Source organism: Pseudoalteromonas sp. FUC4, from assembly GCF_008370255.1.
Taxonomy (GTDB): Bacteria; Pseudomonadota; Gammaproteobacteria; order Enterobacterales; family Alteromonadaceae; genus Pseudoalteromonas.
In genome coordinates this window covers 1-57,671 of sequence record NZ_SEUI01000010.1, presented here as the reverse complement: position 1 = coordinate 57,671, position 57,671 = coordinate 1, and the positions used below count along the sequence as shown (strand labels likewise).

Sequence of the window (57,671 nt, the reverse complement as noted above, 5' to 3'; positions counted from 1 at the left end):
TGCCGGTAACGATAAAGCCATTCATCGCTGCTCTATTTATAATTCAAAAGAAGCAGGGGATAAGCTAAACGCTATGCTTGAAATGGGTTCGTCTCGCCCTTGGCAAGAGGCGCTTGAAACTGTGACAGGTAAGCCGCAAATGGATGCAACAGCAATGCTCGATTACTTTGCACCATTACAAACATATTTAGATAAACAAAACGAAGGCCGCAACTGCGGCTGGTAAATAGCGCTGAACAAAAAGCCCGCTCATTTGAGCGGGCTTTTTGTTCATATTCTAATTTTTAGTTAAATTAGAACTGTAAGCTTACATTTGCAAAGTAAGCATCATAATCAGAATCATCCCAGTTATTGCCGTAACCTGCTTCTAAACCAACATTGTTGTTGAAGAAGTGTTGAGCACCAAGAGTGTAATCATCATTTTTATTAACTGTAACAAAAACCGATGTTGCTTTGCTGAAATAGTAGTTAGATGCTAATTCCCAGTTACTTGAACCACCATCAACATCTTCAAATTTACCTTCAACAGTCAAGTAGTTACCTTGCTGTAAATCAGCAAAGTACTTAGCTGCTACTGCACGGTAATCAAACTCATCATCTGCTGTTACTGTGAAACCGATATAATCAGTGCTATTTAATTCGTGGTTATATGCTAGGTCAAACACAAACTGATTCTCAGCATCTTCTACATCAACAAACGTTGCTTTTAATAAAAGGTTTGGATTAAAGAAGTAACCTGCAGAAAGTTCAATTACATCCGTGCTTGAGCCAAAATCACTATCGAGATTATTGTACTGTGCACCTAATACAAAATCTTCTACAAAATACTCACCGCCAATGCTAGTAACATCTGCAAAATCATTATCACTGTATGCACCATAAACATTTGTTTGCTTATTGATGTACTCAAATTGATCGTAAGGACCTAACGTCGCTTTTGGAGAAAAATAATAAGTTGAGTCAACACTTAGTGTGTCATCACCATCTACATCCACGTATCCTACATGGCTGATTGATTGGTAAGTATCTGCGGCTATTGCAGTGGTTGCAGCGCTTGATAATAAAATGCTCGAAATGATAACGGCTAATTTTTTCATTTTAAATTCCCTATAAATATTACTTTTATGCCTCAGCTGTCTAGCCAAAGTCGGGGCGCATCCTAACGCCAAAAAAATGAACAAAAACTGAATGAGAGGTCAGATTAAAACCACTTAAAATGTAAATAATTACAAGTGAATGTAAATAATAAGTATCAACAAAATCTGCGTAACAATAGTCTGTCATCATTTAAACTTTAAAAGTAACAAATAAGGTACAAGTTGCCGCCAAATTGAGCACAACTTAATTATTCGATAAACCTCATCAATATAACCTCCCCTCACTAAATTTTTCTAATTTCTCAAAATAATGACTATATTTAATTCACTATTTCTGTATTTATAATGAAAAATAGGTTTGTATCAGTGCATATTTTTATCTGTTTTTTTCCAATAACCATTGTTTACTAGCAAAAACAACTCCAATACTTACTATTTTATAGCTATTATTATCGACTGCACTTAATGGCTTTAGTAACAATTTAGCCATTCATGGCGACTCTATTTATAACTTAAAAGGGTTATTTAGATGAGCAAAATAAAGGCCGTAATTGCGACTGGTAATAATTTACAGTTAAAAACTCAAACGTTTATAAACAACAAAGCCCGCTAAATTTAGCGGGCTTTTGATATTACTTTTGTATTAACTAAGTACGGGACTTAATTAAAACTGAAAACGCATGTTAGCAAAGTACGCATCGTTATCAGAATCATCAGCGTTGTTTTCGTAACCCACCTTTACACCAATATTTTTATTAATAAAGTGTTGAGCACCAAAGCTGTAAGTGTCTTGCTTGTTGTAGTTAGCAAATACAGATGTTGCTTTTGAGAAGTAATAGTTAGTTTCTGCTACCCATTGGTTTTCTGCGTCATCAATGCTTTCGTATTTACCTTCAAAAGTTAGGTAGTTACCTTGCTGTAAATCAATAAAGTATTTAGCAGCTACTGCACGGTAATCAAAATCGTCGTCTGATGTAAGTGTAACACCTACGTAATCTGTGCTGTTTAGCATGTAGTTATAAGCTAAATCAAATAATGCGTAATCGTCGCCGTCTTTGTTTTCAACTAGTGTTACTTTTGCAAGTAAATCAGGGTTGAAAAAGTAACCACCCGTCAGTTTATAAAGCTCACTGTTAGAACCTGAATCTGGGTCTAGGTTTTCGTAAGATGCGCCAACAACAAATTCATTAATGAAGTATTCACCACCAACCGATGTTAAATCGCCAAAGTCGTCATCAGCGTAGCCACCATATACGTTAGTTTGCTTATTGATGTATTCAAACTGATCGTACGGACCTAACGTTTTTTTAGGAGATAAGTAGTAAATAGAATCGACAGCAACGGTGTCGTTGTTATCGCTATTTTTGTAGCTTAGGTTACTAATTGAATTATAGCTGTCTGCAGCAGCCGCAGTGCTAGATAATAAAATGCTCGAAATAATAACTGCTAATTTTTTCATTGTAAGACTTCCCTATGTACATTGCTTTTTATGCTCTAGCTGTATTGCTAAAGTCGAGGCACATGCTAACGTTAGGAAACTGAATGAAAACTTAACTAACCAGTTGTATTTATTAAGTTAATTGTAAGGAAGTGTTGTAAACTGTAAAATTAAAGTAGTTGCAACATCTAGTCAACAACCACTTAAAACATGTACCGTATTAAAGCGCGTGTTGGCTAATAATTCGGTAAACATCGTTAATATTATCACCAGACTTAAACTCTTTACTAATTGGTGTTGGATCTGAGCCAACCCATATTTTTAGCTCGGCATCTAAGTCAAAATGGCCTGCACTTTCTTTACTAAACTTGGTGATTTTAGAGTAAGCAATACTCACCATTTCCATTTTAGAGCCTGTCATACCTTGCTTATCAATTAAAATTAAGCGCTTATTAGTAAAAATAAACATATCACGTACTACTTTATATGCTTTTTCTACTTGCTCGCCGTCAATTAATGTATTGGCGAGGATTTTCTCTAAATCAGAATCGTCAACTTCGCTTGCATTACCCATAAGTCCGCTAAGTAAACCCATTATACTTTCTCCTGTTTAAATATTTGATTCTCTAATGTGTGACCATTAACTAATTGCCTGTACTGCCAGTGTTGTTGATGACAAAAATTCAGTAGTGCAATATCAAGTGGATCGCTCGTTGGCTGATACTCAATTACATATTCTTTATGTTGGCTCATATACACCCGGCTCACACCTGCAATTGCTTGAAGCTGTTGCTCAACATTTTGATAAGCCTCGCTTAGCATTAATGTATAAAAGTGTTTATCGGTATTATTTGTTTTTGTTTGATGCTCGCTTAGTACGCCTTTATCTAAATGAAGTACCTGTGAGCATAGTCGCTCAAGCTCTGTTAAATCGTGAGAGCTTAAAATAAATGTAGCCTGCTCACTTAATTCAGATACAAGCTCACGTACTTCTCTGGCATGAATCGGATCAAGCCCTGCGGTTGCTTCATCAAGCATTACAATTTGTGGCGCGCCAATAAGTGCTTGCGCTATCGTAACGCGCTTGCGCATACCGTGCGATAAGTCCCCTGCACGCTGCTTTGCAATTTCTTTTAAGCCAACCAAATCAAGTACACGTAGCGCCTCAGTTTGGCTTTGCTTTGCCCCCATACCTTGTAGCTTTGCATAAAAAGCGAGTTGCTTATCTATATTAAAACGAGGGTCAAGTTGTGCGTCTTGCGGTAATGCACTTACCTTATTAAATAAAGCAGCGCTCCCTGGCTTATACCCTAATATTTCAAGGCTGCCTTTACTTGGCGCTATATAGCCGCACAACAAACTAAATAAGGTAGTTTTACCCGCACCATTTGGCCCAACAAGTGCCACTGGCGCGCCTTTGTTAATTTCAAAGTCCACATTATTAAGCGCAAGTTTTGCACCATACGATTTACTCAAACCGCTGGCTGTAATTAATGGTCTCATAGTGAGCTCCTTGCAAAAATACGTTGAGCAACGCTTAGTAACACCGCAGTTTGCACAAGGGGAATAGCCACAGCGCTCAATAATGGTAAATTTTGCCCGGCTAATAACTCTATTTGCACACCCGGAAATAAATAATCAAGCAGGCCTAATGCGGGTATTTGCCATTGCAATATACCAACTACAATACCGCCTGCTGCAAAGTATAAGATTGCCAATACAATAGATAAACGCGATGAGCGGGCAAAGGTATTAATTAACGTCATAAGTGCTACAAATGGGCACAGAGTAATCACTAGTATTAAAAATATAGAAAGCGCACGGGCAAAACCACCAGCCAGTAAACTTGGATCTCTAAACCCTAGTACCGCGAGTGTAGCCACAAGAGTAATGCCCACTAAGCAGGCTAATACTCCTAGCTGCCCTAAAAAACGGCCAAACAGTATTTCAAAGCGAGTGGAGCGCAGTGATAAAAACCTTAGTGTGCCGCGCTCTCTATCGCCTACCGTTTGGTCGCTACAAATAAATAAGCCAAAAACGGGAAAGCTATACAGGGCTATTAACCAGTACATAGCAAATTCGGCCTCAGGCCAATCCAATAATTTACTTAAACCAATAGAACCTGATATATCACGGGCTATTTGCTCAAAATCGGGCGCACTTACAATGCCTACTGCCTGCCCTATTGGGTAGCGCAGTATTATTAGCCACACCAATGCAAAGGCAGCTAATGCAATAAGTCCACGTTTAGTTAAAAACATACGTACAAGCTCAAATCCCGTTATTTGCGTTAATCGCCCTACGTTTATCGGTAATGGTGTTGCCATTGACTATCCTTAATGACTTTTTATTTTCTGTGTATTTATCCACACTAAGTGTAAACATCTTGAATTACCAGCAAAAAAAAGCTCACCTGTGGTGAGCTTTGTAACAATACATTTAAATGTAATAGCATAAATTGCGATATAAATTATAAATGCTGCTTATAAACCTCAAGTGCTTGGCTTAAATCGCTAATTAAATCTTCAACATCTTCAAGGCCTATGTGCAGGCGAATAACCGGGCCTAAATCCCAACCTGTATTTGAACGCAGCCCTTTCATAGTTAAATTAGCGGTTACTAAACTTTCAAAACCTCCCCACGAAAAGCCCATTTTAATATGCTCAAGGCTATCTAAAAATGCATCAATCGCTTTTTGATTACCGGTTTTCATGACAAATGAAAACAACCCATTACTGCCATCAAAGTCACGTTTAAAAAATTCATGCCCTGGGCAGCTTTCAAATGCTGGGTGTCGAATATGATCAACAAGCTCATGTTGCTCAAGCCATTTAGCTACTTCTATTGCTGCTTTTTCATGTTGATTTAAACGCACACCCATTGTACGCAGGCCTCTAAGTGCTAAATACGCATCATCGGCACTGGTACATTGCCCTAGTAAGTATGAATTTTCGCGCAAGGTTGGCCAATACTTTTTATTAGCAACAGCCACCCCCATCATCACGTCTGAATGGCCAACAATATACTTAGTTGCAGCTTGAATACTAATATCAACACCGTGCTCTAACGGGCGATAATGCAAGCCGTTTCCGTAGGTATTATCAAGCATGGTCATTACATTGTGCTCATTGGCTACTTTTACCATAGCAGGCACATCTTGCACTTCCATCGTAATAGAACCTGGGGATTCTAAAAACAACACTTTAGTATTTGGCTGAATGTAATCTTTAATACCTGCGCCAATGGTTGGCGGGTAATAGGTTGTTGTGATGCCTAGTCCCGCTAAAATTTTATCGCAAAAGTCGCGAGTTGGTTCGTACACGTTATCAACCATTAAAATATGATCACCGGTTTTTAAAAACGATAAAAATACTTGGCTGATCGCCGCAGCGCCACAAGGGTACAATGCACACCCTTCGCCGCCTTCAAGTTCTGTAATCGCTTCTTGTAGCGCAAAGTGTGTTGTTGTTCCTCGGCGCCCATAAAATAACGTTTTATCGCCACGGGTTTTAGCTGCTTCTTTTAAATCGGCTACAGTATCAAATACAATGGTAGATGCACGCTGTACAACGGGATTTACTACGCCATGTGTATAGGCTTTTTTTCGCCCTGATGATACTAGCTGAGTGTTTTTATTACTTTTACTCGACATTGTTAATCCTTAAGGGTTTGTGCGCCAATGCTCAATTAAATAACGAGAGATAGAATCGGTTCTAGGCAGCTTTAAATGCTCGCCTTCTTCGTGCCAATTACCAAATTGCTCTAAGTCTTCACGACTAAACCATTTTGCATCGTCTAGCTCTTCTTTATCTACGTTGATTTGTTCAGATGTCGCCTCTGCAAAAAAACCAAGCATAATGGACGATGGGAACGGCCAAGGCTGAGATGCAACATAACGTACGTTATCAACCTCTATGCCTGCCTCTTCTTTAACTTCACGCGCAACAGCTTGTTCTAGTGTCTCCCCTGGGTCTACAAATCCAGCAAGCGACGAATACATACCAGTGGGCCACGCAGCTTGGCGACCTAATAAACAGCGTTCTACTCCGTCGGCAAAGACTTTAGTAACAACCATAATTACCGCAGGATCGGTACGAGGGAATGTAGGATGCTTACAGTTTTCGTTTTCACACACTCTAGAGTGCCCGGCTTCCACTGAACGGTTTTTACTACCACAGCGCCCACAAAAGCGATGCGTAGCATGCCAATAACATAACCCTCTCGCAAGGGCGGCTATTGAGGCATATTTAATGGTTACTTGAGGCCCATATTGGCGAATATCAAAAAACTGAGCGCCTTCTATTAAAGGCGAAAGTACGCTTTCATCCAGATCAGAAACATCCAATGCAAACACACCATGTTTAGCATTGTTTAAACCGACAAAAATAGCACTCGTTAAATCTAAATGCGCCACTTGTTGATACGTTAAATAGCTTACTTTAGGGGTATCTTTAATAAATAGGGTTTGATTATTTTTAACTAAAACCCATTTACTTTGCGCCGACATTTGCGCTTTAAGCCACGATGGGTCTTTACGAAAATTTGAGCCTCTGTCTAGTGGCATGTTGCTGTAATGAAGCATGTAAGTCCTTGGTAACTCGTTATGCTTTAAAATTACCATAATCATTTAGCAAACCCAATTGATTACAGTAATAAAAAAAGCTTATATAAGGCTTAATTCATCTATTACGGCTTTGTATTAAAATCTCTCATGTTGCAGGCACTTAGCTTGCACTTTTTTAACTATTTTTTACTGTTAAAGTAGCAAAGTATTATCAATTAAATGAAATTGCTCTGCGCTTTGTTTTAATACCTCAGCAGTTAACCGGTCAGCACCGTATACATCGCACGGTACATTATATTGATTTTTTAAATGCCCAAGTAACAAAGCAAAGTCACCATCGCCAGAGAGCAAAATAACCTTATCAAGATTTTTACCCTGCTCTAACATGTCTATTGTTATGCCTACATCCCAGTCACCTTTTGCACTTCCGTCACGACGTTGAATAAAGGGCTTTAGCTTTACCTCAAAACCAATCGCACGCAAAATATTTTGAAACTGATTTTGCTTTTCATCTCCTCGATAAATAGCATACGCAAAAGCACACTCAATATTGTATTGCGTCTCCATCATTCGCCAAAACGCATTGTAGTCAAAATTTTTCCCGTAACTCTCACGGCACGTGTAATAAATATTTTGTACATCGACAAAAATACCGACCCGTGGTTTTGTGCTTTGCTGCTCGTTTTGTAAAGTCATTTAGTGTCCTAATGAGGATTAATAGCAATTAAAATAAGTGTACCTTGCAATTTATATTTAAGTAACCTAAATTAGTTACATACCCCTATGTAACTAATATTGGTTACATATTAAAAAGTAACCATTTTGAGATTTTTATGATTGGTGTGATCAGCGGCGATATTATTAAATCGCAAACAATCCCTAAGCAGCAATACGATGCCATGCTTTATCAACTAGAGCAAAGTTTGCGAAATATTTCGGGTGAGCAAACCCTTTGGAATATATACCGAGGCGATGCCTTTCAGTTACAAGTTAATAATCCTGAGCTCCTTTTTAAAAATGCCATACTTGTATATTTACACCTTAAATCGTCAGGTTATGAGCTACGGCAAAGCTTGGCACTTGGGCAAATAGATAACCCACGCAGCGATATAAAAACGGCAACCGGTTCTGCTTTTACCCTTTCAGGGCAAGGCCTTGATAAAATAGGTAATCAACGCTTTGTTTTTAATATTAACGAGCAGCAGCTCGATGAAAGCTTAAACCTTAATTTAGCCTTTGCCGACGTATTGCTCACTAAAATCACACAAAAACAAGCAAATGCCCTGTATGTCTATTTAACATCATCAGACAACAGCCACGCGGCACTGGCTAAAGAGCTTAAAACAAGTCGCGAAAACGTAACCAAACTACTAAATTTAGCGCACTACCAACTTATAGAACGCTTTATTAAGCACTCACAACACGTTATAAAAAATATAATTAAAGGAGGTGAATAATGGAATTTTCACTTTTACTGGTCGCGCTTATTATTGGCCACTTACTCGCTGATTTTTACTGGCAACCTATGAGTTGGGTAAACGAGCGAAACACCCGTCACTTTAAAGCCAGTAAGCTTTATTTTCATGTACTCGTGCATGGTGTAACAAGTGCACTCATTATTACCGTATGGGAATACACCTTTGGGTGGCAGCAACTAAGCAGTGTTTTAATTGCCACAGCAAGCATTATGTTGAGCCATTACTTTATTGATATAGCAAAATCGTATTCTAATAAAGGCGTGGTGCCTTTTTTACTAGATCAAATAGCGCACATACTCGTTATTATTGCGCTCAGTATTTGGCTAACTGATAACAGTAGCTTTATGGCTGCAATTAATAATATGCTCACTGATCCCAAAATACTGTGGGTGGTATGCGGTTATTTAATTATTTTAAGTCCCAGCGCCGTATTTATAAGAATGATGTTAGAGCGTTTAACAAGTAACTTTTCAAGTACTGGTAGCTTAGTGCTTGCAGGGCAAAGCATAGGTATGCTTGAGCGCGTACTTATGCTGAGCTTTATATTGCTTGACCAATTCGCAGGGCTTGGTTTTTTACTTGCTGCAAAGTCGGTATTTAGGTTTGGCGATTTAAGTGCTAGTAAAGATAAAAAACTTACCGAGTACGTTATGCTCGGCACATTACTTAGCGTAAGTGTGACTTTATTTGTAGGCTTGGGTATTAACTATTTAATCAGGTAGGCAATACAGTAAGTACAAATTACAGACAATAAAAAACGCGCTACTTCTATCAATTAAAAAGAAGGGAGCGCGTTTTTTGTATCAACCTTTAACCAAGTTCTAAATTAATCAAACGTCAATACAATCATTAATGATGATTAATCGTTATTTGTGCGACGACGGCGTTGGCCATTACCGCCGACAGATTCACGCTTTGCCCATGGGTTTTGCGCGTTATCACCTGTTTTAGCAGCTGGCTTTTTAGAACCACCACGGCGTGGGCCGGTACCATTACCACCATTATTTGGCTTTTTGCTGTTAGGCTTACTGCTATCAGATTTAGGCTTATTAAAAGGCTGCTTTTTCTTAGGCTTTTTAGCCGGTAACGGACGAGCATCTAATGCGCGCTCTGCTACTGGATTTATAGGCTCAAAACCATCTTCTTCAGCACGTGGGATAAGCTCACCAATAAAGCGTTCAATACCGTATAAATCAACAGCATCATCAACCGTTACAAATGAAATCGCATGACCCGACGCACCAGCACGGCCTGTACGACCAATTCGGTGAACGTAATCTTCATATACATTTGGCAAATCGTAGTTAACAACATGCGGTAATTCAACAATGTCTAAACCACGTGCAACAATGTCTGTTGCTACCAATACGCGTACTTCACCACTTTTAAAACCATCAAGTGCTTTAACGCGAGCACCTTGTGACTTATTACCATGAATAGCAGCGCCTGTAATATCATCACGCTCTAGTTGCTTAACCAAACGGTTAGCACCGTGCTTTGTACGGCTAAACACTAACACTTGTTGCCAATCGTTAGTGCGAATCAAATGGCTTAGCAATGCTGTTTTACGTGTTTTATCTACCGCGTAAACGCACTGAGTAACACTTTTAGCTGTAGTATTTTTTGCAGCAACTGAAATTTCAACAGGGTCATTAATTAACCCTTTTGCTAATGCTCGAATTTCGTCAGAAAATGTAGCCGAAAACATCAAGTTTTGACGTTTAGCAGGCATTTTAGCAATTAAGCGTTTAATGTCGTGAATAAAGCCCATGTCTAACATGCGGTCAGCTTCATCGAGTACAAGCACTTCAACACTATCAAATTTAACTGCATTTTGATTATGTAAGTCGATTAAACGACCCGGCGTTGCTACTAAAATATCAACACCTTTACGAAGACGCTGCATTTGTGGGTTAATTTTAACGCCACCGTAAACTACAAATGAGCTCACATCCGAATGCTTAGCGTACTCTTCAACGTTTTCGCTTACTTGCAAAGCAAGTTCACGCGTAGGCGTTAAAATAAGTGCACGTACGTGGTTACTTTTAGCTTTAGGGCCCGACGACAAGCGCTCAATAAGTGGTAACGTAAAACCCGCTGTTTTACCTGTACCTGTTTGCGCTGCTGCCATAACATCACGGCGTTCAATAATTGCAGGAATTGCTTGAGCCTGAATCGGCGTTGGCGTTTCATAGCCCTTTTCTAAAACCGCATTAACCAAAGACTGTGATAAACCTAAACCTTCAAAACTCATATAAACTCTCTTTTAAATAAGGCTACTTTAGCCAGTTGCGCGCATTATACCTGTAGTAGCTAAGAATGCATGCCATTATTTGCGTTGCTGGCAATTGAGCACCGTTCAATAAAATAAAACCGGTACTCAAGTTGCTTAAAAATGCAAAAAACGGCCATAAGCCGTTTTTTGTTTATACTTAATTACTCTAAGTATTAGAGTTACTTAACACCTAACTCACGCAAACGTTCTTGCAAGTAGCTATCTGCCGTGTAGCGCTCAGAAAGCACAACATCTGGATGCGGGTGTAAAAATAACGGTAGTGAAATACGCGATTTAGTAGATGCTTTACCCGTTGGGTTAATTACACGGTGAATTGTCGATGGAAAATACCCGCCCGACGCTTCTTGTAGCATGTCGCCGATATTAATAATTAAGCTGCCAAAATCACATGGCACGTCTAACCAACCGCCATCTGTTTTTTGAACTTGTAAACCAGGCTCATTAGAAGCCGGTAATACAGTCAATAAATTAATATCGCCATGGGCTGCTGCGCGAATAGCACCTGGCTCTTCATCACCCGTCATTGGTGGGTAATGTAGGATACGTAACAATGTTTGCTCAGAATCGGCAATCATGTCTTTTAAATCAATTGAAAACTTAGCACGCACATCAGCTGGTGCTTCAGCCTGAACCCAGCTCAACAATGTACCAGCAAATTCACTTGCTAAACGGTAGTATTCACGTACGTCAGCTTCAAGCTGGGCAGGAACTCGACCTTTAGGATACACATGGAAGTACTCTTTAATGTCTTTTATTGTAAAGCCTTTCGCTACTTCTGATACTGAAGGCGGAAAATAACCGTCTTGAGTTTCTTTAGAGAATAAAAAGTCGTGCTTTTGCTCTGAGTTAAAAAAGTCTTGCCAATTTTTGTAAATAGACTCAACTAAAGACTGTGGGATTGGGTGGTTTTTTAAAACGCCAAATCCAGTATTTCTTAACGATTCAACAAATTGTGCAGCCGCATCGGGAGCTTTATAATCAACAGTGGGTAATTGCATTGTACGTTCCAGTGAATAGGTTGTGTGAAGTGAGTTGCTTTTAATAGTGCTAAATTACTTATATAAAGTAGCAAAGCCTTCATTATAGCGCTATGCGAGGATAGACAAATGACCTCAAAAACATAAGGACATATGTCCGCAAAGCATAGTCACCGCCACTTGGCTTGATCAAGATCAACTTATAAAAAAACGTTGAATTTGCAAGGTTTAGTACTTATATCTGGTCTACTATTGTAATGTATTTTATTTGTGTAAATAAGGCTCCCCATGCGACAAAAAGTATCTTTTAAAAGCGGCGATTTAGAACTTGCCGGCCAACTTGAACTTCCCTCTGGTGACGTTAAGTTTTACGCGCTATTTGCACACTGCTTTACATGCGGTAAAGACATTGCAGCAGCTACACGGATCAGCCGTGCATTAACACAACAAGGGATTGCCGTACTGCGTTTTGACTTTACTGGTTTAGGTAATAGTGATGGTGATTTTGCTAACAGTAACTTTTCATCAAACATTCAAGATTTAGTATCAGCGGCAAATCATTTACGTGAGCATTTTGCGGCGCCACAACTACTCATTGGCCACAGTTTAGGCGGGGCAGCCGTTCTTGCTGCTGCTGAGCATATTCCTGAAGTATCGGCTATTACAACCATTGGTGCACCGTCAGATGCGCAGCACGTAGCGCATAACTTTGAAGCACACCTTGATGAAATTAACGCAGCAGGTGAAGCAAAAGTTAACTTAGCTGGTCGTGAATTTACCATTAAAAAGCAATTTATTGACGATATAGCCAAGTACGATAAAAGCCACATTAGTAAGCTTAAGCGCGCATTATTAGTAATGCACTCCCCTATTGATGCAACGGTAAATATTAGTGAAGCTGAAAAAATTTATGCATCAGCTAAACACCCTAAAAGCTTTATTAGTCTAGATAACGCCGATCACCTTTTAACAAATAAAAACGATGCCGACTACGCTGCACAAATAATTGCAACGTGGGCAAACCGTTATGTTAAGTACGACAAAACTAAATACACAGCAAGTTTAACGGGTGGCAATGTACTCGTTGAAGAAAAAGACCATGTATTTACTCAGCACGTGAGCACTAAAGATCATACTTGGCTTGCAGATGAGCCAATAAAAGTAGGCGGTAAAAACTTAGGTCCTGATCCGTATCATCACTTATTAGCGGGGCTTGGTGCCTGTACGGCCATGACACTACGCATGTACGCTACACGTAAAAACTTACCACTGGAGCATGTAAAAGTAGAGCTTGATCACACTCGCGATTACAACAAAGATTGCGACGATTGTGAGCAAACAGGTAACCTTGAAGCCATTACCCGTAAAATCACCTTACGTGGCGACTTAACAGAGCCACAACGCCAGCGTTTACTCGAAATAGCCGACAAATGCCCAGTGCATAAAACACTACATAATAACCCAGTTATTGTAAGTGAACTGGTAGAATAACTGCCGTAAAATTAATATAGCGCAGGTAACACTGCGCTATGGTTTAACTTTTATAGACCTAATTTTTACTATCTAAAAATCCCTCTACCTCTTTACTCATTCTATCCACCAGCCATTTTGGCCCGCCATCGTACATATCGTTATGGCACGATTTTTCTATTAGAGTTTGTGTAACAGGAAACTTATCCAGCTCTAAATCATTTAACAACACATTCGCATCAGCTGGGTAATCACTACCGCGTAGAGTAAGTACGCGAATGTTTTTATTACGTGGGATCAACATACGACGATGATCGAGCGTAATAATTTGGCTTACTTCATTGGGATAAATAGAGCCATATAATGCGGAAATATCACCGCCATTAGAATGCCCAAATAAGGTGAGCTTTGTAAAATCATACGCTGGGTATTTACTCGATATCTCATTAACTAAAAACTTAAGCGTTACTACGCCACGATGCCAGTTTTCCATGCGAGTAGTTAAGTAAGGCTGCTCACGATTAAGACCAGGGTCGCTTTTTAGCTCATGTGCAACGGCTAATGTTAAATATCCACGCTGATTAAACGCATTACTAGCAAACGTATATTCGTTATGGCTAATACCGTAGCCCGCATTAATAAACGCTACAGGGCATTTTACTTTTTCAGTGCACTTAGCATTGTTACTTGGTAGTGTGATATTTATAGGAATAGTGCGATTACGGCTTTGATCAGTTATAAGGCCATCGTTTGCATAGCCTGTTGCGCCGATTACTGATTTACTTATTACTGGTGTACTTAGAGCTAGTGCACTTAATATAAAAAGCTTTTTAAGTGTTTTTTGCATATTTAAACTTATATAAATTATTGTTTTTAATTAAAAATAACTTTTACTCTATAGGTTTGCATTCTCTATTGTCAAACTATGCGATAATAGCCGCCATTGTTTAAATATATTTAGTAAAAGATCCAATAAATGAAATCATACAATAGCATTCAAGAACGTATAGAAATTTTAGAAGACAAACTAACGGCAATACATGACGAAATCGAAACACTAAAAACCCCTGCTAAAAACAACAATGAACGTATTATTTTTAAGTTCATCGAAACAGGCAGCACAGGTAAAACGAAGGATTTTGTTCGTGAGTTAGGTATTAAATCACCACGTGACGGTTTGTTTTCATCAGGTGACGTTACAAAACTAATTAAAGACGGCGCTGAAGATATTTCACCCGCGTTATTAGCAATCGCGAGACAACTTGCCAGTGCACGTAATAAAAATGGCCCTAGCCGTTAATTACGAAGTCACGCAGTATCTAGAAGCCCAGCTAAGCTGTCGCTTCTAGATAGTAATCATATTAAACTAAATTAATCACAAAGCTCTATATTAAGACTGGTAAGCAAATTAAGTGCTTCGAAGCGATCAAACTTAGCATTCGCTAACATATTATTATTCAAATCTATATTAAATGCTGTCGCACCTACAAAATCACATTTTGTTAGGTTAGTTTGAAAAAACTCACTATCGCGAAAATCTGTTCCTGTAAATTCACTACCGCTTAAATCAGCATGTCTAAAATCAACATTTTTGGCAAAGCAGTGTGTTAGTTTGAGGGCTTTGAGGGTTAATTCAAAAAAAGAACTATTACTGAGATCGCAATAATTAAAACTCACCGGTGCGTTAATACTAAGCGCTGGCCAATCCACGTCAGTCCATTGCAGACTATTTAATTTACAGTGGCTAAAACTTACATCTTCAAGCGAGCTGTAGTTCCATTTAAGTGACGATAAATTACAATTTTTAAAGTTGCACTGTATAAATCGGCAATTTTTAAACTGCCCGCCTGAAAAGTCGCAATCGGTAAATGTGCACTCTTCAAACTCAGAATTTTCAGTTAGTTGCTCTTCGTGCTGCAAAACATTAAATTGCTCGTCGAAGTAGTGATTATTATTTGAAATTGACACTATTAACCTAGTTTTTAATGGGCGTAGACGTTATTTTTAGGTAAATCTTTTTTAAGCGCAAGCACTGCAATAAAAATCAAAGCAAATAGTGGAAATAGCGCTAAACAACCACCTACAAAAGCTAAAACTCCAGGCATAGTACTTTTACGCTTACCTATTTTATAGCTAATTACAGCAAAAATAGGAATACTCAGCACAATAAAAAAAACTAAGAACTCACCAAATAAGGTTGCGTTGATCGACATAATAATTCCTTTTTCGTCTATTCGGTTAAAATACACTCTGCTGTAAATTTAACCACAAAAAAACCCTTAAGCATATAACTTAAGGGTTTTTAAATTTAGCTCAATAAGCTAAACAAAAATTACTCTTCGCTAGGTATCGCTTTTTCAACAACACTAATTGCAAGCTCAGCTAACGAATCCATATTAGGCTTACTAGGCGCGTTAGTTAATAAACACGACGCTTGTGTTGTTTTAGGGAAAGCAATAACGTCACGAATGTTATCGGTACCACATAAAAGCATTGCTAAACGGTCAAGACCAAATGCTAAACCAGCATGTGGTGGTGTACCGTATTTAAGTGCATCAAGTAAAAAGCCAAACTTATCTTGTTGCTCTTGCTCGTTAATACCTAAAATTCTAAATGCAGTTTCTTGCATATCTGCATTATGAATACGTACCGAACCGCCACCCACTTCGTAGCCGTTTAATACCATATCGTAGGCATCTGAAATAGCCGCAGCAGGGTTTGCTTCAAGCTCACTTGCAGTAATATCTTTTGGTGCAGTGAATGGATGATGCACAGCATGTAATGTGCCTTCGTCATCTTCTTCAAACATTGGGAAGTCTACAACCCAAAGTGGTGCCCAGCTATCAAGGTTAGTGATTTCTAAATCAACACCAATCTTAACGCGCAGTGCGCCCATAGCTTCGTTTACTGTGTTGCGCTTATCGGCACCAAATAAAATAATATCGCCAGTTTGTGCATTAGTACGTTCAAGCAATTTAGTAATTACGTCTTCACTTAAAAACTTAGCCACTGGTGATTGAACGCCTTCAGCGCCGGCAGTGTGGTCGTTTACTTTCATCCACGCCATACCTTTAGCACCGTAAATACCAATAAACTTAGTGTAATCGTCAAGTTGTTTACGAGAAAGCTTAGCGCCACCTGGTACTGTTAATACAGCAACACGGCCTTTTTCGTCGTTAGCCGGACCTGAAAAAACATTAAACTCGACGTCTTTAACTAAATCGGCAACATCAATTAATTTCATTGGGTTACGTAAATCTGGCTTATCAGAACCGTAAAGGCTCATTGCCTCGCTGTAAGGCATGATTGGAAAATCGCCTAAATCAACGTTTAGTAATGACTGCCACATCTCGCGGATCATTTTTTCAGTCATACCACGTACTTGATCAGAGCTCATGAACGAGGTCTCTATATCTATTTGGGTAAATTCTGGTTGGCGATCGGCACGTAAATCTTCATCACGGAAACATTTAACAATTTGGTAGTAACGGTCAAAACCCGACATCATCAACAATTGCTTAAACAACTGTGGAGACTGCGGTAACGCATAAAAACTACCTTTGTGAACACGGCTCGGTACTAAATAATCGCGTGCGCCTTCTGGCGTTGCTTTAGTAAGTACTGGTGTTTCGATGTCTAAAAAGCCGTTTTCATCTAGAAAGCGACGAACAAAACTGCTTGCTTTAGCACGTAATTTAATACGGTCACTCATTTCAAGACGACGTAAGTCTAGGTAGCGGTATTTTAAACGACGCTCTTCAGAGTTTACTTGGTTAAAATCAAGTGGAAGCGGTTCAGAGCGGTTAATAATTGTAAGCTCAGTACCTAAAACTTCAATTTCACCTGTTGCCATGTCTTTATTTACTTGGCTATCAGGGCGTGCACGTACAGTACCTTTTAGCTGAACACAAAATTCTTGGCGAAGTGTGTTAGCTGAACTCATTAACTCTTCAATGTCAGAGTCGAATACAACTTGTACTAAACCTTCTCTATCGCGTAAATCGACAAAGATAAGTCCACCAAGGTCACGTCGTTTGTTGATCCAGCCACATAGTTCAACTTCTTGATCTACGTGAGTTTTATTTAGCTGTCCGCAATATATAGAGCGCATAGTTTTCCTGTCAGATAAAAGGCTTAAACGGTTATATTCATTTGTTTTAAGGCGTGTGATTTAAAAAACAGGTCACCACAATACAAATAAAGCCGCTAGCAATCTAAAAATAATCAAATTAAGCCCTGCATTATACCCAAGTAGTATCAAGATGCTAGGGCGTGTGTTTAGCTTTGTAATGTTAATTTGCAGCAACCACCGCATGTATTTGGTACACTTGCGCCACGAAGTAATTTATCAGCTATTTATATGTTATATATTGGATGCCCTCAGTGGTCGAGCAACGCATGGAAAGGCAATTTATTTTCAAGCCAATGTAAAAACGCCGATATGCTTAGCCAATACGCACAACACTTTAATTCTGTGGAAGGCAATACCAGTTTTTACGCCGACCCATCGCCAAGCACCGTATTGCGCTGGGCAAACAGCGTACCCGACGATTTTAAATTTACGTTTAAGTTTAATCGTCGCTTTAGCCACGAGCTGCACCTAACTAATATTCAAACCGAGCTTACTGATTGGCTTAACTTGTTCTCCCCTATTTTAGAAAAAACCGGGCAAATCATGCTGCAATTACCTAAAGCATTTGGCCCTGGTGACTTATCCAAGCTAGCCCAATTTATTAGCCTATTACCAAAAGAGATTAATTACGGTGTAGAAGTACGCCATACTGCGTTTTTTCAAAAGGGTGAAGCCGAAATAGCGCTTAATCAGTTATTAATGGCAAATAACATAAATCGCATATCGATGGATACTCGCGCCCTATTTGCGGTAAAACCAACAACCGAAGCGCTAATAGATGCACAGCAAAAAAAGCCTCATTTACCAGTGCACGCTATTGCTACAGGCTCCCAGCCTATGGCGCGCTTTGTGATAGCTAACTTACAAAATGACTATAAATCCTTTTATAAACCGTGGCTAAGCAAAGTAAAACAATGGCTTGATGAAGGAAAAACACCATATGTGTTTTTTCATACTGCCGATAATCGCGAATCGCCACTACTTGCACGTCAATTTTGTGAAGACCTAGGGTACAATCACTCAGTATTAAATCTATTCAGCGGTGAAAAAGAAGCCCACCAGCAAGCACTTTTTTAAAAGTAAAACGACAGAGAAATTATAATGAGTGAATACACACATTACTTTACCGGCTACCCAGCTAACATTGTTGAGCAAGTATTAAGCCTTATAGATAACAACAAGGTATGTGACTACTTACTTAAAAAGTATCCGCAAGCACATACCATTACTAGCGATAAACTACTTTATAGCTACGCAACCGAGCTTAAAAAACAGTATTTAAAAAACGCACCGCCGTTTGGGCGCGCGGCGTTTAAAAAGCAAGGCGACATGGTGACCAATGCACTCGGTACACATACGTATCGAATGCAAGGTAAAACCCGTAAACACGATTTAGCGATAAACAGCGACTTGCTCCGCGCTCCCGAGCCGTTATTAAAAGCGTTAGTGGTACATGAGCTCGCCCACTTTAAAGAAAAAGACCATAACAAAGGCTTTTATCAACTTTGCTGCCATATGGAGCCGAGTTACCACCAGCTAGAGTTAGATTTAAGAATTTTTTGTGTGGTAGTAGCGATGGGAGAAAACCCGTATGGATAAAGAGATGTAAAATACAACGTTATCAACAGCTTAAGGATTTAAAAATGGATTTAAGAGATTTCGGTCTTTTCTTAGAGTTTATGATTAAAATACAACCACTAATATTTTTAATCATCAGTGTCTTCGCTGTCTATCTAAGTTTTAAAATGCTTTCAAATGCAAAAGCATCTAGAGCACATGGGGAAAGAATGAAGTTAGCTGAAGTAAAAATGAATATCAGAGCTTTATTTGCTAAATCGATTGATAACCTTACTGATGCATACGACCAACACAGCTTAATTTTTACGAAATTAGAAACCTCTTTTCCTAACTATGCATCTTTATACATAGATAAACATAAAGAAATGCTTGAAGAATCAAAAGTACAAAAAAAAGAGATAGAGGAAACGTACAGAAACTATATCGAAAATATTGAACGTTCGATTGTTCTCGAGGACTCAATCAAGTTTCTTTTACAGCTTCAAAGCAGCTGCTTCGTTTCTCCTAGGAATAATATATCCACGGAAAAGTATTTTGATGGTATGTTACAAAGTATTGAACATTTAGAAAAATCACTTTCTGATAATAAAAGTAAACGTTTCAGAAATCGATGTGACTTTCACAACTAACTAGTTATTTAAATTAAAAAACGCGATTTTATACCGCGTTTTTAAGTAACTTTTCAACTGACAGCTAAAAAGCGTGTTGGGTTTCGTTTCCCTCAACCCAACATAAGGTTAAAGCCCTAAGCCTGCCATAAAGTCGTCATCTGCGTCGTCTTGCACAATGTCTTTAGCCTTTGCGTTTTCTTTTTCAGCTTTCTTTTTAGCTTCGTTTTCAATTATGTCATCTGGGTCTAGTGCTTCTGCAATATCAAAGTCATGTAATTTAATGAACTCTGTTTTATCCATCGCTAATTCCAAGTAAAAAATATTTTGTTTACTTGTGGTGAATGTTACGCGGCGGGCTTGCGGGCGATCCATTGTGGTATCTACCGATATTTGCACTTGCTTATTTATTGCCATCATTTTTGGCTGGTTTTGCGTAATAGACGTATGTAATTGCTCACGCACTTTAGACGTAAAGTCGCCAACAATTTGATTCATCAACTCGCCTAGTACGTTTGATACGTCGTCTGATAAATGGCTATGCGCTATTTCATCTTCTGGCATTCCCATATTGCGCATGTAATCGCCATAAATTTCCATCGCTGCTTGCGAAGTAAAGTTGGTAATTACGAGCCCTGTAAAACCACCGTCAAATAAAACAAAGCAACCAATATCTGGTCGCATACATGTACGTGTTATTTTTTGCACCATGGCAGAGTAACTAATACCGTTACCGCTGGCTGATGTAAGTACACCTGTAACCGAATGACAAAGGGTTGCTAATATATCGTCTGTGTTGATGACCTTACTTTTGCTCATTTAATCTTCTCTTTTATACTTATTATTCATAATTCTAGTCAAGCTACTGAATTTATCACTGACTATCCAGTATAAAATGTTAAAATAACTCTATTATTTACAAAGAGACTGCCTTCGTGACCATAAAAGACAGTATTTATGCCTCTGAGCAACAAGTAAAAGATTTTAGCTTTGACCAAAATGTAGTCGAAGTTTTTCCAGATATGATCCAGCGCTCTGTGCCTGGCTACGCAACTATTGTCAGTACAATGGGTAAACTTGCCGGTGAATATGCGCAAAGTAACTCTAATCTTTACGATTTAGGCTGCTCACTTGGCGCAGTAACACTTAGCATGCGTCGTAATATTCGCACTGATAATTGCCACATTATTGCAGTAGATAACTCACAAGCCATGGTTGAGCGTTGTAAAATGCATTTACAAGGTTTTAAATCGGACGTGCCGGTTACTGTTACTTTGGGCGATATTAACGAGCTTGAAATTCAAAACGCATCGGTTGTGGCAATGAACTTTACGCTGCAGTTTATTCCACACGCACAGCGCCAAGCCGTGCTTGAAAAAATATACGCTAATTTAAAACCTGGTGGTGTATTGCTGCTAAGCGAAAAAATTAAAGCTGAAAACGAGCAATGCGACAATTTATTGATTGATTTGCACCACGACTTTAAACGACACAATGGTTACTCTGAGCTTGAAATAAGCCAAAAGCGTACCGCCATCGAAAACGTTATGCGCCCAGATACACTGAGCACCCACTTTACTCGCTTACAAGATATTGGTTTTAGCCAAACTCAAGTGTGGTATCAATGTTTTAATTTTTGCTCAATGGTAGCAATTAAATAAAGAGAGTCATCCATGTCTCAATGGTTTAACCAATTTTACGCATCTATCGCACAAAGCCCACTTAGTCACTGGCTAGAAACCCTCCCTGCTCAATTAAAACATTGGCAAAACGAGGCTAGCCATGGTGACTTGCCTAAATGGCAAAAAGTACTTAAAAACTTGCCTGAGGTAGCAACTTCGCATGTTGATATTTCTACTAAGGTGGAAATTGGCGCGCCAGAGGAGATGAGTGATGGCGAGCAAAAGCAAACCGTGCATTTATTAAAACGCATGATGCCATGGCGCAAAGGTCCATTTAATGTGCACGGTATTGAAATAGATACAGAGTGGCGCAGTGATTGGAAGTGGGACCGCCTGCTTCCTCATATTGAGCCATTAAAAGGCCGCACTGTTTTAGATATTGGTTGTGGTTCTGGTTATCATTTATGGCGTATGCGTGGTGAAGGCGCAGAGTTTGTAGTGGGTATTGATCCGTCTGATTTATTTTTATGTCAGTTTCAGGCAATTAAACACTACAACCCAGACGAAAACGTACATTTACTGCCACTAGGCGTTGAAGCATTACCCGAGCTTAAAGCGTTTGATACGGTTTTTTCGATGGGCGTACTTTATCATCGTCGCTCACCTATCGACTTTTTAGCGCAATTAAAAGCGCAGCTTCGCCCAGGCGGCGAGTTAGTGCTTGAAACCCTAGTAATTGAAGGCGATGAAAACACAGTACTCGTGCCTACTGATCGCTACGCCAAAATGCGCAACGTGTGGTTTATTCCAAGTACTGCCGCTTTAAAACTCTGGATGGAACGCGTCGGCTTTAAAGATGTGCAAATAAAAGATTGCGCTATTACCACGCTTGAAGAACAACGCAAAACCAATTGGATGGAAAACGAATCGTTAATCGACTTTTTAGATCCAAACGATACAAGTAAAACAATTGAAGGCTACCCCGCTCCACTTCGAGCCATATTAACCGCAAAAGCATAGCTGTTAATCTAACGCCTTTAATACTAAAAAAACGCCTACGGGCGTTTTTTTGTTTATTTAAACAACAAACAGCGGACAAGTGTCCTTGTTAATTATTTCAAAATTACATTTACGCTAGCCGCGACCTTGCAATTGTTGTAAAATACGCGCGTTTCTAAGCAACCCAAAACAACTATTTTGAGGAAAACCTGTGAGCGAACAAAAACAGTCTCTAAGCTATAAAGACGCGGGCGTAGATATCGACGCTGGTAATGCACTTGTTGAGCGTATTAAAGGCGTAGTTAAAAAAACTCGTCGTCCTGAAGTAATGGGCGGAATTGGTGGTTTTGGCGCACTTTGCGAAATTCCTGAAGGCTACAAGCAACCAGTATTAGTTGCAGGCACAGATGGCGTTGGTACTAAACTTCGTTTAGCAATCGACTTAAAAAAACACGATACGGTTGGTATTGATTTAGTTGCAATGTGTGTAAACGACTTAATTGTTCAAGGTGCTGAACCCCTGTTTTTCCTAGATTACTATGCAACTGGTAAACTAGATGTAGACACAGCAGCTGACGTAGTTACAGGTATTGGCAAAGGTTGTGAAATTTCAGGTTGTGCCCTAATTGGTGGCGAAACAGCTGAAATGCCAGGTATGTATGATGGTGAAGACTACGACATGGCAGGCTTTTGTACAGGCGTTGTAGAAAAATCAAAAATTATTGATGGCACAAAAGTAGCAGCAGGCGATCAGCTTATTGCACTTGCTTCAAGCGGTCCTCATTCAAATGGCTTCTCTTTAATTCGTAAAGTACTTGAAGTGTCAAAAGCTGATACCAGCGCTGACTTTGAAGGTAAAACATTAGGCGAAACTCTACTTGAGCCTACGCGTATTTACGTAAAACCTTTACTTGAGTTATTCAAAAACGTTGACGTACATGCGCTTTCGCATATTACTGGCGGCGGTTTTTGGGAAAATATTCCACGCGTATTACCCGCTTCAGCAAAAGCTGTAGTTAAAGGTGATAGCTGGCAGTGGCCATCTATTTTTAACTGGCTACAAGAAAACGGTAATATTACTACACACGAAATGTACCGCACATTTAACTGTGGTGTAGGTATGGTTTTAGTCGTTCCTGCAGACAAACTTGAGCAAAGTTTAACAATGCTAAAAGACTTGGGCGAAAATGCATGGCACCTTGGTGAAATTCAAGATGCAGCAGCCGGCGAAGAGCAAGTTGAAATTGTAGGTGGTGCTAAGTAATGGCACCGACTCGTCTGGTAGTTTTAATCTCGGGTAGTGGCTCTAATTTACAAGCCATCATAGATGCCTGCGAACGTGGCGAGATAAACGGACACATAGCGGCTGTTATTAGTAATAAAGCAGACGCTTATGGCCTAGAGCGTGCAAAACAAGCAGGTATTGCTACAAAAGTGCTCAGTCATAAAGATTTTGACTCGCGCGAAGCGTACGATGCGCAATTAATGAACGTTATCGACTCTTTTATGCCAAATCTAGTTGTATTAGCTGGGTTTATGCGTATTCTTACTCCTGACTTAGTGCAAAAATATGTTGGAAAAATGTTGAACATTCATCCATCTTTGTTGCCTAAGTATCAGGGGCTGAATACCCACCAAAGAGCAATTGATGCAAAAGATGATGTTCATGGCGTAAGTGTTCACTTTGTTACTGAAGAATTAGACGGCGGTCCCGTTATTCTTCAGGCGCAAATACCTGTACTCAAGGATGATACAGCAGAAACATTAGCAAAACGCGTGCATGAGCAAGAGCATATAATTTATCCTTTGGTGGTCAAGTGGTTCAGTGAACACAGACTTACTATGGAAGCAGATTATGCAGTTCTTGACAAAAAACAACTTCCTGCACACGGCGCGCACTACTCACAATAAAAAAATAAGTGCCCTGTTGTTATGTGCGGGCGCTTTACTTCCAACTAGCCTAATTGCAGGCGAATTGACTCAGTATCAAGCAAGCTATGATATTTTACGCAAAGGTAAAAATCATGGTGAGGCCGTACGTGAGCTTAAAAAATTAAGCGAAGACAACTACGAACTTACTTATCACAGTAATATTGAGTGGATGATTTTTTCTGACTCTCGCGAAGAAACCTCAAAGTTTACGTACAAAGATGGCAAGGTTACCCCGCATCATTACAATATGATCCGCACCGGTACAGGCCCAGATAAAGATTACAAAATTGATTTTGATACAACAAACAAAGTAGTGACTAGCAGCGCTAGCGAATACCCACTTAAATGCGAATGGACTGATGAATTTCAGGATGCTATTTCGTACCAAGTGCAAGTGCGCGAAGGATTGAAAAAAGGCGAAACAAGCTTTTCATTCCCCCTTATAGACAAAAAAGGTAACCGCCGCGACTACAACTTTGAAGTATCTGGCACCGAGATGATTTCATTGCCTATCGGTAATGTAGAAGCTATTAAAGTAAAGCGTTTATACGATAACGATAAACGCCAAGCAATTGCATGGTTTGCGCCAGAAATGGATTACATGCTGGTACGTATGTGGAAAGGCGAGAAAGGGATGGAACAGTTTGAAGTGCAAATGAACTCGTTTACGGTTACTCAACCTGTCGCAGCTCCTGCAGCTCCTGCAGCTGTGGCAGACAACAGCGATGCTAGCGTAGAGACGCCATAACATCTATTTGCAATAACTAATTATGCAAGCTGATAAAAATGTATATTAAATAAAAAAACGCGATTTTAAATCGCGTTTTTTTATGTTTTTAGCTTTAGCGCTAAATTAGCTCACCCATTTTAAATAACGCAAATTCCCCAGGCTCCATTTTTTGCCAGCGCTCATCATTCGTCAAAGGCCTTGTAGCTATAACCGTTACAACATCGTTTGGTGTGGTCTCTTGTTGAAAATCAACCACCATGTCGGCATCAATCAACGTTGCTTTACCAAATGGCGCACGGCGCGTTATATAATGTAAATTATTAGTGCAATACGCTAAAACAAACACCCCATCGGTCAATAACATATTGAACACCCCTTTTTCGCGCAGCGTATGCGAAAGCTTAGCGGCGTATCTAAAAACCGACGCCATATTACTTGGACGCTTTGGGTATTTTTCGCGAATTTTATCAAGCAACCAACAAAAAGCGAGTTCGCTATCGGTGTTACCTACTGGCCGATAATACTGCGGTTTTAAATCATGATAATTAGATAATTGCCCGTTATGTGCATAGGTGAGCTCGCGCCCCCACAATTCTCGTGTAAACGGATGGGTGTTCTCAAGGCACACTCGCCCACGGTTACCTTGTCGAATATGGCTAATAACCGAGACACTTTTAATGGGGTATGCTTTAACGAGTTTTGCTATTTCAGATTGATAACTCGGCTCAGGATCTTTAAAGGTTCTGCAGCCTTTACCTTCGTAAAATGTAATACCCCACCCATCTTTATGCGGGCCGGTATTTCCACCGCGCTCTAAAAGGCCTGAAAAACTAAAACAAATATCGGTAGGCACATTGGCTGACATGCCAAGTAATTCACACATTAATAAAATAACCCTTAAAAACCATACATTAAAATAAATAGCGAATATTTATGTATTAAGCGTACACTAAATTGCAGCCTGCTATAACGGCTATACTTACTTAAAAAGTGTCATTTTGCTATTAGATTTATTTATTTTTACGTTAACACTACTTACAGCTAATGCTTTGACTAAACGATAGTTATGGCGCGTTCCTCTGTCGGGTAATTAAATATCGTATTAAAGTTACTTTCTACTACAATTTAACATCGTTATGTACTTGAAAATTACTGTTACTAGCGCTACTCTAAGTGAGGTGGTCTGACCTCTATTAAGGAATAAAAATGACACTCATATTTACACTGGTTCTAATCGCGTTGCTTTGCACTGCGGTTTACCACAGAGCAAGTTGGAACACAGCACTTGGTGTTTCGGCTATAACTTTATTAATTGGTACCTTTGCGGGTGCTTTTGGTTTAATTAGCTGGTTGATCTTTTTGATCATCGCGGTTCCTCTTTCTGTTACTGGCCTTCGTCAGCAATATATCATCAAGCCTATTTTTGCTACGTTTAAAAAAGTAACGCCAAACATGTCTGATACTGAAAAATCAGCTATTGATGCCGGTACGACGTGGTGGGAAGCTGACTTATTTTGCGGTAACCCAGATTGGCAAAAGCTTCACCAATACCCAGTTCCTAAACTTACTATTGAAGAGCAAGCCTTTGTTGATGGCCCTGTTGAAGTAGTATGTAGCATGTTGGACGATTGGGAAGCAACGCACGAACTAACTGACCTTCCTCAAGATGTATGGCAATATCTAAAAGATAATAAATTCTTTGCCATGATCATCAAAAAAGAATACGGCGGTTTAGAGTTTTCTGCATTTGCACAGTCTTGTGTACTTCAGAAACTAACAAGTAAATCAACATTACTTTCGTCAATTGTTGGTGTACCAAACTCTTTAGGGCCAGGTGAATTATTACAACACTATGGTACAAAAGAGCAAAAAGATCATTACTTACCGCGCCTAGCGAGCGGTCAAGAAATTCCATGTTTTGCGTTAACTTCGCCAGAAGCGGGTTCTGATGCAAGCTCAATTCCAGACTACGGTGTGGTATGTAAAGGGCAATGGAATGGTGAGGAAGTTGTGGGTGTTAGTTTAACGTGGAATAAGCGTTACATTACACTTGCCCCAGTAGCTACTGTACTTGGTCTTGCGTTTAAGTTACAAGATCCAGATGGCCTAATTGGCGACAATAAAGAGCCGGGCATCACCTGTGCACTTATTCCAACGGACACTCCTGGAGTTGAAATTGGCCGCAGACATTTCCCGCTAAACGTTCCATTTCAAAATGGTCCTACTCGCGGTAAAGATATTTTCGTACCACTTGATTACATTATTGGTGGCCCAGATATGGCTGGTCAAGGCTGGCGCATGCTGGTTGAGTGTTTATCGGTTGGTCGTGCAATTACATTGCCGTCAAACTCTGCCGGTGGCATTAAAATGATTGCCGTTGCAACGGGTGCGTATAGCCGCATTCGTCGTCAGTTCCGTTTACCTATTGGTAAAATGGAAGGTGTTGAAGAGTCACTAGCAAAACTTGCTGGTTACGCTTATAGCTCTGATGCTGCGGTTAGTATGTCTACGGGGGCAGTTGACTTAGGCGAAAAGCCATCGGTTGTTTCTGCCATTATTAAATACCACCTTACAGAGCAAATGCGTGATGCAACTATTCATGCAATGGATGTACTTGGCGGTAAGGGCATCATGCTTGGGCCAAATAACTATTTAGGTCGTGGCTACCAAGGTGCACCTATTGCCATTACCGTTGAAGGTGCAAACATCTTGACCCGTAATATGATTATTTATGGTCAAGGTGCAATTCGCTGTCATCCATTTGTACTTACCGAGCTTGGTGCGTGCGAAATTGAAGACCGCGAAGAAGCGCTTAACGTATTTGACAAAGCGCTAATGGGTCACATTGGTTTTACTATGTCGAATCTTGTACGTACTATGTGGCTTGCACTTACCGGCGCTCGTTTTACAAGTGTGCCGTACAACGACGAAACTGCTGAATTTTACCGTATAGCGTCACGCTTTAGTGCATCACTTGCTCTTATGTCTGACATTAGCATGGCAGTATTTGGTGGTTCACTAAAACGTAAAGAACGTATTTCAGCACGTTTAGGTGACTTACTTAGTTACTTATACTTAGTGTCTGCAACGCTTAAGCGTTACAACGACGAAGGCCGTAAAAAAGAAGATTTTGCTCTAGTAAAATGGAGCTGCCAAGATCACCTTTACCATTGTCAACGTGCACTTGCTGATTTAATTAATAACATGCCTTCGGCTCCACTACGTGGTGTTTTAAAAGTATTGTTATTCCCGTTTGGTCGCCCGGTTCGTAAACCAACTGACCAACTTGAGCATAAACTTGCGCAACTACTACAAGTACCTAGCGAAACGCGTAACCGTTTAGCAAGCTACGTATACTTAAAAAATGAGCCGCTAAACCTTGTGGGTCGTCAAGAGCAAACGCTTAAAGACATCCTAGACGTTGAGCCATTATTTGAAAGAGTATGTAAAGAGAAAGGTCTTAAACTGCCATTCTTTCAGCTCGATAAGGTAGCGCAAATGGGGCTTGAAGCAGGCATATTAAGCCAAGCAGAAGCTGATAAACTAGCTGCTGTTGAGCAATCTCGTTTAGATGTTATTAACGTTGATGACTTTGACCCTGCTGACTTACTTGCAGGCAAAGCCGCGCGTAATAACGTTAAAAAAGAAGCTGATGCTGCTTAATTAATTTAGTAAAGCAAGCAGTCCAGCTGTAAAAAAATCCAAACCAGCGCATAATGCGCTGGTTTTTTTGTGTAAAATAAATTCTTATATAAAATCGTACATCTCAAGCAATCAAATACTCGATGATAAGTGTAAATTAGCGATTAGTTATCAATCGCTTCCATGCTAAAGCTATGCCTGTATACACTAAAAAACATGCGAGCAATGATGCCAAACCAGCTAATGTTTGCCCTAAAAAACCAAAGTATTCTCCAGTATGTAAAAATCGAGATGTTCCCCATGCTTGATCGCCTCGCGTCCAATCCGATTTTTTTAACGTTTTAATTGCATCACCAGTGCGAGTATCTAAAAATAATGAATACGCATATTCTTGACGATTCCCAATACTGGTATCAATATAAAAACGTGCTTCGTGTTTTTTTTCACCTAATTCTAACCACATTGAATACCAATCAGCGGCACCATTATTAGCTGCATGTACTTTAGCTCGTTGGAATAAAGCATCGTAAGGTACTTTATCAGCCGATAAATTTAATACTGGTAGATGCTTTTCTCGCTCGGGTACGTTTTGCCCAAAGGCGCCATATAACGCTTTATTTGCCCAATCAAAATGAAACAAAGTAGCCGTTAATGACAAAACGAGTAAAACCGGCAAACACCAAATCCCAAAAACTAAATGCCACTGCCTATTTCGATGATGTGATGATTTATAACTCTTTGCTAGTAATAAATATCCTTTTAATGCAGAGCGATTAAATCGCTTTGGTAACCACAGGTAAGCACCCGATAGTAATAAAAAGATAAAAAATAGATTAGCGTAGCCATTTATATTTTTGCCAATCACTTGCGAAGCGCCATGCAGTAATAAATAACGATGTATATCAGTTACAACGTGAAAAAAACCAGCCGCTAGCCCCTCTCCTTCACGAATAACATCTCCTGTATAAGGGTGTAATAAGTAGCTATGTTTTCCCGCCCAGGCAGGAATAGCAGCCCCTTCTCGATTTACCCAACGAATATAAATATGTGATTGACTCGGATGCGATTTTTGCAAAATATCTACAACAGCATCAGTCGATAGCCGCTGTTGAGCATAGGTGTTTTTTACGGTAAATCGCATTTCATCTAGCTCAACAATTTGTCGTTCATAGGTTAATAAAAAACCCGTGAACGACATGCTAAAAATAAATAAACCGGCGATTAAACCTATAATTAAGTGAGCCCAAAAGACCCACTTTTTAAAAAATTTTAAGAACATAAAATAAGTTACTTATTCTTAAAACTGATAAGAAATCGATAAGCGAATATCACGCCCAGATTCGTATGGACCAACAACAGTGTCAAATACTTCACTGTAATCAGCCACACTTGAATGATCGATATATAACTCATTAAATAAGTTAGTAACAGCAACATTAAATAATAATGCATTCGTCACATTCCACTGCCCATATAAATCAACAGTGGTGTAGCTTGGTTTATTTAAGGTATATAAAGAATCGGTCCAACCAAGGTCAACAGCTTGATGAAGAGTGTCAATATCGAGTGAATCGACTTTAGTTACACTAAAACCAACCTTTGCATCGATGTTAATGTCGTAATCAACGCCAGCAACCCATGTATTGCCTCTGCTGTTACCTAAACCGACAAACTCATAGCCATTAATATCAATTGCATCATAACTTACACTGTACAACCCATCACGTGGGTCAAGCTCTGTATCAGTAGTTGAAAATCCAATAAAGAAATCAAATGAATTTAAGCGATATGCTAGGTCAAACTCAAACCCTTTAGTCTCTAACGTGCCTATATTGTTATAAACCGAGTTTCCTTCATACCCTTCAAATATCACATTATCTAAAGACGAATTATAAATACTGGCCTTAGCGGATAAATTTTCGTTAGTGTACGTTATGGATGCTTCAATATTAGCTACGGTCTCAGGTACTAAACTTTCATCCGCTACTGGAATATCTAAACCGTCATATAAATATCCATCAATGGTAAAGCCATCCCCTATTTGTTTACCACGCGCGGCTTCAGCATACCCAAGCCCGACTGTCCAAGCATCATTAATATCGTATGCTAAACCGATATTAAAGCTCACTTCATTGTCGTCTAAACTCGATGCACTTTCTGTAATTGCAGTGCCATAATATTCATCTAATAGGATGTCTTGTTTAAACTTATAACTATCAAAACGCACTCCATAACTCAGTAAAAGTTGTGGAGTAATATCACTATAACCTTGTGCATAAACACCCAGTACACTGCCTTGTTCTGAATTTTCTTTTGCACCTGCTGCAGACCCACTCGATACTTCATCATTTCTATAATCAACGCCATAAACAAATTTATGTTCATCAATAATACTTGTATTACGAATATCTAAGCCATATGTGTCAATGTCAGCAAGCCAAGCAAATCGGCCGCCATTAAAAGATGATTCGGTTTTGTATGCTGTCGCCTCTAAATACAATAAGTTATTGTGAGAAAATATATAATTAGCAACGTAAGTCTCTCGCTCTGCTTCACTTGGGTACAAAGCATCGCCTTCTTGTACCGCCCAGTTAGGCCGTGCTGAAAAATCCCCTTCTTCGTCGCGTTTTTCAATACTTACCGACAAATGATGATTATCTGCTAACTCACCACTGGCTTTAATAAACATCATATCTTGATCGGCAGCCGTACCATAAATAGTATCGCCATCACCATCTTCCATGTTCTCGCGATCCACAGTACTGAAATACCCTAGTACACCCCATGTATCACTTAATTTACCATATACACTAGTGCTTAAACGCGTACCGTCATTTGAAAAGTAACTTGCTTTAACACGTCCACCAAATTGTTCACCTTGATTAAGTAGGTCTTGCGCGTCTTTAGTTTTAAAGCGGATAGAGCCGCCAATAGCACCAGGACCACTTGTTGCTTCGCCGGCACCTGCTTGCACATCTATTTGCTGTAATAGGTCAGGATCTATTGTTACACGACCAATATGATGAAATAACGTTGATGTTTGCTGTGCACCATCAACCGTTATATTTAACAAAGAATCTTCAACACCACGAATATAGATCTTTTGTGCAACGCCTACCGAGCCACCCACGCTAACAGAAGGTGAATGTCGAAAAATATCAGCCAGATCACTTGCTTGATATTGTTCTATTTCTTCAGCTGTAATACTCAAATTAGTTGCAGAACCAACTACAGATATTTTTTCAACAGACGCTGTACTTTTAGCAAGTTCTTGCGCGCATATCGGTGAACTAAATGATGCACAAATGGCACTCATTAAGGCTAATTTTTTCAAGGGGTACGCTCCTTCTAAATTGCAAATAAGAAGAATTATCATTTTCTTTTAATTAAAAGCATAGCAACTTTACATTTGTTACATTTAGGACATATACAAGACGTGTTAGGAGCAATCTACTTTAGTTGCCTAAAAACATGTAAGTAAGGGCGTGAACAGGACGAGAAAGCGTTGCTCAGTTTTTACAAGCACAATATGAAATGTAATTTATACACCTTTAGGAACCGTTACAGTCATTACCAAGCCACCTGCAGTATCATTTTTAGCAAATACTGTTGCCGCAATCGCATGTAATTGCCTTTGTGCTAAAGCAAGCCCTAAACCAAAGCTATCACTGTTGCATGAGCGAGCTGAATCAATCCGGAAAAAAGGCCTAAAAATAGTATTTAAATGCTCTTTAGGTACCCCTGGACCTTGATCTGCAATAATAATTTGATATTCATGTTCATAATTAATGAGGCTAATCTGTACTTTTTTATTAATGGGTGTATAACGTAGCGCATTTCTAAGTATATTCTCAAGTGCTTGACCTAATGCTCTGTGATTACTGTTTTCAATATGGGCTTGATCAGGTAAGTCAGCAAAAATAAGTTTATCTGGGTACTCAAAACGTCCATCTTCAATGAGAATTTCGAGTAAATCGACTAAATCCAAAGATTCGATGCGCAACTGAGGTGACTCGTTATCTAACCAAGATAAAGTAAGCGTGTCATCCACTAACTTACGGATGTGCTGTGACTCTTTGTGAATACGCTCTAATTTGATTTGCGTGTCTTCTACACCCTTTTCTCTGTGAGTGAGTAAATTGTCAGTTGCTATATCTAAACGTGTTAAAGGTGTTCTTAACTCGTGAGAAAGATCAGTTAATAATACTCGTTGATGCATAATCTGATCACTGATCCGCTCTGCCATTAAATCAAATGTTTCAGCTAACTGAGATAGTTCATCATTGCGTGAGCCCAATTGCTCTCGGACTCTGACACTAAAGTCTCCTTTGCTAAATGCCCTACTTGCTAAGTCGAGTTCTTTAATGGGATGCATAATATGGCGATATAACACAATCGATAAATACACCAATATCAGCATTGGTAATAAAACTTGTAACGACAAACGTGTTAAATTCCAAAGTGATCCTGGGCGCATTCTTTGCGGCAACTGCACAACAAGGCTAGTTGCACCATCTTTAAAAGGTAATTGCATAACGGGTGCATGCTCAAAATACAGATGTATTTTCCAATCAATACTTCGCCCCAAGTTATACCCTGTATACTCATAACGATGAGAGCGATTACCTGCTAACTCAACCACATTGGCTTTAGCAATTACAGCCCAAATATTTTCTTGTTGTTGTAAATCATCAACCCAACGCTCAAGTTCGCTCATATCACCTTGATCAAATACAACCTCAGCATTTTTTTGCCAATTAATTAACTCTTCTCGGCTTGAGTCACTTAGCATGCTCATATCATTTTCAAAATGATTAACCGCGACATTAATTAAATAAAACATCGCAACAACACCAGTACCAATAATTAAGCACAGCTTCCAAAATAAACGTCGTGTCATTTAATACAGTACCCTTGCCCATGCACAGTGTGTAAACGGCTGCCATCCCAGCCGGCGTTATTTAATTTTTTTCGTATACGACTCATATGCATATCTAAACTACGATCGTACTGACTGAAACGCTTGTTAAGCGCCACTTGATATAAAAAAGGTTTTAACAGTATTTGTTCTTGGTTTTTTATTAAAATTTGCAGCAAGGCAAACTCAATAGGCGTAAAAGCTAATAGCTCACAATGCAGAAAAACCTGCTGGTGTAGGCTATCTATTTCAAGTCCATCAATATTAGCAATGTAGGGAGTATTTGTGTTTTGTTTAAAAACGCGCCTTAGTACTGAATCTACGCGTAGTAATAATTCTTGGCTATTAAACGGTTTTGCTAAGTAATCATCTGCACCAGCTGATAAACCTAAAATGCGCTCTTCTTCAGCATGTTTTGCCGATACAATTATTACAGGGGTGTTATTACAACTACGTAAAATATTAAGCACTGCTAAGCCGTCTTTGCCCGGCAACATAACATCTAATAAAATAAGACTAAAGCGTTGAGCAACCGCTAAATCAAGCGCTTGATTACCATCAAAACACTGTGTAACAGAGTATCCTTGGTTGGCTAGTAATTCAGTAATTTGATCATTAAGTAATGTATCGTCTTCAACAACTAAAATATCAAAATCAGATTTGTTGCGTTGATAGGCCTGTGGTGCAGACATAGAAAGCCATAATTTTTATAGTATTAAAACAAATTTTTGAGTGTTTTGAGTGTTTTGAGTGTTTTGAGTGTTTTGAGTGTTTTGAGTGTTTTGAGTGTTTTGAGTGTTTTGAGTGTTTTGAGTGTTTTGAGTGTTTTGAGTGTTTTGAGTGTTTTGAGTGTTTTGAGTGTTTTGAGTGTTTTGAGTGTTTTTCAAATATAAGCTTGTTATTGAGGAAATAACAAGTGGCGGAGTGGACGGGACTCGAACCCGCGACCCCCGGCGTGACAGGCCGGTATTCTAACCAACTGAACTACCACTCCGCAGTGGTATGTGCATGGGGTAATGCACTTACTAATTTTAATCATGATATCAAATGGCGGAGTGGACGGGACTCGAACCCGCGACCCCCGGCGTGACAGGCCGGTATTCTAACCAACTGAACTACCACTCCGCAGAGATATCATTATACTTGTTATTACTTAATTTGTTGGCGGAGTGGACGGGACTCGAACCCGCGACCCCCGGCGTGACAGGCCGGTATTCTAACCAACTGAACTACCACTCCAGCATACAAATTTTGTAATATAACATTGTTTAAATAGTTGGCGGAGTGGACGGGACTCGAACCCGCGACCCCCGGCGTGACAGGCCGGTATTCTAACCAACTGAACTACCACTCCAGCGCATATTTAAACTGTTATTTTTTCTTATTGGCGGAGTGGACGGGACTCGAACCCGCGACCCCCGGCGTGACAGGCCGGTATTCTAACCAACTGAACTACCACTCCATAATAAGAATATGTTTTACAACAATACGTTGTGTAAGTGTTGGCGGAGTGGACGGGACTCGAACCCGCGACCCCCGGCGTGACAGGCCGGTATTCTAACCAACTGAACTACCACTCCAGCTTTTACTTACAAGTTTTACGAAAATGGCGGAGTGGACGGGACTCGAACCCGCGACCCCCGGCGTGACAGGCCGGTATTCTAACCAACTGAACTACCACTCCATATTTTCGTTGCTGTTTAGGTCTCCCTGACAGCGGCGTGAATAATACGAACCAACCCCTATTTCGTCAAGGGCTTTTTTGTTTTTTTATAGGTTTTTTAGTCATCTGTCATTGAAAGGTTTAAAATTTCACCTGATCTGTCATTTTTTGAGCCATTTTTACCGACTTGATTTTTTTCAGTGTCGGCAACCTCACCTTCACTTGTTTTCTTTTTCTTTAAAAAAGGCAGCTTCACTTTAAATTTAATCGGTTTTTTCTGAACAAATATACGAATTAACAACCAACCGAGTAATAAAATGAGCGTATTGCAGCCTACAATTAAACTAATAATTGTCGATATGGCCATTTTTTCTTCAACAGGCTCACTCTCAATCATTTTATCTGGGGTAATAATCGTTGCAGGATCAATTTCGGGCACCGCTTCTATAGGTCGCTCTACCTCAAATTTGTACGTTGGCAGCGTTGCCATAAATTCACGACCATTAATATTAGTACCAAAAACAGACAGTTCAACACTATATCTACCCCAATCATAATTTTTAACACTAAGCTGACGTGAGTCTTTAGCAGCAGCATCTATGGTAAACATTTGCTCTTCGTTATTGGGATAGTAGATTTTTCCCTGGATGATGACTGTTTCTGGCTTAACAATACTTGGGTCTATATTTATAGTTAACAGATGCTCGTCTGTGTCTTGCTCTGCTAACGCGACTTCGGTTACAAAAGGCGGCTCGTGCACTTCTATTGTATTTTGCACAATGCGACGCTGCAGCAGAGGTGTTGCCACGTAAAGCTCTGGTGTCCATTCACCCGCGGGAAAATCTAAAGTAAACTCGCCGGTAAACACACCATCTTTAGGGCGCTCATCAAATCCTCGTCCATCGTCTTTAAATTCCGCTACTTCTTGAATGCCTGCGCCAAAGTTAGCAAAGTTTTCATTGTTGGTACTTACAAAGTCAACATTAAGGCTAACAACATCTCTAAATAGGTTTGTGTTAATTGGCTCACCGTCGTTTAGTATTTTCCCGGTGATTTTTATTGTCTCCCCCCTAAACAGCATTGAAGGAAGAGGCTCTGCCTCAAGAGATATTTCGCCTAATACAACTATTCTGCTATCGGGCAAAATGCTGCCTATTACTTGCCAAGGACCTGCCATAGGTTTTTTTATGGTAACTAAATCGTAGCTGAGTTCGTCAAACCAATCTAAGTTAGGGTTTTTAACTGAGTCAGTAGCAAAGTACTTACTGCCATCGGGCCGCACTAAAATAACAGCAGGTGCACCTGATTTTCTAAAAAACAGCAGTGTTATTTCATCTATTTTGCTATCTATGCGAAAACGATTATCAAGTAAAGGGATCTCATTTTGATGCCCATCGCGCTTGAGCACTTCTACTTGTTTTACGCCATACGCATTGCCAGTAAATAAACTAGCGGCACATAACGCTGTCACAAAATACATCGTTTTCATTAAATCGCCTTATTCAGCGCGCCATATACATTGGCCGCCTTCTTTATTTACAAGATCCAATCGTGCTTCGTGTGCGCTTTGCTCAGCGTCGCTTGCTCGCAGAACAACTAATGGGGCTCTATCACTATTTAAACGCTTTATACCGCCCTTCTGTTGCTCGCTGCCCTCATCTTTGTTTTGATTCAAGTTTAGCTTTGTTTGACCGCCCGTCATGGCAAGGTAAACATCGGCTAAAATCTCAGAATCCAGTAGCGCGCCGTGAAGCGTTCGTTTACCGTTATCTACATCATAACGACGACATAAAGCATCAAGGTTGTTCTTTTGACCTGGATGCAAGTCACGCGCCATTTTAAGCGTGTCGAGAACTTGACAAAAAGTATCTGTTTTAGGGAAACCCTGATTAAGCAGCGCAAATTCGTTATCCATGTGGCCAATATCGAACGGCGCGTTATGAATAACTAACTCTGCCCCTTCAATATAGTCGAAAAACTCTTGGGCAATTTGATGAAACAACGGTTTATCACGTAAAAATTCATTAGTGATACCGTGAACGTCGATTGCTTCTTCTTCGCTTGGGCGTTGTGGGTTTATATAAACGTGAAAGTTATTGCCTGTTAAACGGCGATTTACTAACTCCACACACCCAATTTCTATAATACGGTGCCCTTGTTTAGGGTCGATGCCGGTGGTTTCTGTATCTAAAACTATTTGTCTACGTGCCATATCGAATTTAGCCTGATTCTGGTATCTTTCTATAATCACTTTATTGTACATAAGAACAAGGTAAAACAGTGCAAAAAACCGTAGAGATTTACACCGATGGCTCATGTTTAGGCAATCCAGGCCCCGGCGGTTATGGTATTTTTATGATTTATAACGGTCACGAAAAAGAAATGAGCCAAGGTTATAAACTCACAACTAATAACCGAATGGAAATGCTCGCGGCTATTGTAGCCCTAGAATCACTCACTCGAGAATGCGAAGTAAACCTAACAACCGATAGCCAATATGTTAAGCAAGGCATTGAATCGTGGATCACTAACTGGAAAAAACGTGGTTGGTTAACATCAGCTAAAAAGCCGGTTAAAAACGTCGATTTATGGAAACGCTTAGATAAAGCCTGTAACGAGCACAATGTAACTTGGAAATGGGTTAAAGGGCATAGCGGCAATAAATACAACGAAATAGTTGACGATTTAGCGCGCGATGCCGCTGGCAGCAAAGATTTACTAGAAGATGTAGGCTATCAGCCTTAATTGTTATTTTTTTCATCGCAGCGCTTAAAGTGCTGCTTTGAGGTTTGCCTAAGCCCTGCCCCTTTTACTGGCGCAAACTGCGGCCTTGCATGCCATTTAGGTTTGATAGGTGTAAGCGGGGCTACTCGTTTTCTCGCCACCAGCATATACACACTACCCATCGGTTTTAAATACTGTTTTGCAAAAGTCCGCCAAAACTCAAATCTTGATAACCTGTTACCTCTTGCCAGTGATGAATAAATAAAACGTTCGTCACTTACAATTTCAAAACCTAATAAATTTAGCCAATCTTTAACCCTCGCAGGGGTAAAAAAGCGCCCAGTCCATGGTAATTTTTGACCGCTAAAAGGCAACATTTGTGCAAATCCGCACAAACTAAATGGATTAAAACCGGTCACTAGTATATAACCGCCCGGAATAAGCGTGCGATGTGCTTCTCGTAAAATGTGATGTGGGTCTGAATGATACTCTAAGCAGTGGCTTAGTATACAAGCATCAATACTGTGCTCGTAAAATGGCAATTCATCTATGTCAGCGACGACCCCAGTGTAAGGCCCAGGCTCAGCAACACACACTTGGTGTTTAATCGTACTTATACTTGTGTTTAATTCGCCACTTAAATTACCCAACTTAAGCATATGATAGCCAAACATACGCGGCAGCCATTGCTCCATCTTTCGTTCGATGTCTGTGCGCAAATAATCCCCATGAGGAAACTGCTGCCACGACAGTGGTTTGGGTCCTTCTTGAAAACTAAGGGCTGGTTTCATTTTTTGAGCTCGTTATACTATGCGATAAGTGTCACTTTATAGAGCAATTTACCATGGTGCAAGTCAAAGCAATTAAAGCCTTTTCTGATAATTACATTTGGTGTTTAACTACCGATAACAGTACCCAAGCATGGGTAGTCGATCCTGGCCAAGCACAGAACGTATTAGCGCATTTAGCTGAGCACAAACTAACGCTTGGTGGTATTTTAATTACGCATCATCACTACGATCATACCGATGGCGTAGCTGAATTAGTTGACGCCTATCCAAATATATCGGTTTATGGTCCTGCTAATAGCCCATTTAAAGGTATCACTCATTCACTTACTGATGGCCAGAGCATTAACGTACTTAATGTTAACTTTACTATTTTAGCAACTCCTGGGCACACGCTTGATCATATTTGTTATACAAATGATGAACTTGCTTTTACAGGCGATACATTGTTTAGCGGTGGATGTGGGCGCTTATTTGAAGGCACGCCGGAGCAAATGTGGAAATCTTTTAATAAACTAAGAGAGCTGCCTACAAGCTGTGTTGTATATTGCACGCACGAATACACACAAGCTAATCTTGCCTTTGCCAAAGCAGTTGAACCACGTAACCCTGAGTTACTCGCGTACAGTAAAAAAGTAGATGAATTACGCAGTAATAATCAAATCTCATTACCTACTTCTATTGGACAAGAGCTAAAAATAAATCCATTTATGCGTAGCGATTTGCCAACCATTACAGAGTTAGTACCGGAGAAATTTATCTCGGTTACAAAAAACAATGAACCTTGGGGAAACTTTGCGAGTCTGAGACAGTTCAAAGACAATTTTTAATGCACAAACTAATACTTTAATATTTATTTTATTAGAATCATTAACTTAACATATAGTGATGATTCTATTTCTGCGTTTTAAAAAGTCATTAAGTGGCAATGTTAACTCATAACAGGTAGTATTCGCCGAGTTTTTTACCCGATGTATTGGTATTTATGAATAAATCTCCCCTATTAGTAGCCTTGGCGTTAGCGCTAAGTGGTTGTCAAACTGTGACAACTTTAGACTCAGACTCTCAAGCAGACCAACAACTCGAAGGCGCAAGTCCTAACGACATTAACAATGCATTGATGGTAAACGCACAATATCAGCAAGTTGACCCTGATGAGCAAGAAGCTCCCGTGTTTGATGATGTATGGGAGCGAATTCGCTACCAACTTTCTATCGAAATACCGCAAAACCGCCCTGTTGTTACTGAGCGTAATTATTACGCTCGCCACCAAGCCTATTTAGATCGTATTTCTAAACGTGCAGAACCTTACTTACACTTTATAGTTGAAGAAGTAGAAAAGCGCGAAATGCCAATCGAAATTGCACTACTGCCTATTGTAGAAAGCGCATTTGACCCATTTGGTTATTCTAATCGCAGTGCATCGGGCATTTGGCAGTTTATGCCTGCAACCGGTGAGCGATTCGATTTAAAACAAAACTGGTGGTACGACGGTCGTCGCGACATAGTGCAGTCGACTCGCGCAGCACTTGACTACTTATCGTATTTACATAAAACACTTGAAGGTGATTGGCTAAATGCGATTGCTGCTTACAACTCGGGTGAAGGGCGCTTGATGCGCGCTATTAAAAAGAATCGTAAAAAGCATTTACCTACCGATTTTTGGTCTCTTGATTTACCAAGCGAAACAACAGCCTACGTACCAAAGTTATTAGCACTTGCCGACTTATTAAAACGCTCAGATGATTTTAACGTTACATGGCAACCAGTAATTAATGCACAAGTGGTTGAAGTGGTTGATGTTGGCTCGCAAATAGATTTAGCACTTGCTGCTGATATGGCCGATATGACGCTTACTGAGCTATACAGATTAAACCCCGGTTTTAATCGCTGGGCAACTGATCCTAATGGCCCGCATTCTTTATTACTGCCAGTAGATAAAGCAGAGCAATTTAGCCAAAAACTAGCAAACACTGATGTTAAAAACAGATTACGCTGGCAACGTTATATTGTGGCTCGAGGCGACAGCTTATCAGTAATTGCCAAAAAGTTTACAACAAGCTCAAGCGCAATCCGATCGCTTAATAAACTCAAATCAAATACGATTAAAGTAGGCCAAGAGTTACTAGTCCCGCTTACTGATGGCGCTATAAATAGCGAACATTTACCAAAGCAGATGCGTTTAGCTGCTAATAAAGCAACACGCACAAAGCTTTCGCACACAGTTAAAAGTGGCGACACTTTATGGGACATTAGCCGCGAATATGACGTAACTATGGATGAGTTGGCTAAATGGAATAAGCTAAAGAAAAACTCTGTACTGCGCCTAAATCAAAAACTTACTGTGTATAAGTCAGCTAATAAACCACAAGCAACGGCAAGTACCAACCGTACCATTACATACAAAGTACGCCGTGGTGACTCACTTGCACGTATTGCGTCTAAGTTTAACCTAAGCGTTAACGAAATTATTAAGTGGAATAACTTAGCTGGTCAAAAATACTTACAACCTGGCCAAAAGCTAAAACTTAAAGTAGATGTCAGAAGTAGTTAATTTATAAAACTATATTAAAAGTAAAAAGGAGCGCATGCGCTCCTTTTTAGTGGGTATTAAGCTAAAACAACAGTCACAGCTTGTAGCTTAAACCTAAGAATAAGCGTGGGCCGTAGTCATTCACCTCACCAAGGTTACCTTCAACAAAGAAATCTTGTGATTTAGGTGCGCTGAACAAGTTAATTGCTTCTGCTTTAACTCTGAAGTGCTCATCGATTTTGTATGATGCACGCATTTCCCATACGCCTACGCCATCAACATAACGAAGTCGAGTACCATTTGTAGTATATGGTTGGAAATACTCACTACGATATTTGTAAATAACGGCAGTATCAAATCCACCAATTTGGTAGTACAGCTGGCTGCTAAATACATGCTTTGAGAAACCAGGTACTGAAGCCGATTCAACAATACCGTCAGTTAATTGTGTAGTATTACCATCTACATCAGTAACAAACGTATCGCCGTATAAGCTATCTTGGAACTCAAAATCAGTGTCTGCATAGTTGTAACCAAACTTCATACCGATGCCGTTATCCCAGCGATAAGAAAATGAAGCTTCAAGACCTAATATTTCACTGTCATCGTCTGACGTAACAGAGTTAGTAATTGGTAACGAAACTGTTTCACCACCAACAGTAAAATCTTCAATTACTGTTTGCTGTTGAAAGCCGCCGTTGAACTGTTTGTAGTATAAGCTTAACGCTAAGATTGAATCTTCGTTAGGGTACCATTCAAACGCAGCATCATAGTTCCACGACATAAGCGGTTGAGTGTCTGGGTTACCAGAACCGTTTACACCGACTAATAAATCGCTGATTGAAGTTGCTGTACCATCTTTATCTTCTTCGAACGTACGGCTGTATCCTAAATCAGATGGATCTGCACGCGACATACCACGGTATATACCTGCACGGAATAAAATATCTTCGCTGTAATCAATAACTAGATTAAAACTTGGTAAATACTTAGTGTAGTCACCACCGCTTTTTATTTTATCCAGTGAACCGTTATCAGACTCACGCAGAGAAAGTACACCTGTGTCGCTTGTTACTACGTCAAAGCTATTTCTAAAACCAATCGAAGTTACTTCTGTGTCTACAATACGAAGACCAAAGTTACCGCGAATGAATTTGCCAAACATTTCAGTATCGTAATTCGCCATTAAGTACACTGATGTTGTTTTTTCTGTTACATCAATTGTACCCGTATTTTCATATTCAACTTCTGGGTAAGCAAACACACCATCAACGTTAGAACCAGCTACAGCTTTTGAGAAACATACGTTGTCGTATGTAGCCCATGATGAACCTGTACCGCTAGCTACAACGTTACCATCGCTATCAACATTTGTTACGATATCGCCATCAGATACACTCGATAAAAAGCCTGATTCAGGGAAATCGATTTGACAACCTTGTAATACGTCAAGCGCTTCAGTACCAGAGTCTAGTGTAAATTCATTTCTTGAACCGTTACCTTGGCCACCACCATACTGTAGGAAGGTCATTTCAGATGTTCTTATACCACCTTGAACACTGGTAAAAACATTGCCATCTAGCGCATAGTCAAAATCTAGTCGCGCTGAAATAACTTCGTTTTCACGAACATTTTCACGATCAAGTCGTGTTCTTAGGCTATCTGTAAAGTTTGAAATATCTGTTACGTCAAAGTCTGTTAATGTGAAATGAGGGATTTCATCGCCCATATCCCAAGAAAAGAAAGTTTGGCTTGAGGTTCTACCACGGTTAGATATTTGAAGTTCTTCGCGTTCTGTTTTTGAGTACGCTAAATCTAAATCAACAGTTAATCTATCTGTAACTGTATGTTCTATATTTATGCCATAACCTTGGTAGTTTTCTTCACGAGAAAATTGCTCACCCGCTGATTCAATGCGCTCTTCACCTTCCCAATGTAAAATACCGCCTACATCGTTAGTTACAAGTGTTGGACCGGTTACACCAGGTGTTGCTCGTTTTTGTAAAAAGATTAAATCGTGGCGTGCTTCTTTTTGTGTTCTATCTGATATTTGTGCATCAAAGTTAACATCCCAATCAGCTGACGGCTGGTACTGCAGTGCAAAAAACATTGCATCACGCTCATCTGATGTTTCGTTTTGGCGGTAACTACGGCTACTGCCAGTCCAAGCATACGGAGTACCATCACTTTCGGCTTTACCCGTTTCAGGATCAATTTTGGTTTGGTAGCCTTGGTTTTTTAATTTTTCGCCACTTACTTGATCTTCACAGTCGCCTGCTTTACTACGATAAAAACCTTCATTGGTATTATTTGGATCGTTTATACACGCCCATAATGAAGAGCCTGATGGGCTAGAGCTTCTGTATTCAGCTTCTGGTTGACTAATATCTTGGCGCTGTACACCAAAAGACACACCAATGGCTTGGCCATTATCAAATTCAAACTGGTCAACATAACTAAACGTGCCACGGTAACCCGCGTCACTTTGAAGTGAGTTATCTACATTACCTTCATCTGGGTTGTAATTTAGTTTAACTTCAGCTGATACACGTTGCTTGCCAAAATCAAGTGGAGTTATAGTTTCAAGTGCAATAACACCTGCAACACCGCCTTCAATCATTGACGCATCTTGCGTTTTATAAATTGCTACTTTTTTTACAAGTTCAGACGGAAACTGCGAAAAGTTAACTGAGCGGTCACCACTACCATTAGTCGCTTCACGACCATTAATGTGTGTTGCACTTAAAAATGGACCAAGACCACGGATAGTGATTTCTGTAGCACCACCGTTTTCACGGTGAGATGCAGCACCTGTAATTGATTCAAGTGCTTCACCGATAGAAAGTGCTGGTAAATCACCAATGTCTTCTGATGATAAGCCATCAACAACGGTTGTTGACTCGCGCTTGATCGCTATTTGATCTTGTATCGTTCTACGCGTACCTGTAACACTAATTATTTCAACGTCTTCTTCAACTTCTGTCGCTTTTCCCTGATCTTCCTTTGCGCTTGCTGTAAATACGCAAGAACTTGCCATACCTGCGATGACCGCTGTTCTTACCCATTTTGCAACTGGGCGCATTGCAAACTGCCCTGTTGTAGAATTATTGTTATCTCGTGACTTCAACGACATTTGAATTCTCCGCTGGTTGTTGTTGTGTGATTTTAGTGTGTTAGCTTGTTATGTTGATGTATATTTTATGTAACCTTTAACATTAATATACTTAAACGAAGCACGATGATCAACCAATTTTAGATTTAAATATTACCAATAAGTATACCAATTGCCACTTATTGCCATTACCGCAATGTCAGATAGGTTTAAAGCGAAGAATACGAATAATTAAGAACAAGGAATGATTAGTAAAATTCAATCAAATAAAACTAGGTACTCGGAGCTAATAACACCCAAGTTTGAAGGATTAATTAATGCTGTTACTTAATAGGTATTTAAGAAATTAGATTCTGATACCTATTGAGTAAGGGAAGTGGATATTAGGAATGCGTTAGATAAATTGTTAAAAAGTAGGGGTTATTATCTTGCCCCTACTTTATTTATATACTAAGTGATGCTTTATAAAATAGCGTTATTATAAAACTCTACGGGCTCATTTGAGCCCAAAGCAACAGGCACACGCTGGTGCAAGCTAGTTGGCGCAATATCTAAAATTCGCGTTCCTCTAGAGGTTGCTTTACCACCCGCGTTTTCAACTAAAAGTGCTAACGGGTTTGCTTCATAAAGCAGTCTTATTTTTCCGTTATCGTTACCACTGCGTTTATCTTGTGGATACAAAAATAACCCGCCTCGGCATAATATACGATGAACGTCGCCTACCATCGCAGCATTCCAGCGCATAGAGCTTTTTTCAAAGGTTTCACAGGTGTAAAGCAACTTATCAAAATACACTTGTGTCGGTTCGTCCCAATAACGGTAGTTAGCCATATTAACGGCAAACTCACGACTTTGTTCTGGAACACTTAACTGCTTATTTGTCAGCAAATAGCCACCATGTGTTGAGTCTAATGTATAACAACGCGTAGGACCGCCAGTACTCATTACAAGTAATGATGAAGGGCCGTATAACACGTAGCCTGCACATACTTGATTTACACCGGGCTGACTAAATTGCTCGTCGCTGTCGAAGGCAACATCGTCACGGGCTAAATAAATAGTAAATATAGTGCCTATTTGGCCATTTACATCAATATTAGAAGAGCCATCTAGCGGGTCAAAAGCAACAATAAACTTACCTTCAGGGTGGCCACCTACCGCATGATCTTCTTCCTCTGATGCAACAGAGCGTACACTGCTATCGTCAAGTAGGATGTCTTTAAGTAGTTGGTTTGCGATTACATCTAGCTTTTTCTGAACTTCACCTTGAACGTTTTCATTCAATGTTGAGCCTAAAACACCGGCTAATTCACCTTGGCTTACTCGAAAAGCAATTTCTTTACTGGTCGCTAAAATTGTGCGAATAAGTAAAATAAGATCGGTATCTACACCGTCTTCTTTCAATACTGTATTTAATCTTTTCATGCGCTATACCTGTTTACACAATTTAGATCGTCAAAGCACTGCTCTAACCTTGCAACCATACTTTGCTCTGAATGACGCAGCCATACACGAGGGTCATAGTATTTCTTGTTTGGCTTATCATCCCCATCTGGGTTACCAATTTGCCCTTGTAGATATGCTTGCTTGTCTTTGTAGTAATCTAAAATACCTGTCCAACACGCCCACTGCGTATCGGTATCAATATTCATCTTCACTACGCCATATGTTAAAGACTCTGCAATTTTACTGTACTCAGAACCACTACCACCATGAAACACAAAGTTAATTGAGTTGCTTGGTAGATTAAATTTTTCTGATACGTAAGCTTGTGAATCTTTTAAAATAGTTGGCGTAAGAACAACGTTACCCGGTTTATATACACCATGAACATTGCCAAAAGAGGCTGCAATTATAAAATTAGGGCTAATACGGCTTAAGCGTTCGTAAGCAAATGCAACATCTTCAGGTTGAGTATATAAAGCAGAACTATCTAGGTGTGAGTTATCAACACCGTCTTCCTCGCCGCCCGTGCAGCCAAGCTCAATTTCAAGCGTCATACCTATTTTTGCCATACGCGTTAAATAACGTTCACAAATTTCGATATTTTCTTCTAAAGGCTCTTCTGACAGATCAATCATATGTGAGCTAAACAATGGTTTACCAGTCAGTTCAAAGTGTCTTTCACCTTCATCAAGCAAACCATCAATCCAAGGTAGTAGCTTTTTAGCTGCGTGATCAGTATGAAGCATCACTGCTACTTCATAATGTGCTGCAACCGAATGTACATACCTTGCAGCACTTACCGCCCCAAGCACCGCTGATTGTTGCTCTGGTAAAGATAAGCTTTTACCACAAAAGAACTGCGCTCCACCGTTAGAAAGCTGAATAATAACGGGCGAGTTTTTCTTTTTAGCAGCTTCTAGCGTCGCATTTATAGATGTTGTACTAACAACATTTACCGCTGGCAACGCATATTGATTAGTACGCGCGTGTTCATATACAGCACTTACTTCATCGCCAACGATTACGCCTGGCAGTATTGTTGGGGCTAAATAATTCATTTATAAGATCCTTTTTACTTTAAAGCTTGGATACAAGAATCGGTAATTGCTTGCCAATTTTCTTGTTCAACCCACTCTTTTTTCGCTATCCAAGTACCGCCAACGGCGAATACATTATTTAAAGAAAGATAGTCCATTTTGTTACTTTCGCTAACACCGCCTGTAGGGCAAAAGCTGACATCTCTAAATACTGACGACACAGCTGATACAAAAGGAGCGCCACCGGCAAGCGATGCTGGGAATAATTTTTGCTCTTCAAAGCCATATTCAAGCGCCATTAAAATATCACCGGTGTTTGATACACCAGGAAGTACCGGCACATCACATTTAGCAAGTGCTTCAAGTAACGTAGGAGACACCGCTGGGGTTACAATAAAATCAGAACCCGCTTCAAGTGCTTGCTCTAAAATGTCAGTATTTATGACTGTACCCGCACCGACTTTTAGCTCTGGCACTTGTGCCTTAATAGCTTTTAATGCCTCTAATGATGCCTCTGTTCTTAACACTACTTCAACTAAAGTAAGGCCAGCATTGGCCATAGCTTTCGCTATTTGAACACCTTGCTCTGGTGTATCTGCTTGAATTATAGGTAGCAGTGTTTGTCCTGACATAAGTTCAGAAAAGCGAGTCATAACGTTGTTCCTTTATAAAAAGTAATGCGGCCAAGATATGGCGGCCTTTAATGTTTGATTATTTTGTTATACCAATTGCATTAAATTAATGAGCTATTATAGCGACGAGAAAATAGCTCAATAACAAGGCTAAAATTATGATAAATAGTTGCTCTATATAAATAATTTTTAACGTAGTTAGTGAGTTATTTAATACGCTAAGGTGATCATGTTTTTAATAAAATTGGTATCAGATCCCAGCTTCAACCATTGCTAGCTGAAATATATCTTTTGGAGCAATAGCGCCTGGCTGTTGTATAACAGCACCTGCTGCTTTTGCAGCAAGTTGTACAGCACTCGAAATTGGTTTATCAGATAAACGAGCACCTAAGTAAACACCGTTAAAAGCATCGCCTGCGGATGTCGTATCTACAACATTTGTTACCGGTATTATAGTGTGGCTTTGAAGCGTATCGCCCTCTTTTGTCACTACCGATTCAGGGCCATTTTTAACAACAATTTCTTCAATTTGGTAAGGCTTTAAATATTCAACAACCGCTTCTACGCTATGTACGTCATAAAGTGTTGTTAAATCTTCAACGCCAGGTAGGGTAATATCTGCAAGCGTAAAGGCTAAATGATATTGCTCTTTAGTTTCCTCTACACTATTCCACAAACGCGCTCTATAGTTAGGATCAAAAACTATTTTAACCCCAGCATCTTTAAGCTGCTTTACAACTTTCCAAAAATGCTCACGTGCACTTTCTTCAATTATTGCTAATGAAATTCCTGAAAAGAAAAACATATCACCTTGGCTAAGCTGCTCGAGTGCATCAGCATCTAAAAAATCAACAACCTTTTTAGCTGCAGAATCATTGCGCCAATAAATAAAACTACGCTCACCATGCTCATCAGTTTCTATGTAGTACATACCAGGTACTTTGGTGTCGTGAGCAAATACAAGTTGCGTATTTATTTGTTCACTCTCAAAGCGTTCTAGCATTTTTTTACTTAAATTATCTTGACCTAAAGCCGTAACAACCGAAGTAGTAACCTGCGGGAAGCAACGTTTTAAATACACTGCAGAATTATAAACATCGCCTGCAAATGATTGGTGCAGTGTTGCCGCGCTCATAGCTCTAAGCTCGACCATGCATTCACCGATAAAGTAAATATTTTTCATCTTGGAAGTTACCCTATGTAGTTAACTGCTATGCACTTATACAAAATATGCTGGCATAGCAGTTATTATCTAGATTATTGAGGCTTTTTAAGAGGTTCTATTTTTGGAATTAAAATCCAAACAGCTGCCATTGCAATGATGGCTAAAGAAGCACCAATTACAAATGCTGGTGTGTAGTTACCATCAGCAGTAAGAAAAGGTACTAGCGATGTAAGACCTACAGCACCAAGTTTTGCCGCCATACCAGAAAAACCTGATAATGTACCTACAGCTTTTTTGCCTAACAAATCACTTGGTAGTGTTTGCACGTTACCAATTGCAGTTTGAAAACCAAATAAGATAACAGCCATAATTAGTACTGCTGTTGTTGGTCCACCTGGATTTGCCATTGCAAGTAACGCAGGTAGCATTATTAAACAACCCAGCGTAATAGTTAGCTTACGTGTTTTGTCTGTATTCCAGCCTGCTTTGAGTCGATTTTGAGCCAATAAGCCACCAAACCAAGCACCAAACATAGCGCCAACATAAGGTACCCAACCGTATATACCAATAGACTTAACATCCATGCCATATACTTCATTTAAGTAAATAGGAATCCAAAAAACAAATAACCACCAAATAGGGTCAATTGCAGCAGAGGCAATGATTACACCCCAGCTTTGCTTACGAGAAAGTAACTCAGCAGTTGTAGGGTTATATTCTTCTTCATCTTCACCAGTTACATCACCGTTGTCATCAACACGTCTTTGACCCGTTAAGATATATTCACGTTCTTCAGCAGTCAGCCAAGGATGTGAGCTAGGCGGTGCTTTAACTAAAATTAACCATGGAACTAACCAAAGGAAACCTAATGCACCAACAAAAACAAACACCATTTGCCAGCTAAAGTAGATAGTTAAATAAGCAATCAAAGGAATAGCAATAATGCCGCCAATTGCGGCGCCAGAGTTAAAAATACCCTGTGCTAAAGCACGTTCCTTGGTAGGGAACCATTCTGCGTTACCTTTAGCTGCACCAGGCCAGTTACCAGCTTCTGCTATACCTAAGATTGCGCGAAAAATACTAAGACTAAGTACACCTTGTGCAAATGCATGCGCAACGGTCGCAATAGACCAAACACCTATTGATAGTACAAAACCAAAGCGTGTGCCCACCCAGTCAAATATTTTACCAAAGATTGCCTGACCAAATGCATAAGCAAATACAAATACAATTGAAATGTTAGCGTATATTTGTTTGCGTTCTAGCGCTGATTCATCAGGAAATAAATCTTCAACAATGTCCGGCCAAAGCACACTAAGTGCTTGGCGGTCTATATAGTTAATAATGGTCGCTAGCGCAATTAGCGCTATAACCCACCAACGTAAGCCTTTAAGTTGCATAATTAATCCTCAAGAAAGTCTTCACGCGCTGGGCTAAAGGTATCAATCAGGATTCCGCCTGTTGGGCAGGTAGCACCATGATCAGCAAATGGAGGGATTAAGCAGCTATCACCCGGTTTTAAGATTTTAGTTACGCCATCAATGTTAAAGTGAAACTCACCTTCAACAACATACGTTACTTGAGAATGTCTGTGGGCATGGTTATAACCAATAGCCCCTTTCTCAAACCAAATTTTAACGGCCATTAGCTCTTCGTTATAACCTAGCATTTGACGTTTTAGACCATTTCCTAAATCTTCAATTTCGGTCTCGTTGCCAAATGAAAAGTTTGCGCTTTGCTTTTGCATCCTGTTTACTCCTGATTATTGTTCATCATATAAACGCCCAATCGGCCATTTAAAGTGAACTCTTTATTTTGATAATTGAATGTGTGTTTGCCAGGCTTAGCTGATTCAGCAACTTTGTTAATAGCCACTAAATACGAATTGCCTTTAATATCAAGTTCAACAAGTGTTAAATCGCCCTGCTGACTATATTCAAGCTTTGTAACTCTACTAACAGCTTCTAAAGTATATTCTTTACTCGGGTTGTATTCACCGTGAGGCTCTAGTACTGATATAAATTTATGATTTTTTTGACCCTCAACACGACGAATAAAACCGTTTTCGTTGCGTAAATTAAAATCTGGGTCGTTTGCGCCTATTTGAGTAAATAAGAAAGACTCATCACCTTTAACCAAGCTCGTCTGCGTGTAAAAACGGCCATTTTCGTTTAGCCACGTTACTTTAGCTAAACCACTTTGAGGTTGCGCTTGAGCTTTAAGCCATAAATGCTGGTAGCCATTTTTAGTGCCTAATGCAGACAGTTGTGTTGCATTTGCTTTTAGCTTAAAGCTGGTATCGATAAGCTGACCTTTATAATGCAAAGGCAAGTCAAGCTGATGCGCTTTATTTGCAGCAACATCAAATATATCAAGTGCAACGGTGCTTTCAAGCTCTGGTAAATTAATTAATGCAAGCGTACGTTCAAGATCAACGCCTTTATAAGCAGTGCTTATTTCGCCGCTTGAAACCGTGCCGTATTGATTTGTTTCGAAAAAGTTAAGTGTAGGGTAATTACTATTTCCCACTTCAACATTTGCATTAAAATGCGTTGTTTCGTCAACTACTACCGTATTGTGCGCAACAGTGTGTTTAGCGTAAGTTTCGTTTTCAGGTAAATAACGACCGCCGTATTTAGCTTCTACATTTAAGAAACGTGCTGCGCCATAATCAGATACAATTTCATTTCCGTGGTCGTAAAACTGCCATGTTAATTTATCAAAATGACCATGGCCTAAACCTTGTGCAGCAGGTTTAAACAGTAGCGCTTGATCGCCACCTACCTGCGTTCTCATTACAACTAAAGCGCCTTGCTTTCCGTCATTCCCATCACCGAAGGCAACAGATTTAAACGAATAAGGTTTTGCCATGTTGTTATCAAGTGCTTGAGCTACTTTTAGCCCATCACCAGAGAGAATTATTTGGTCTTGTTGCTTAGCAATATCTAAATAACCTGCGTCGTTAGTTAATCCATACGCTGCAGTTACACCATTAACTAACTCAATGGTATCGATGCCTTTACTTTTTATTGCATCGTTAATTGGAAAAAACAAACCGTTGTAGCTAAGTTGAATCGTTGTATCAATCGCTTTTAATAATATGCCATCGCGATATTCAAATATTTTTCGTTGTGGTTCGTTGTTTTCAATCGCTTTAGCAAACGTTACAAATGGTAATAGTGCAAAGCGTTGATAGTAAGGACCTTCGTTATAGTAACCTTGTGGTGAAAACAGCATCTCTAGCTGTTTAATAAAGCCACCCTTACCCGACTTTTCTAAATCGTATAATGATTTTTCTACCCACTCAGGTTCGCCTAATACATAACCTGCCATGCCAACACCTGCTGTTGCCCATGTTCCATGATTATGTACTTTATTAAATGTAGAAGGTTGGCCTACTGATGTGAACAACGAAACAGGACGGAGTAAGTCATTTTCGATTGTTTTAATATTATCGGCATTTAACGAGTCATGAATTAGATCGTAAGCCTGTATTGTGTACACAAGCCACATTGCTTCATTTAGGCTTTGCCAAAAAAACTTACCTGGATTTTGCGAGTCCATTTTACGTTTTGGATGCAGACCAAGCGTTGGGTATAATTTTGCATACTCAAGCAACATATCACGTACATAGTTTGCGTATTTATCATCTTGGCTTAATTGATAAATAATGCCCGCGTTGTACATAAGTTGGTAATTCTTCTTATGGCGTTCATGTGTATAACCACCACCGCCATCTTTTGGTACAGGTACAGTGATAGGCTGTGCTATTTGTTCATCAACTTGCGCTTTTAGCGATTCAAACGCAGTAGCAAACTTTGTGCTACCGTTGCTACTAATTGCTTGGCGCATTTGCTTAACATCATCAGTAGTAATCACTAAGTTTGGGTGCGCTGCATGCGCACCCAATGATGTAAGTAATGTAATTGCAGCTACAGCAGCTATTTTAAAACGTGTTTGGCATTTTAATAAGTACATAGTATTTACCCTGCCTTATTTAAAATGTTGTTGTTTTTTAATACTGCAGTGTGTGGGCCTTTAACTCTTAACTCTTTAACGCTTGGTGCTTTAGTTGCATCAAATATATTGCCTAAGATTTCAGTTTTAGGCTCGCCTACGGTGTGCTCTACAACAATAGGAGCAGATTTAACAAATTTATTATCTTTGATATTAGTTACCTGAACACCGTGAACATAAATGCTCGCTTGCTCTTTGTTACGCTTACCAAGGCCGACATTATTAAGTGTGTTATTTGTCATTTCAAAATGAGGACCAAATGTACTTTCATCAGTGCCACCACGATAAAGCTTAACTATGCCGCCTTTTACATCATTAAATGTATTATTATTTACAATAACGTATTCCGCGTTGTATACACCTAGGTCTTCAATTTCGGTATTTAGACGTAAAATGTCACCTGTTACTGTATTAAAGGTATTACCTGTAACAATAATTTCGTCAGCCATTGCACCTTTACCAGTGATAAAGAAATGGAATGAATGATTAATATCTAAAGCATTTAACTCTGAGTTGGTCATTACAAAGCGGTAATTATCAACCATACCCCATTTTTGCGTACGAACAATGCTGTTACCTATAGCATCTGGCGCGTTTTCACCTGAAATTGATAAACCATCTAGTTTTAAGCTGCCGCCATCATGTATTTCAAACAAGGTAGAGCGTTGAAAAGTAAGTTTAGACTTTGCGTTCTGCTTTGCTTTAATTGTCAACGTTTTATCAATTTTAACTAGTTTAGACACATCATACTGGCCAGGCGCTAGTTCTAGAACATCGCCCGACTCTGCATTATCAATAGCATCTAGTAATGCACTTACATCAGCTTTAACAGAATGCGTCTTACCAGAATCAAAATCAACTAAAGCAGGTACTTTTGCATACCAACTAACACCGGTATCTTCTTTTTTAAGTACTTTTAAATCGCGCTTTGCACCTACATTTAAACTTTTAGATGTTGGGTAAAGTAAACCATTACTTGCTTTTTCAAGCGTGATTTTTTCTTTTTTTACACCGTACGTTAGCTCAGAAAGCACTTTTGTATCTGCAATGTTGTTACTTAATACTAACCCACTTACATCGTCGAATGTTGTAAATGGCTGTTCACCATCTTGGTTTATGATTAAGTTGTTTTTCATTACGCTATTTTTTGGGGCTGCGCTACGCTCAGCATCGCTACCTGCAGCAAGTTGAATATGACGCACATTTATAAATGTGTTGTTTTCAATCGTCGCATTTTCTACTTGGTGATAACGATTAATAGATGAATTCGGTACGCCGTTCATCACAGTAAAGCCACTGCCAAAACGATAGCCTGTAAGGCCTAGTAGGTAGTTATTTCTTACAATTTGATCTTTATTGATAACGCGGATACCACCTGTGTGATCAACACCATTACCAATAAAAATATTTTCTTCTATCAGATTGCTGTTACCATGGCGCAGCGTTAATGTACCGCGCGCTTCATAAAATACGTTATTACGAAGGATGTTTTTACCTGACTTAACCGAAACAATTTCCACTTCACCATTGGTACGTTCAAAGTAATTATTTTCAACCAATGTATGCGAATCAGTTAGTGAGTAGTGGCTGGTGCCAATACGCAGGGTTTCACCACCGTTAGAACCAAAAGTAGGACGGTAGCCAAAATAGTTGTTATCTATACGATGATAGTTTTCCTGGCTTGCTTTAGTGTTTAAACGAACAGCAACTGTCACACCTTTATTTCGTTTGCCAACTAAATGGCTATGATCAAAGCGGTTATGTTGTCCATATAAGGCAACCCAATAATCAGACTCTCGTTTGTCTGGATTACTGTAATTATCGATTACTGTTTGAGTAACTCGTGAATTGTAGGCTAATTCATTTTTATTTTTACGAAATTCTATTACAGCTGAGCTCGGTGTGTAGCCGTCTTTAAATACTAAACCAGAAGCTTCAAGGTATTTACCTGCAAGTCTTAGGTTAGATTGACCTGATAGAATTACTTTTCCGTTAGTTTCAGCGGTTAATATAATAGGAGAGTTTTTTGTACCTTGGCCTTCAAGTAGAATTTCGAAGTCAGACCAAGTACCATTTTTAAGTACTACTTTGTCGCCAGCAACTAGATTAGCTGCGATATCATTAAAAGCTTGTTTACTTTCTATAAAATAATCTTTGGCCGCTACTTGTGTGGATATGCAACCGATGAGAACTAGACTAAGCTTTATTGTATTAATCAAACGCATAGTTAACTCTTTTTCGTTGTGACTGAAAGTAGTGCTTCATCAGAATTAAAAAAAGCTGACATTGCACAAAGACTTTAGTCAATTGGTGTCATGTGTGTTAAAGCGCTTTAAGTTAAAGCTCAAAGCGCTCAATAAGGTCGAGAAGTATTACTTTTCTAACTTTTTGAAGTAATCAAAAATTTCAGGAACGTTACCTTGACCCATACCAGCGTCAAACGCTGCTTGTAGGTTAGCTGATGAACCTTCAGCGATTTTTGATTCAGTACCTAGGTCTTCTACCATTTGTAGGAAGTAGCCTAAATCTTTGTTTGCATTAGCAATCGAAAAACCAAGGTCGCTAACATTATCAACTGCATAGTTTTTACAAAATTGCATAAACGGTGAGTTAGATGGACCAGTCGACATAATGTCGAAAAGTTGTTGACGGTCAACACCAGCAAGCTCTGCCACTGCAAATGCTTGTGACATAGCACATACTGTTGTCATGCCCATGAAGTTGTTGATAAGCTTAGTTGTATGACCTGCACCTAGCTCGCCAAGATGGAAAACGTTTTCACCTTGATCTTCCAGTACTGGTTTAACTTTATTGAATGTATCAATATCGCCTGAAGCCATAATGTTTAATAGACCATCTTTAGCATGTGCTGGTGTACGACCTAGTGGCGCGTCGATCATGCCTGCGCCTTTAGCTGCTAAATCAGCACCAATTTTTTTCGTAGATGATGGAATAGAAGTACCAAAATCAACTAATACTGCACCTTCTTTAATACCCGCTAGGATACCGTCTTCTGCGTAAACAATTTTTTCTACAACGGCAGACGTTGTAAGACAAAACATAACAATATCTGAACCTTCAGCTAGCTCTTTTGCAGTGCTTGCTGTTTTTGCGCCTCTAGCAACACATGCTGCAACCGCATCTTTGCTAAGGTCCATAACAATTAGCTCATAGCCTTTGTTTTGTAAATTTTCGGCCATGTTGCCGCCCATTAAGCCTAAGCCGATGAAACCGATGACTGGTTTTGACATGAATAACTCCTAAATATGTGGCGCATACTTTTATAAGAACAAGTAAAATTTACTCTATAAATACGCTGTGTCTTTTGTTTCAATTTGTAGAGTAACTTTAAGCTTGAGTTATTTATAAATTAACCTATGCAAAACGTAACTCTGATTAATTACCAATACATTGTATTCACTCAAACCAAGCAACTTACCAATTGGTATGTAAAAACTGTATTACCATACGCCTTTTTTGTCAACCAATAAGTTAACCAAGCAAATGCCATATTTTTACAAATTACACAGCAAGCAACTTAAAAGGTAACAAAAACAAATTGTTATATAGCAATGACACAATTAAGCAAAGGTTAACGTTTGTTGAACAATCAGTAACTATTTTTATACTAATAGGTTGACCAATAATTGAGTACTGGTTATTTAAATATGCAAAATTTGATAAAATGATTCATTGATTGTCAATTTATAAAGGTCGTACTCAAACTGTTTTAAACCCACTCTCATATTAAGGTTGTGATTTATATGTAGTGCCTACATATATGGCTAATACATATAAAACCCCTAAAATGCGCTCAATAATAGCGCTTAGTTAAAAATACCCTTAACTTTGAATAAATAACTAAAGGAACTAAAAATGCGTTTATTACATACTATGCTGCGTGTAGCCAATTTGGATAAATCAATTGCTTTTTATACTGAAATATTAGGTATGAAAGAATTACGCAGAGCTGATAACAGTGAATACAGATACACTCTTGCCTTTGTTGGATATGGCGACGAAGCAGATAACACAGTATTGGAGCTAACTTATAATTGGGACGAAGATAGCTACGACCTAGGTAATGGATATGGTCATATTGCTATTGAGTTTGATGATATTTACAAAGCATGTGCAGATATTAAAGCTGCCGGTGGCAATGTAAGCCGTGAACCAGGGCCTGTAAAAGGCGGTACTACTGAAATTGCTTTTGTAAAAGACCCTGATGGCTATGCAATTGAGTTAATTCAGAAAAAAGAAGACATGAGTAAATTTTAAATTCCTTAACAACTAATTCAAGTTATTACAATTTGCTTAATGCCAATCTGCTTATATGGGGTCTATTTAACGTTAAGAAAATTACGCTAGGACTAGGCAAAAATTTTTGTATCTAGTTGTTCTAAATAAAAATTTTTAACGACGTTATAGTGCAATTTAATTCGTTAAATTGATCAAAGATTTATACTGGTGGTATAACTATGGAGGGGTTTAATTTTATATATTGTTCAAATGGTTATGCCGATTAGCATTAAATAAAAAGGTGCTTTGAGCACCTTTTTAACGCAACTGACTATCTTTACTACCACGCCTATTAAACGATTTAGCGCCAGCACCATTACCTTCTATTGCAGCTTGGCATGCAACACAGTAGCGAACTCCTGGTAGCGCGAGCCTTCGTGCTTGTGGGATTTTTTCATCGCACTCGTCACATAACTCAGCACTTGCACCAGATATTAAATTGCTTCTTGCATACTGTACGGCGTCGTTAACACTTGCATCAATTTGATCTTGAATTGCACCGTCTCGTGCCCATCCACTTGCCATAAATCCTCCTAATAAAGTTGGATGATTAAATTTATGCTAGCAAATCGAATCTTTATAAGTACTGAATATTTTTGGATTTTTGGATTTTTGGATTTTTGGATTTTTGGATTTTTGGATTTTTGGATTTTTGGATTTTTGGATTTTTGGATTTTTGGATTTTTGGATTTTTGGATTTTTGGATTTTTGGATTTTTGGATTTTTGGATTTTTGGATTTTTGGATTTTTGGATTTTTGGATTTTTGGATTTTT

The 57,671-nt window shown here is 39.4% G+C and carries 53 protein-coding genes and 7 tRNA genes (1 of these 60 running past the window's edge); 19 read left to right on the top strand and 41 right to left on the bottom strand.

Annotated elements, in window-relative coordinates; translation table 11 throughout:
* Positions 1-226 carry the final stretch of a M2 family metallopeptidase gene (locus tag EU510_RS19310; RefSeq protein ID WP_149594782.1) on the top strand. 1,622 nt of this gene lie to the left of the window's left edge, so the window shows 226 of its 1,848 coding nt (coding positions 1,623-1,848); its start codon lies off the left edge, out of view; its stop codon occupies positions 224-226.
* A gap of 67 nt (positions 227-293) precedes the next feature.
* Here EU510_RS19310 and EU510_RS19305 read toward each other — a convergent pair whose 3' ends face one another.
* The 8 genes from EU510_RS19305 to EU510_RS19270 form a co-directional block, all read right to left on the bottom strand.
* Positions 294-1,097, bottom strand: a complete 804-nt coding sequence (locus tag EU510_RS19305; protein WP_149594781.1) for a putative porin — start codon at positions 1,095-1,097, stop codon at positions 294-296.
* A 664-nt stretch (positions 1,098-1,761) separates the two neighbouring features.
* The gene (locus EU510_RS19300; protein WP_002962833.1) at positions 1,762-2,556 is read right to left on the bottom strand and encodes a putative porin; all 795 of its coding nucleotides are present in this window, start codon (positions 2,554-2,556) and stop codon (positions 1,762-1,764) included.
* A gap of 199 nt (positions 2,557-2,755) precedes the next feature.
* Positions 2,756-3,130 (bottom strand): PH domain-containing protein, encoded by a 375-nt coding sequence (locus EU510_RS19295; RefSeq protein ID WP_007377979.1) that lies wholly within the window; start codon positions 3,128-3,130, stop codon positions 2,756-2,758.
* Positions 3,130-4,038 carry an ABC transporter ATP-binding protein gene (locus EU510_RS19290; protein WP_149594780.1) on the bottom strand — a complete coding sequence of 303 codons (909 nt, stop codon included), beginning with the start codon at positions 4,036-4,038 and terminating at the stop codon, positions 3,130-3,132. Before EU510_RS19290 ends, EU510_RS19295 begins: the two co-directional genes overlap by 1 nt.
* Complete coding sequence (locus tag EU510_RS19285; RefSeq protein ID WP_149594779.1) at positions 4,035-4,862, bottom strand: ABC transporter permease; 828 nt, start codon at positions 4,860-4,862, stop codon at positions 4,035-4,037. The genes EU510_RS19290 and EU510_RS19285 overlap by 4 nt, the downstream gene beginning before the upstream one ends.
* A gap of 143 nt (positions 4,863-5,005) precedes the next feature.
* The gene (locus tag EU510_RS19280; protein ID WP_149594778.1) at positions 5,006-6,187 is read right to left on the bottom strand and encodes a cystathionine beta-lyase; all 1,182 of its coding nucleotides are present in this window, start codon (positions 6,185-6,187) and stop codon (positions 5,006-5,008) included.
* Between the two features lie 9 nt (positions 6,188-6,196).
* Positions 6,197-7,117: an NAD(+) diphosphatase gene (gene nudC / locus EU510_RS19275; protein WP_138490003.1), complete on the bottom strand. Its 921-nt coding sequence runs from the start codon at positions 7,115-7,117 to the stop codon at positions 6,197-6,199.
* Between the two features lie 174 nt (positions 7,118-7,291).
* Positions 7,292-7,795 (bottom strand): NYN domain-containing protein, encoded by a 504-nt coding sequence (locus EU510_RS19270; protein WP_149594777.1) that lies wholly within the window; start codon positions 7,793-7,795, stop codon positions 7,292-7,294.
* Between the two features lie 137 nt (positions 7,796-7,932).
* Here EU510_RS19270 and EU510_RS19265 point away from each other — a divergent pair, with 137 nt between their 5' ends.
* Positions 7,933-8,556, top strand: a complete 624-nt coding sequence (locus EU510_RS19265) for a hypothetical protein (protein WP_149594776.1) — start codon at positions 7,933-7,935, stop codon at positions 8,554-8,556.
* The gene (locus tag EU510_RS19260; protein WP_149594775.1) at positions 8,556-9,299 is read left to right on the top strand and encodes a DUF3307 domain-containing protein; all 744 of its coding nucleotides are present in this window, start codon (positions 8,556-8,558) and stop codon (positions 9,297-9,299) included. The genes EU510_RS19265 and EU510_RS19260 overlap by 1 nt, the downstream gene beginning before the upstream one ends.
* A gap of 137 nt (positions 9,300-9,436) precedes the next feature.
* Here EU510_RS19260 and EU510_RS19255 read toward each other — a convergent pair whose 3' ends face one another.
* The gene (locus EU510_RS19255; RefSeq protein ID WP_149594774.1) at positions 9,437-10,831 is read right to left on the bottom strand and encodes a DEAD/DEAH box helicase; all 1,395 of its coding nucleotides are present in this window, start codon (positions 10,829-10,831) and stop codon (positions 9,437-9,439) included.
* Positions 10,832-11,031: 200 nt separating this feature from the next.
* Complete coding sequence (locus EU510_RS19250) at positions 11,032-11,871, bottom strand: isopenicillin N synthase family dioxygenase (protein WP_008172584.1); 840 nt, start codon at positions 11,869-11,871, stop codon at positions 11,032-11,034.
* Between the two features lie 267 nt (positions 11,872-12,138).
* Between EU510_RS19250 and EU510_RS19245 the strand changes: the two genes are divergently transcribed.
* On the top strand, positions 12,139-13,341 hold the full coding sequence (locus EU510_RS19245; protein WP_007586983.1) for a bifunctional alpha/beta hydrolase/OsmC family protein: 1,203 nt from the start codon (positions 12,139-12,141) through the stop codon (positions 13,339-13,341).
* 58 nt (positions 13,342-13,399) lie between these two features.
* On the opposite strand, the gene EU510_RS19240 is transcribed toward EU510_RS19245, so the two are convergent.
* Positions 13,400-14,167, bottom strand: a complete 768-nt coding sequence (locus tag EU510_RS19240) for an alpha/beta hydrolase (RefSeq protein WP_149594773.1) — start codon at positions 14,165-14,167, stop codon at positions 13,400-13,402.
* Positions 14,168-14,296: 129 nt separating this feature from the next.
* On the opposite strand from EU510_RS19240, the gene EU510_RS19235 reads away from it, so the two are divergent.
* The gene (locus EU510_RS19235) at positions 14,297-14,620 is read left to right on the top strand and encodes a hypothetical protein (protein WP_007377991.1); all 324 of its coding nucleotides are present in this window, start codon (positions 14,297-14,299) and stop codon (positions 14,618-14,620) included.
* Between the two features lie 71 nt (positions 14,621-14,691).
* Here EU510_RS19235 and EU510_RS19230 read toward each other — a convergent pair whose 3' ends face one another.
* The 3 genes from EU510_RS19230 to aspS all read right to left on the bottom strand — a co-directional run bounded on the left by EU510_RS19230 (position 14,692) and on the right by aspS (position 17,431).
* On the bottom strand, positions 14,692-15,288 hold the full coding sequence (locus EU510_RS19230) for a pentapeptide repeat-containing protein (RefSeq protein WP_149594772.1): 597 nt from the start codon (positions 15,286-15,288) through the stop codon (positions 14,692-14,694).
* A gap of 14 nt (positions 15,289-15,302) precedes the next feature.
* Entirely contained in the window at positions 15,303-15,533 is a 231-nt protein-coding gene (locus EU510_RS19225) for a hypothetical protein (RefSeq protein ID WP_008139093.1), read from the bottom strand.
* Between the two features lie 119 nt (positions 15,534-15,652).
* Entirely contained in the window at positions 15,653-17,431 is a 1,779-nt protein-coding gene (aspS, locus tag EU510_RS19220; protein WP_149594771.1) for an aspartate--tRNA ligase, read from the bottom strand.
* 249 nt (positions 17,432-17,680) lie between these two features.
* Between aspS and EU510_RS19215 the strand changes: the two genes are divergently transcribed.
* Genes EU510_RS19215 through EU510_RS19205 form a run of 3 tightly spaced genes read left to right on the top strand, consistent with a single transcriptional unit; the run spans position 17,681 to position 19,659 of the window.
* Positions 17,681-18,529, top strand: a complete 849-nt coding sequence (locus tag EU510_RS19215) for a DUF72 domain-containing protein (RefSeq protein ID WP_149594791.1) — start codon at positions 17,681-17,683, stop codon at positions 18,527-18,529.
* Positions 18,530-18,553: 24 nt separating this feature from the next.
* A complete protein-coding gene (locus EU510_RS19210; RefSeq protein WP_149594770.1) occupies positions 18,554-19,051 on the top strand; it encodes a M48 family metallopeptidase in 498 nt (165 codons plus the stop codon).
* A 44-nt stretch (positions 19,052-19,095) separates the two neighbouring features.
* Complete coding sequence (locus tag EU510_RS19205) at positions 19,096-19,659, top strand: hypothetical protein (protein WP_149594769.1); 564 nt, start codon at positions 19,096-19,098, stop codon at positions 19,657-19,659.
* Positions 19,660-19,767: 108 nt separating this feature from the next.
* On the opposite strand, the gene EU510_RS19200 is transcribed toward EU510_RS19205, so the two are convergent.
* A complete protein-coding gene (locus tag EU510_RS19200; protein WP_149594768.1) occupies positions 19,768-20,457 on the bottom strand; it encodes a DUF3334 family protein in 690 nt (229 codons plus the stop codon).
* A gap of 116 nt (positions 20,458-20,573) precedes the next feature.
* Here EU510_RS19200 and cmoA point away from each other — a divergent pair, with 116 nt between their 5' ends.
* The 5 genes from cmoA (at position 20,574) to EU510_RS19175 (ending at position 24,939) form a co-directional block, all read left to right on the top strand.
* The gene (gene cmoA / locus EU510_RS19195; RefSeq protein ID WP_149594767.1) at positions 20,574-21,299 is read left to right on the top strand and encodes a carboxy-S-adenosyl-L-methionine synthase CmoA; all 726 of its coding nucleotides are present in this window, start codon (positions 20,574-20,576) and stop codon (positions 21,297-21,299) included.
* A gap of 12 nt (positions 21,300-21,311) precedes the next feature.
* A complete protein-coding gene (gene cmoB, locus EU510_RS19190; protein ID WP_149594766.1) occupies positions 21,312-22,280 on the top strand; it encodes a tRNA 5-methoxyuridine(34)/uridine 5-oxyacetic acid(34) synthase CmoB in 969 nt (322 codons plus the stop codon).
* A 190-nt stretch (positions 22,281-22,470) separates the two neighbouring features.
* On the top strand, positions 22,471-23,523 hold the full coding sequence (gene purM / locus EU510_RS19185) for a phosphoribosylformylglycinamidine cyclo-ligase (protein WP_149594765.1): 1,053 nt from the start codon (positions 22,471-22,473) through the stop codon (positions 23,521-23,523).
* Entirely contained in the window at positions 23,523-24,170 is a 648-nt protein-coding gene (gene purN / locus EU510_RS19180; RefSeq protein WP_149594764.1) for a phosphoribosylglycinamide formyltransferase, read from the top strand. The genes purM and purN overlap by 1 nt, the downstream gene beginning before the upstream one ends.
* A gap of 16 nt (positions 24,171-24,186) precedes the next feature.
* The gene (locus tag EU510_RS19175) at positions 24,187-24,939 is read left to right on the top strand and encodes a DUF3108 domain-containing protein (RefSeq protein WP_149594790.1); all 753 of its coding nucleotides are present in this window, start codon (positions 24,187-24,189) and stop codon (positions 24,937-24,939) included.
* Positions 24,940-25,039: 100 nt separating this feature from the next.
* On the opposite strand, the gene EU510_RS19170 is transcribed toward EU510_RS19175, so the two are convergent.
* Positions 25,040-25,804 carry a class II glutamine amidotransferase gene (locus EU510_RS19170; protein ID WP_024591316.1) on the bottom strand — a complete coding sequence of 255 codons (765 nt, stop codon included), beginning with the start codon at positions 25,802-25,804 and terminating at the stop codon, positions 25,040-25,042.
* A 323-nt stretch (positions 25,805-26,127) separates the two neighbouring features.
* Here EU510_RS19170 and fadE point away from each other — a divergent pair, with 323 nt between their 5' ends.
* A complete protein-coding gene (fadE, locus tag EU510_RS19165; protein ID WP_149594763.1) occupies positions 26,128-28,584 on the top strand; it encodes an acyl-CoA dehydrogenase FadE in 2,457 nt (818 codons plus the stop codon).
* Positions 28,585-28,720: 136 nt separating this feature from the next.
* Here fadE and EU510_RS19160 read toward each other — a convergent pair whose 3' ends face one another.
* The 13 genes from EU510_RS19160 to dnaQ all read right to left on the bottom strand — a co-directional run bounded on the left by EU510_RS19160 (position 28,721) and on the right by dnaQ (position 37,356).
* Complete coding sequence (locus EU510_RS19160; protein ID WP_149594762.1) at positions 28,721-29,842, bottom strand: PepSY-associated TM helix domain-containing protein; 1,122 nt, start codon at positions 29,840-29,842, stop codon at positions 28,721-28,723.
* 18 nt (positions 29,843-29,860) lie between these two features.
* A complete protein-coding gene (locus EU510_RS19155; RefSeq protein ID WP_149594761.1) occupies positions 29,861-31,897 on the bottom strand; it encodes a TonB-dependent receptor in 2,037 nt (678 codons plus the stop codon).
* 207 nt (positions 31,898-32,104) lie between these two features.
* The gene (locus EU510_RS19150; RefSeq protein WP_149594760.1) at positions 32,105-33,463 is read right to left on the bottom strand and encodes a histidine kinase sensor domain-containing protein; all 1,359 of its coding nucleotides are present in this window, start codon (positions 33,461-33,463) and stop codon (positions 32,105-32,107) included.
* The gene (locus tag EU510_RS19145) at positions 33,460-34,173 is read right to left on the bottom strand and encodes a response regulator transcription factor (protein ID WP_149594759.1); all 714 of its coding nucleotides are present in this window, start codon (positions 34,171-34,173) and stop codon (positions 33,460-33,462) included. Before EU510_RS19145 ends, EU510_RS19150 begins: the two co-directional genes overlap by 4 nt.
* Positions 34,174-34,398: 225 nt before the next feature.
* Positions 34,399-34,475 (bottom strand) — tRNA-Asp (locus EU510_RS19135).
* Positions 34,476-34,529: 54 nt separating this feature from the next.
* Positions 34,530-34,606 (bottom strand) — tRNA-Asp (locus EU510_RS19130).
* A gap of 37 nt (positions 34,607-34,643) precedes the next feature.
* Positions 34,644-34,720 (bottom strand) — tRNA-Asp (locus EU510_RS19125).
* 38 nt (positions 34,721-34,758) lie between these two features.
* Positions 34,759-34,835 (bottom strand) — tRNA-Asp (locus tag EU510_RS19120).
* A 31-nt stretch (positions 34,836-34,866) separates the two neighbouring features.
* A tRNA-Asp gene (locus EU510_RS19115) sits at positions 34,867-34,943 on the bottom strand.
* 41 nt (positions 34,944-34,984) lie between these two features.
* Positions 34,985-35,061, bottom strand: a tRNA-Asp gene (locus EU510_RS19110).
* Positions 35,062-35,088: 27 nt separating this feature from the next.
* Positions 35,089-35,165: transfer RNA gene (locus EU510_RS19105), tRNA-Asp, on the bottom strand.
* Positions 35,166-35,262: 97 nt separating this feature from the next.
* A complete protein-coding gene (locus EU510_RS19100) occupies positions 35,263-36,633 on the bottom strand; it encodes a TIGR03503 family protein (RefSeq protein ID WP_149594758.1) in 1,371 nt (456 codons plus the stop codon).
* 9 nt (positions 36,634-36,642) lie between these two features.
* Complete coding sequence (gene dnaQ, locus EU510_RS19095; protein WP_149594757.1) at positions 36,643-37,356, bottom strand: DNA polymerase III subunit epsilon; 714 nt, start codon at positions 37,354-37,356, stop codon at positions 36,643-36,645.
* A 68-nt stretch (positions 37,357-37,424) separates the two neighbouring features.
* Between dnaQ and rnhA the strand changes: the two genes are divergently transcribed.
* Complete coding sequence (gene rnhA, locus EU510_RS19090) at positions 37,425-37,889, top strand: ribonuclease HI (protein WP_149594756.1); 465 nt, start codon at positions 37,425-37,427, stop codon at positions 37,887-37,889.
* Here rnhA and EU510_RS19085 read toward each other — a convergent pair.
* Positions 37,886-38,659 carry a class I SAM-dependent methyltransferase gene (locus EU510_RS19085; RefSeq protein WP_149594755.1) on the bottom strand — a complete coding sequence of 258 codons (774 nt, stop codon included), beginning with the start codon at positions 38,657-38,659 and terminating at the stop codon, positions 37,886-37,888. The two genes, rnhA and EU510_RS19085, sit on opposite strands and share 4 nt — an antisense overlap.
* Positions 38,660-38,712: 53 nt before the next feature.
* Between EU510_RS19085 and gloB the strand changes: the two genes are divergently transcribed.
* Both gloB and EU510_RS19075 read left to right on the top strand, forming a co-directional pair.
* A complete protein-coding gene (gene gloB / locus EU510_RS19080) occupies positions 38,713-39,486 on the top strand; it encodes a hydroxyacylglutathione hydrolase (protein ID WP_149594754.1) in 774 nt (257 codons plus the stop codon).
* A 155-nt stretch (positions 39,487-39,641) separates the two neighbouring features.
* A complete protein-coding gene (locus tag EU510_RS19075) occupies positions 39,642-41,210 on the top strand; it encodes a LysM peptidoglycan-binding domain-containing protein (protein ID WP_149594753.1) in 1,569 nt (522 codons plus the stop codon).
* Positions 41,211-41,283: 73 nt separating this feature from the next.
* On the opposite strand, the gene EU510_RS19070 is transcribed toward EU510_RS19075, so the two are convergent.
* The 10 genes from EU510_RS19070 to EU510_RS19025 form a co-directional block, all read right to left on the bottom strand.
* Positions 41,284-44,322 (bottom strand): TonB-dependent receptor, encoded by a 3,039-nt coding sequence (locus tag EU510_RS19070; protein WP_149594752.1) that lies wholly within the window; start codon positions 44,320-44,322, stop codon positions 41,284-41,286.
* A gap of 441 nt (positions 44,323-44,763) precedes the next feature.
* Positions 44,764-45,726: a class 1 fructose-bisphosphatase gene (locus EU510_RS19065; protein ID WP_149594751.1), complete on the bottom strand. Its 963-nt coding sequence runs from the start codon at positions 45,724-45,726 to the stop codon at positions 44,764-44,766.
* Entirely contained in the window at positions 45,723-46,805 is a 1,083-nt protein-coding gene (fbaA, locus tag EU510_RS19060) for a class II fructose-bisphosphate aldolase (RefSeq protein WP_039489411.1), read from the bottom strand. The genes EU510_RS19065 and fbaA overlap by 4 nt, the downstream gene beginning before the upstream one ends.
* 14 nt (positions 46,806-46,819) lie before the next feature.
* The gene (gene eda / locus EU510_RS19055; protein ID WP_149594750.1) at positions 46,820-47,437 is read right to left on the bottom strand and encodes a bifunctional 4-hydroxy-2-oxoglutarate aldolase/2-dehydro-3-deoxy-phosphogluconate aldolase; all 618 of its coding nucleotides are present in this window, start codon (positions 47,435-47,437) and stop codon (positions 46,820-46,822) included.
* A 229-nt stretch (positions 47,438-47,666) separates the two neighbouring features.
* Entirely contained in the window at positions 47,667-48,599 is a 933-nt protein-coding gene (locus EU510_RS19050; RefSeq protein WP_007585330.1) for a sugar kinase, read from the bottom strand.
* 74 nt (positions 48,600-48,673) lie between these two features.
* Positions 48,674-49,981: an MFS transporter gene (locus EU510_RS19045; protein ID WP_149594749.1), complete on the bottom strand. Its 1,308-nt coding sequence runs from the start codon at positions 49,979-49,981 to the stop codon at positions 48,674-48,676.
* Between the two features lie 2 nt (positions 49,982-49,983).
* Positions 49,984-50,328, bottom strand: a complete 345-nt coding sequence (locus EU510_RS19040) for a cupin domain-containing protein (protein ID WP_002962963.1) — start codon at positions 50,326-50,328, stop codon at positions 49,984-49,986.
* A 5-nt stretch (positions 50,329-50,333) separates the two neighbouring features.
* On the bottom strand, positions 50,334-52,559 hold the full coding sequence (locus EU510_RS19035; protein WP_149594748.1) for a heparinase II/III family protein: 2,226 nt from the start codon (positions 52,557-52,559) through the stop codon (positions 50,334-50,336).
* A gap of 5 nt (positions 52,560-52,564) precedes the next feature.
* Positions 52,565-54,823 carry a polysaccharide lyase 6 family protein gene (locus tag EU510_RS19030; protein WP_149594747.1) on the bottom strand — a complete coding sequence of 753 codons (2,259 nt, stop codon included), beginning with the start codon at positions 54,821-54,823 and terminating at the stop codon, positions 52,565-52,567.
* A gap of 147 nt (positions 54,824-54,970) precedes the next feature.
* Positions 54,971-55,849 carry an NAD(P)-dependent oxidoreductase gene (locus EU510_RS19025; protein WP_149594746.1) on the bottom strand — a complete coding sequence of 293 codons (879 nt, stop codon included), beginning with the start codon at positions 55,847-55,849 and terminating at the stop codon, positions 54,971-54,973.
* Between the two features lie 625 nt (positions 55,850-56,474).
* On the opposite strand from EU510_RS19025, the gene gloA reads away from it, so the two are divergent.
* Entirely contained in the window at positions 56,475-56,876 is a 402-nt protein-coding gene (gloA, locus tag EU510_RS19020) for a lactoylglutathione lyase (RefSeq protein ID WP_149594745.1), read from the top strand.
* 279 nt (positions 56,877-57,155) lie between these two features.
* Here gloA and EU510_RS19015 read toward each other — a convergent pair whose 3' ends face one another.
* On the bottom strand, positions 57,156-57,422 hold the full coding sequence (locus EU510_RS19015) for a DksA/TraR family C4-type zinc finger protein (protein WP_149594744.1): 267 nt from the start codon (positions 57,420-57,422) through the stop codon (positions 57,156-57,158).
* 33 nt (positions 57,423-57,455) lie between these two features.
* Between EU510_RS19015 and EU510_RS19950 the strand changes: the two genes are divergently transcribed.
* Positions 57,456-57,671 (top strand): hypothetical protein (locus tag EU510_RS19950; RefSeq protein ID WP_188085445.1); only part of this gene is annotated, 216 nt, incomplete at its 3' end.

What these genes read in the sequence shown, in the direction of transcription:
- EU510_RS19235 (WP_007377991.1), top strand. Translation starts at nt 14,297, where the DNA reads ATGAAATCATACAATAGCATTCAAGAACGTATAGAAATTTTAGAAGAC.
- EU510_RS19065 (WP_149594751.1), bottom strand. Translation starts at nt 45,726, where the DNA reads ATGAAAAGATTAAATACAGTATTGAAAGAAGACGGTGTAGATACCGAT.
- EU510_RS19150 (WP_149594760.1), bottom strand. Translation starts at nt 33,463, where the DNA reads ATGACACGACGTTTATTTTGGAAGCTGTGCTTAATTATTGGTACTGGT.
- EU510_RS19030 (WP_149594747.1), bottom strand. Translation starts at nt 54,823, where the DNA reads ATGCGTTTGATTAATACAATAAAGCTTAGTCTAGTTCTCATCGGTTGC.
- EU510_RS19255 (WP_149594774.1), bottom strand. Translation starts at nt 10,831, where the DNA reads ATGAGTTTTGAAGGTTTAGGTTTATCACAGTCTTTGGTTAATGCGGTT.
- EU510_RS19300 (WP_002962833.1), bottom strand. Translation starts at nt 2,556, where the DNA reads ATGAAAAAATTAGCAGTTATTATTTCGAGCATTTTATTATCTAGCACT.
- gloA (WP_149594745.1), top strand. Translation starts at nt 56,475, where the DNA reads ATGCGTTTATTACATACTATGCTGCGTGTAGCCAATTTGGATAAATCA.
- EU510_RS19215 (WP_149594791.1), top strand. Translation starts at nt 17,681, where the DNA reads ATGTTATATATTGGATGCCCTCAGTGGTCGAGCAACGCATGGAAAGGC.
- fadE (WP_149594763.1), top strand. Translation starts at nt 26,128, where the DNA reads ATGACACTCATATTTACACTGGTTCTAATCGCGTTGCTTTGCACTGCG.
- EU510_RS19210 (WP_149594770.1), top strand. Translation starts at nt 18,554, where the DNA reads ATGAGTGAATACACACATTACTTTACCGGCTACCCAGCTAACATTGTT.
- EU510_RS19305 (WP_149594781.1), bottom strand. Translation starts at nt 1,097, where the DNA reads ATGAAAAAATTAGCCGTTATCATTTCGAGCATTTTATTATCAAGCGCT.
- EU510_RS19145 (WP_149594759.1), bottom strand. Translation starts at nt 34,173, where the DNA reads ATGTCTGCACCACAGGCCTATCAACGCAACAAATCTGATTTTGATATT.
- EU510_RS19050 (WP_007585330.1), bottom strand. Translation starts at nt 48,599, where the DNA reads ATGAAAAATATTTACTTTATCGGTGAATGCATGGTCGAGCTTAGAGCT.
- EU510_RS19295 (WP_007377979.1), bottom strand. Translation starts at nt 3,130, where the DNA reads ATGGGTTTACTTAGCGGACTTATGGGTAATGCAAGCGAAGTTGACGAT.
- fbaA (WP_039489411.1), bottom strand. Translation starts at nt 46,805, where the DNA reads ATGAATTATTTAGCCCCAACAATACTGCCAGGCGTAATCGTTGGCGAT.
- purN (WP_149594764.1), top strand. Translation starts at nt 23,523, where the DNA reads ATGGCACCGACTCGTCTGGTAGTTTTAATCTCGGGTAGTGGCTCTAAT.
- dnaQ (WP_149594757.1), bottom strand. Translation starts at nt 37,356, where the DNA reads ATGGCACGTAGACAAATAGTTTTAGATACAGAAACCACCGGCATCGAC.
- EU510_RS19290 (WP_149594780.1), bottom strand. Translation starts at nt 4,038, where the DNA reads ATGAGACCATTAATTACAGCCAGCGGTTTGAGTAAATCGTATGGTGCA.
- EU510_RS19225 (WP_008139093.1), bottom strand. Translation starts at nt 15,533, where the DNA reads ATGTCGATCAACGCAACCTTATTTGGTGAGTTCTTAGTTTTTTTTATT.
- EU510_RS19205 (WP_149594769.1), top strand. Translation starts at nt 19,096, where the DNA reads ATGGATTTAAGAGATTTCGGTCTTTTCTTAGAGTTTATGATTAAAATA.
- EU510_RS19070 (WP_149594752.1), bottom strand. Translation starts at nt 44,322, where the DNA reads ATGTCGTTGAAGTCACGAGATAACAATAATTCTACAACAGGGCAGTTT.
- gloB (WP_149594754.1), top strand. Translation starts at nt 38,713, where the DNA reads ATGGTGCAAGTCAAAGCAATTAAAGCCTTTTCTGATAATTACATTTGG.
- EU510_RS19270 (WP_149594777.1), bottom strand. Translation starts at nt 7,795, where the DNA reads ATGACTTTACAAAACGAGCAGCAAAGCACAAAACCACGGGTCGGTATT.
- EU510_RS19035 (WP_149594748.1), bottom strand. Translation starts at nt 52,559, where the DNA reads ATGTACTTATTAAAATGCCAAACACGTTTTAAAATAGCTGCTGTAGCT.
- EU510_RS19075 (WP_149594753.1), top strand. Translation starts at nt 39,642, where the DNA reads ATGAATAAATCTCCCCTATTAGTAGCCTTGGCGTTAGCGCTAAGTGGT.
- EU510_RS19260 (WP_149594775.1), top strand. Translation starts at nt 8,556, where the DNA reads ATGGAATTTTCACTTTTACTGGTCGCGCTTATTATTGGCCACTTACTC.
- EU510_RS19200 (WP_149594768.1), bottom strand. Translation starts at nt 20,457, where the DNA reads ATGAGCAAAAGTAAGGTCATCAACACAGACGATATATTAGCAACCCTT.
- EU510_RS19085 (WP_149594755.1), bottom strand. Translation starts at nt 38,659, where the DNA reads ATGAAACCAGCCCTTAGTTTTCAAGAAGGACCCAAACCACTGTCGTGG.
- EU510_RS19100 (WP_149594758.1), bottom strand. Translation starts at nt 36,633, where the DNA reads ATGAAAACGATGTATTTTGTGACAGCGTTATGTGCCGCTAGTTTATTT.
- cmoB (WP_149594766.1), top strand. Translation starts at nt 21,312, where the DNA reads ATGTCTCAATGGTTTAACCAATTTTACGCATCTATCGCACAAAGCCCA.
- EU510_RS19245 (WP_007586983.1), top strand. Translation starts at nt 12,139, where the DNA reads ATGCGACAAAAAGTATCTTTTAAAAGCGGCGATTTAGAACTTGCCGGC.
- eda (WP_149594750.1), bottom strand. Translation starts at nt 47,437, where the DNA reads ATGACTCGCTTTTCTGAACTTATGTCAGGACAAACACTGCTACCTATA.
- aspS (WP_149594771.1), bottom strand. Translation starts at nt 17,431, where the DNA reads ATGCGCTCTATATATTGCGGACAGCTAAATAAAACTCACGTAGATCAA.
- EU510_RS19240 (WP_149594773.1), bottom strand. Translation starts at nt 14,167, where the DNA reads ATGCAAAAAACACTTAAAAAGCTTTTTATATTAAGTGCACTAGCTCTA.
- EU510_RS19160 (WP_149594762.1), bottom strand. Translation starts at nt 29,842, where the DNA reads ATGTTCTTAAAATTTTTTAAAAAGTGGGTCTTTTGGGCTCACTTAATT.
- nudC (WP_138490003.1), bottom strand. Translation starts at nt 7,117, where the DNA reads ATGCTTCATTACAGCAACATGCCACTAGACAGAGGCTCAAATTTTCGT.
- EU510_RS19285 (WP_149594779.1), bottom strand. Translation starts at nt 4,862, where the DNA reads ATGGCAACACCATTACCGATAAACGTAGGGCGATTAACGCAAATAACG.
- EU510_RS19015 (WP_149594744.1), bottom strand. Translation starts at nt 57,422, where the DNA reads ATGGCAAGTGGATGGGCACGAGACGGTGCAATTCAAGATCAAATTGAT.
- EU510_RS19265 (WP_149594776.1), top strand. Translation starts at nt 7,933, where the DNA reads ATGATTGGTGTGATCAGCGGCGATATTATTAAATCGCAAACAATCCCT.
- EU510_RS19025 (WP_149594746.1), bottom strand. Translation starts at nt 55,849, where the DNA reads ATGTCAAAACCAGTCATCGGTTTCATCGGCTTAGGCTTAATGGGCGGC.
- EU510_RS19250 (WP_008172584.1), bottom strand. Translation starts at nt 11,871, where the DNA reads ATGCAATTACCCACTGTTGATTATAAAGCTCCCGATGCGGCTGCACAA.
- EU510_RS19280 (WP_149594778.1), bottom strand. Translation starts at nt 6,187, where the DNA reads ATGTCGAGTAAAAGTAATAAAAACACTCAGCTAGTATCATCAGGGCGA.
- EU510_RS19170 (WP_024591316.1), bottom strand. Translation starts at nt 25,804, where the DNA reads ATGTGTGAATTACTTGGCATGTCAGCCAATGTGCCTACCGATATTTGT.
- EU510_RS19045 (WP_149594749.1), bottom strand. Translation starts at nt 49,981, where the DNA reads ATGCAACTTAAAGGCTTACGTTGGTGGGTTATAGCGCTAATTGCGCTA.
- EU510_RS19040 (WP_002962963.1), bottom strand. Translation starts at nt 50,328, where the DNA reads ATGCAAAAGCAAAGCGCAAACTTTTCATTTGGCAACGAGACCGAAATT.